The organism is Pseudomonas sp. UBA6323, assembly GCF_002439135.1.
Lineage (GTDB): Bacteria > Pseudomonadota > Gammaproteobacteria > Pseudomonadales > Pseudomonadaceae > Aquipseudomonas.
On record NZ_DJSX01000010.1, the window covers coordinates 1 to 57,671 of the forward strand.

Sequence of the window (57,671 nt, forward strand, 5' to 3'; positions counted from 1 at the left end):
ATAAATTCGCTCCTACAACGATTACAGCACCTCGTGAATCGCGCGGGTGACGCTGTCCAGGTTGCCGTGGTTCAGCGCGGCGACGCAGATGCGGCCGGTGCCGACGGCGTAGATGCCGAACTCTTCTTTCAGGCGCCCCACCTGCTCCACGGTGAGGCCGGAGTAGGAGAACATGCCGCGCTGCTCGGCAACGAAGGTGAAGTCACGCTTGGCGCCCAGTGCGACCAGTTGCTCGACCATGGCCAGGCGCATGCTGCGGATGCGGTCGCGCATCTCGCCCAGTTCGGCTTCCCACATGGCGCGCAGTTCAGGGCTGTTGAGCACGCTGGCGACCACGGTGGCGCCGTGGGTCGGTGGGTTGGAATAGTTGGTGCGGATTACGCGCTTGAGCTGCGACAGTACGCGAGTCGATTCTTCACGGCTGCTGGTGACCAGCGACAGGGCGCCGACGCGCTCGCCGTACAGCGAGAACGACTTGGAGAAGGAGCTGGAGACAAAGAACTCCAGGCCAGACTCGGCGAACAGGCGCACAGCTTCGGCGTCCTGCTCGATACCGTCACCGAAGCCCTGGTAGGCGATGTCGAGGAAGGGCACGTGCTCGCGCTCGCGCAGCACTTCCAGCACGGCTTTCCAGTCTTCCAGCTGCAGGTCGACGCCGGTCGGGTTGTGGCAGCAGGCGTGCAGCACGACGATGGAGCGTGCCGGCAGGTTGCGCAGGTCTTCGAGCATGCCGCCGCGGTTTACGCCGTTGCTGAACGGATCGTAGTAGCGGTAGTTGTGCACTGGGAAACCGGCGGACTCGAACAGCGCGCGGTGGTTTTCCCAGCTCGGGTCGCTGATGGCCACGGTGGCGTCCGGCAGCAGGCGCTTGAGGAAGTCGGCACCGATTTTCAGTGCGCCGGTGCCGCCCAGGGCCTGGGTGGTGATCACGCGGCCGCTTTCGATCAGGGCTGCGCCCTTGCCGAACAGCAGTTCCTGCACGGCCTTGTCGTAGGCAGCGATGCCTTCGATCGGCAGGTAGCCACGCGGTGCGTGGGCCTCGATACGCGCCTTTTCGGCTTCTGCGACGGCGCGCAGCAGCGGAATTCGCCCCTCCTCGTTGTAATAGACGCCCACGCCAAGGTTGACCTTGGTGCTGCGGGTGTCGGCGTTGAATGCTTCGTTGAGGCCCAGGATGGGATCGCGCGGAGCCATTTCGACGGCAGAGAAGAGACTCATGATGGGTGCGGCAACTCGAGTGAGGGGTGGGAGGCCAGGCGTCCCCGACAAAAGCGCTAGGGGGCGCGTAAACGGGGCGTTAGTATAACGACCCTGAATCCAGGGGGCGACAGCGCAAAGCCCTGAATTAAGGCCTTTTGCCAGGTAATTCGACTCTACTTGGACCTATCGCCGAATCGCCCCGCAATTCATGGCTTTTGACGCAGTCCGAATCAATGCGTCACAGCCATTTGTCGAGGTACTGCATGTCCGAGTTTCAGTTGGTGACCCGCTTCAAACCTGCCGGCGATCAGCCCGAGGCTATCCGGCAGATGGTCGAGGGCTTGGAGGCCGGGCTTTCGCACCAGACCCTGCTGGGTGTGACCGGCTCGGGCAAGACCTTCTCCGTCGCTAACGTGATTGCCAAGGTGCAGCGGCCCACGCTGGTGCTGGCGCCGAACAAGACCCTGGCGGCGCAGCTCTACGGCGAGTTCAAGGCGTTTTTTCCGAACAATGCGGTGGAATATTTCGTCTCCTACTACGACTACTACCAGCCGGAAGCCTACGTGCCGTCGTCGGACACCTTCATCGAGAAGGATGCCTCGATCAATGACCATATCGAGCAGATGCGCCTGTCGGCGACCAAGGCGCTGATCGAGCGCAAGGATGTGATCGTGGTCTGCACCGTGTCCTCGATCTACGGCCTGGGCAGCCCCGAGGAGTACCTGAAAATGGTGCTGCACCTCGACCGCGGCGACAAGATGGACCAGCGTGCGCTGCTACGCCGCCTGGCCGAGCTGCAATACACGCGCAACGACATGGATTTCGCCCGCGCCACCTTCCGCGTGCGTGGCGATGTGATCGATATCTTCCCGGCGGAATCGGATCTCGAAGCCATTCGCGTCGAGCTGTTCGATGACGAAGTGGAGAGCATCAGCGCCTTCGACCCGCTGACCGGTGAGGTGATCCAGAAGCTGCCGCGCTTCACCTTCTACCCCAAGAGCCACTACGTCACCCCGCGCGATACGCTGCTGGAGGCGGTGGAGCATATCAAGGTCGAGTTGCAGCAGCGCCTGGAATACCTGCGCGGGGCGAACAAGTTGGTCGAGGCGCAGCGCCTGGAGCAGCGCACGCGCTTCGACCTGGAGATGATCCTCGAGCTGGGCTATTGCAACGGCATCGAGAACTACTCGCGCTACCTGTCTGGCCGCCCGTCGGGGGCGCCGCCACCCACGCTGTACGATTACCTGCCGGCCGAAGCGCTGCTGGTGATCGACGAGTCCCACGTTTCGGTGCCCCAGGTCGGGGCCATGTACAAGGGCGACCGCTCGCGCAAGGAAACGCTGGTGGAATACGGCTTTCGCCTGCCGTCGGCGCTGGACAACCGGCCGATGCGCTTCGAGGAGTGGGAAGCGGCCAGCCCGCAGACCATCTTCGTCTCCGCCACGCCTGGCCCTTATGAGGCCGAGCATGCCGGGCGAGTGATCGAGCAAGTGGTGCGGCCTACCGGCCTGGTCGATCCGGAGGTGGAGGTGCGCCCGGCGCGTACTCAGGTCGATGACCTGCTCTCGGAAATTCGACTGCGCGTGGCGGCGGGCGAGCGCGTGCTGGTCACCACGCTGACCAAGCGCATGGCCGAGGATCTGACCGATTATCTCGGCGATCACGACGTCAAGGTGCGCTACCTGCACTCGGATATCGACACCGTGGAGCGGGTGGAGATCATCCGCGACCTGCGCCTCGGCGCCTTCGATGTGTTGGTGGGCATCAACCTGCTGCGCGAGGGTCTGGACATGCCCGAGGTCGCCCTGGTGGCGATTCTCGATGCGGACAAGGAAGGCTTCCTGCGCAGCGAGCGTTCGCTGATCCAGACCATCGGCCGCGCGGCGCGTAACCTCAACGGCCGGGCGATTCTCTACGCTGACAACATGACCGGCTCGATGCAGCGCGCCATTGGCGAGACCGAGCGTCGCCGCGAGAAACAGATTGCCTTCAACGAGGCCAACGGCATCGTGCCCAAGGGCGTACAGAAGGACATCAAGGACATCCTTGAAGGCGCCGTGGTGCCGGGCGCGCGCAGCAACAAGCGCAAGGGTATGGCCAAGGCAGCGGAGGAGAGCGCCCGTTACGAGAACGAACTGCGCTCGCCGAGCGAAATCACCAAGCGTATTCGCCAGCTGGAAGAGAAAATGTATGCCCTGGCGCGCGACTTGGAGTTCGAAGCTGCTGCGCAGATGCGTGACGAGATTCAGAAGCTGCGCGATCGGTTGTTGCAGGTCTGACGCCGCCATTCCCGGATTGCATCCGGGCTACGAGTGTAGGAGCGGACTTGTCCGCGAAGCGTTCCCGCACCCATTCGCGGACAAGTCCGCTCCCACAGAGGGCAGGCGCGGCCGCCGACGGGGGCGTTCGCTGTGCGGGGAGCCGGATTCGCGAGCATAGCCCGCTCCTGCGAATGGCGGCGGCGTTGTTGCTAATTTGTAGGAGCGGACTTGTCCGCGAAGCTTTCCCAGACCCATTCGCGGACAAGTCCGCTCCCACGGCAACAGGTGCCGCAGCCGACGAGTGCATTCGGGGTCGATTGATCTGGTGGCGCCTCAATGTGCCGCGCCGCCCCCCGCCATGTTCTGCGGCAGCTTTCGCGTCAAAAGAATCGCCAGCATGCTTACGCCCAGGGCGATGCCGATGAAATGGAACGCGTCGTTGTAGGCCATGATGATCGCTTGCTCGTGGACGATCTGGCTGAGCTTGGCCAGCGCCGCCTGCTCGCTGCCCAGGGTTTGCGTCAGCAGGTGCAGGCGCTCTGCCACCTGTGGATTGGTCGGCACGATGGATTCGCGCAGGTAGTCGAAGTAGACCTTGGCGCGGGCATCGAGCAGGGTGGCGAGCAGGGCGATGCCGATGGCGCCGCCGAGGTTGCGCAGGATGTTGAACAGACTGGACGCAGAGCCGGCATCCTGCGGCAGGATGTAGGCCGTGGCGATCAGCGAGATGGTGACCATCACCAGCGGTTGGCCAAGCGCGCGGATGATCTGGATGTGATGAAACTGCTCGCCGGCGAAGTCCGGATTGAGCACGCCGGAGTAGAAGCTCGCCGCACCGAACAGGGCAAAGCCCAGGGCGCACAGCCACTTCGGCGAGATGACCTTCATCAGCTTGGGCACTAGCGGGATCAGGAACAGCTGCGGCACGCCCATCCACATGATCACTTCGCCGATCTGCATGGCGTTGTAGCCCTGGATCTGCGCCAGGTACAGCGGCAGAACGTAGATCGAACCGTACAGCCCGACACCGAGCCCCAGACTGGAAATGCTGGCCAGGCCGAAATTGCGTTCGCGCAGCACGCTCAGGTTGATTAGCGGGTTGGGGCGGGATATCTGCAGGATGACAAACAGGATCAGGCTGACCAGTGCCACGCTGCCGAGGCCGACGATCAGCTGCGACTCCAGCCAATCCTTGCGGTGGCCTTCCTCGAGAAATACCTGCAGGCAGCCCAGGCCCATGCCCAGGGTGACGATGCCGGCGTAGTCGGTGGTCTTCAGCAGCTCCCAGTGTGGCGCCTTCTTCTCCAGGCCGTAGAGCAGGCCGGCGATCATGATCAGGCCCGGCGGCACATTGATGTAGAAGATGTACTCCCAGCCCCAGTTCTCGGTCAGCCAGCCGCCCAGCGTCGGGCCGATGGAGGGCGCGAAGGTGGCGGTGATGGCGAACAGGGCCATGCCCTTGGCGCGGTGATGCTCAGGCAGCTTGATCAGCGTCATGGTGAACGCCAGGGGGATCAGCGCGCCACCGGTGAAGCCCTGCAGCGCGCGGAACACGATCATGCTCTCCAGGCTCCAGGCCATCGAGCACAGCAGCGAGGCAATCAGAAAGCCTACCGAAACCCACACCGCCAGGCGTCGCGCCGAGAGCAACTGCACCAGCCAAGCGGTCAACGGGATCATGATGATCTCGGCCACCAGATAGGACGTGGAAATCCACGAACCTTCCTCCAGCGTGGCGGACAGTGCGCCCTGGATGTCCTTGAGCGAGGAGTTGGTGATCTGGATGTCCAGTACCGCCATGAAGGCGCCAAGCATGGTGCTCATCACCGCGATCCAGTCGCGACGACTGGGCTCCGCCGTCGCGCGGATCAGCGCATCACCCGCCATGGTGTTCTTCGCTGCGCAGATCCACGGTGACCTCCACCGACATGCCGGGGCGGATCAGTCCGCGCAGCGGGTTGTCGGCGGCGAAGGTCAGCTTGACCGGGATGCGCTGCACCACCTTGGTGAAGTTGCCGGTGGCGTTGTCCGGCGGCAGCAGGCTGAACTGAGCGCCGGAAGCGGCGAACAGGCTATCGATGCGGCCCTCGATGGGCGTGTCGGGATAGCTGTCGAACAGCAGCTCGGCTTTCTGCCCGGGGCGCATGCGGCCGATCTGGGTTTCCTTGAAGTTGGCCTGAATCCAGATGTCCTGATCCGGCACCAGCGACAGCAGGTAGGCGCCGCTCTGCACCACCTGGCCTTCACGCGCCGAGCGTTGCCCGACCATGCCGCTGATCGGTGCGTGGATCTGTGTGCGCGAGAGGTTGAGATCGGCCTGCTCCAGGTCGGCTTGGGCGGAGAGAATGAGCGCGTCCAGGCGTTTGAGCTCGGCTTCCAGGCTGGCGACCTGTTGACGCTGCGCCTGCAGGTCGGCCTGGGCCTTGGCCACTTGCGAGCGGGCCACGCGATTGTCGGCGGCCAGGGTGGTAACGCGTTCTTCGGAGACATAACCCGGCTTGCGCAGGGTCTGGGCACGGCCAAGATCGAGCTTGGAGCGATCGAGGGTCGCCTGGCTGGCGGCAACATCAGCCTGGCTGGCGGCAATCAGGCTGGCCTGCTGGTCGAGCTTGCTCTGCGCCTGGGCGCGCTCGGCCTCATGGGTTTCCAGAGCGGCGAGGGCGCGCTGGCGAGCCAGGCGGAAATCGGCGTCTTCCAGCACGGCCAGCACCTCACCGGCTTCCACGTGCTGGTTGTCGCGCACCAGCACCTTTTCGATGCGCGCATTCAACTGGCTGGAGACACGGGTTATCTCGCCCTGTACGTAGGCGTTGTCAGTGCTCTCGTGATAGCGGCCGACCAGCAGCCATTGAGCGAGCAGGGCACCGACGATAAGGGCGAGAAGGATTGCGAAGACGAGAAGGCGGCGTTGCAGTTTTGCGGGCATGCTTGAGGCTCGGGATGCGACAAAGAAATGTAAGTAAATTTAACAGTGTTCCCTTTGTGCTAGTAGACTCTAGGCTTGGCATGCTTTGTTGCGTACGAGGAACAATCATGGGGCTGGATGACGCACTGATCTTTACCCGAGTGGTGGAATGCCACAGCTTCACCCAGGCTGCGACCAGCCTGGGCATGCAGAAGTCGACGGTGAGTCGGCGCATCGCCTTGCTCGAGGAACGTCTCGGCGTGCGTCTGCTCAATCGCACCACGCGCAAGTTGCGTCTGACCGAGGTGGGGCAGGCCTATTACGAGCGTTGCCGGCAGATCATGCTCGACTTCGCCGAGGCAGAGCAGGCGGTGATGCAGCTGCAGCGCGAGCCCTCCGGGCTGTTGCGCATCACCTCACCCATCGAATTCGGCCAGCTTTTTCTCGGGCGAGTGCTGGGCGAGTTCATGCGTCAGTACCCGCAGATCGACGCCGAGGTGGAGCTGACCTCGCGCTCGGTGGATCCATTGGAGGAGGGCGTGGACATCGCCATCCAGGTCGGTCAGCCGCAGGATTCCACCCTCATCGCGCGCAAGCTGTTCGAAAGCGGCCGGCGCCTGTGCGCGAGCCCGGCCTATCTGGCCGCGCATGGCACGCCGCGTGGCGTCGCCGAGCTGGAAGGGCACCGGGCAATTCTGTTGCAGCACGATGCGCCACGCTATTGGCCGCTGCTGGGTGAAAACCTGCCCTGTCAGCGGGTGATGACCTGCAACAACATCACCTTCGCCCGTGAGGCGACCCTGGCGGGCGCCGGGATTTCCGGGCTGCCGGTGATGATCAGTGAGGACGCGGTGCGCAGCGGACGCCTGATCGAGCTGTTGCCCGAAGCGCGCTTGCCGGTGGGCGAGGTCTATGCCATCTATCCGTCGCGGCGTTTCCAGGCGATGAAGGTCAAGACCTTCCTCGACTTTCTAATCGCCAGCCTGCCGATCACCCGCGGCGGGCTGCTGGAGCCGGGGGCCGTCGGCCTGCTAACATCGCCCGCTTGATTCAAACCTCGTGTCTTCCTTCCGAGAACATTCATGACCACCGTTCGTACCCGTATCGCGCCATCGCCGACCGGCGACCCCCATGTCGGCACCGCCTACATTGCACTGTTCAACCTGTGCTTCGCTCGCCAGCACGGTGGCCAGTTCATCCTGCGCATCGAAGACACCGATCAGCTGCGTTCGACCCGCGAGTCCGAGCAGCAGATTTTCGATGCATTGCGCTGGCTGGGTATCGAATGGGACGAAGGCCCGGACGTCGGCGGCCCGCACGGCCCGTATCGGCAGAGCGAGCGTGGCGAAATCTACAAGAAGTATTCGGACGAGCTGGTCGCCAAAGGCCACGCCTTCCCGTGCTTCTGCTCCGCCGAGCGCCTCGATGAAGTGCGCGCGCAGCAGATGGCCAACAAGGAAACCCCGCGTTACGACGGCCATTGCATGCACCTCGATCCAGCCGAGGCGCAGCGCCGCATCGACGCGGGTGAGTCGCACGTGGTGCGCATGAAGGTGCCGAGCGAAGGCGTCTGCGTGGTGCCGGACATGCTCCGTGGCGACGTCGAGATCCCCTGGGATCGTATGGACATGCAGGTGCTGATGAAGGCCGATGGCCTGCCCACCTACTTCCTGGCCAACGTGGTCGACGACCACCTGATGGGCATCACCCATGTGCTGCGTGGCGAAGAGTGGCTGCCGTCGGCGCCCAAGCTGATCAAGCTCTACGAGTACTTCGGCTGGGAGCAGCCGGCGCTGTGCTACATGCCGCTGCTGCGCAATCCGGACAAGAGCAAGCTGTCCAAGCGCAAGAACCCCACCAGCATCACCTTCTACGAGCGCATGGGCTACCTGCCGCAGGCCATGCTCAACTACCTGGGGCGCATGGGTTGGTCGATGCCGGACGAGCGCGAGAAGTTCTCGCTGGCCGAGATGATCGAACACTTCGACATCAACCGCGTATCGCTGGGCGGGCCGATCTTCGACCTGGAAAAACTGTCCTGGCTGAACGGCCAGTGGCTGCGCGAGCTGCCGGTGGAGACCTTTGCCGCCGAAGTGCAGAAGTGGGCGCTCAACCCCGAGTACCTGATGAAAATCGCGCCGCACGTGCAGGGCAGGGTGGAGACCTTCAGCCAGATCGCACCGCTGGCCGGCTTTTTCTTCTCCGGCGCGCTGAACCTGGATGCCAAGCTGTTCGAGTACAAGAAACTCTCGGCGGATCAGGTGCGCCAGCTGATGCAACTGATCCTGTGGAAGCTCGAGTCGCTGCGTCAGTGGGAAAAAGAGCGCATCACCGGCTGCATCCAGGCCGTGGTCGAGCATCTGGAACTGAAGCTGCGTGACGCCATGCCGCTGATGTTCGCTGCCATCACCGGGCAGGCCAGCTCGGTTTCCGTGCTCGATGCCATGGAAATCCTTGGTCCGGACCTGACCCGCTTCCGTCTGCGTCAGGCGCTTGAACTGCTCGGCGGCACCTCGAAGAAGGAAGCCAAGGAGTGGGAGAAGCTGCTAGCGGCCATCGGCTAAGTTGAGGCGGGCAGTTTTGGGAGGGGCTTTAGCCGCAAGGATTTGATTTTGTCGCCGCTGTAGCGCCTCCCACGGTCGGAATTCTGTTCACTTTAGAACGGTCAAATACGATCAGTCCCCTCGCCCCTCTGGGGAGAGGGTTAGGGCGGGCCGCGTTCGGAGAGGGGAAAAACTAGCAGCTTGCTGTGTTTTCAGCCCTCTCCCCAGCCCCTCTCCCATAAATGGGAGAGGGGAGCCAAACGCATGCAGCCTTAAGTGAACGGCATTACTCCCACGGTCGGGGGCTTATGCTTTGCGAGGAGAGGCCTAAGTAATTGTTCTAGTGGCAAAAACTTTTGGCTAACAGGAAAAATGTTGTTGACAGCCAATCGGGGCGCTCTTAACATGCGCCCCGTCCTCGAGATGGGGCTATAGCTCAGCTGGGAGAGCGCTTGCATGGCATGCAAGAGGTCAACGGTTCGATCCCGTTTAGCTCCACCAATCTCGACTCCTTCGGGAGTGCCAGAATCGGTTTGACCGATTCGCGATCAGGGGTTTTGCGTCCCCTTCGTCTAGTGGCCTAGGACACCGCCCTTTCACGGCGGTAACAGGGGTTCGAGTCCCCTAGGGGACGCCACTTATTCCAGCCGCAGCGCTCAGGCGCTGCAGCCAGACCGAAAGGTTTCGGGGCTATAGCTCAGCTGGGAGAGCGCTTGCATGGCATGCAAGAGGTCAACGGTTCGATCCCGTTTAGCTCCACCAAACACTGACAAGGCCAGCTTAGCGCTGGCCTTGTTCTTCGAAGGTTTTGTCCCCTTCGTCTAGTGGCCTAGGACACCGCCCTTTCACGGCGGTAACAGGGGTTCGAGTCCCCTAGGGGACGCCATTTTCCAGTCGCAACGCGCAAGCGCTGCGAGCCGACCGCAAGGTTTCGGGGCTATAGCTCAGCTGGGAGAGCGCTTGCATGGCATGCAAGAGGTCAACGGTTCGATCCCGTTTAGCTCCACCAATCACACAAGGCCAGCCTAGCGCTGGCCTTGTCGTTCGAAGGTTTCGTCCCCTTCGTCTAGTGGCCTAGGACACCGCCCTTTCACGGCGGTAACAGGGGTTCGAGTCCCCTAGGGGACGCCATTTTTCTTGCCGCATTTGCGGGACCCAGGGGCTGCCTCTTCAGAGGTGGCCCCTTTTTGTTTTCGCTTGCCCTTGGAGCGCAGCGCCCGCTGCCGGAGCCCTGATGCTGCTTCTCAGGCGTCGTTGAGTGCCACGGCTTCGTAGCTGACCACGCGGTTGCGGCCGTCTGCCTTGGCGCGATACAGGGCGCGATCCGCCAGTTCCAGCCAGCGCTCGCCGCAGTTGGGATCGTTCGGTACCCCGGCGTGCAGGCCGATGCTCAGGCTCAGTGGTATCGATTGCTGCTGGTAGCTGCAGGGGGTTCGGGCGATGTCTTCGCGTAGCTGTTCGGCGAGGTCGAGAGCACCGGTAAGGTCGGTACCGTCGAGCAGGGCGACGAACTCCTCGCCGCCGAAGCGGGCCAGCAGGTCGCTGCTGCGCAGACGTTGCTGGATGCGTTGGGCTGCATGGCGCAGGCACGCATCGCCGGCCAGGTGACCATAGTGGTCATTGACGTGCTTGAAGTGATCCAGGTCCATCATCAGGATCGCCAGCGACTGCTGGCTGCGCTCGGCGCGGGCGCAAGCGCGCGCCAGTTCCTCGCTGAGCGTCTGACGATTGAACAGGCCGGTGAGGCCATCACGGCGATTCAGCTCCGCCAGGCGCAGGTTGGCGTTGGACAGCTGCTGCAGGGTGTCCTGCAGGGTCGCGGTGCGCTCCTGCACGCGTTGTTCCAGGCTCTCGCTGATCTGCCTCTGCAGTTCCAGGTGCTTGGCCTGCTCGTTGCGCAGATGGCGCTCCTGTTCGATCAGTCTGGCCTGTGCCAGGCGTTCGGCGTGTTGCACCTGGCGGATGCGTGCGGCAAGGGCGATGGAGAACACCGTCATCTCGATCAGGCCGCCCACCTGTTGCGCGTGAAGGGTTAGCAGCGAGTAGGGCAGCAGCCCGGTGCCGGTGAGGATGCTGGCCAGGCTGGCGGTGATCAGCACGAACCAGCCCAGGGCGAACAGGCGTGCCGCCACATAACCTTCACGCCAGCGCAGCAGAGTGATGATGAAGGCGGCCACGGCGCAGGCGACCACCAGTACGAAGCTGCCTATCAGTGCGGGTGCATAAGGTCCGAGGAGCGCCATGCCCAGTACCAGCCAGGCGCAGGCCTTGAGTGCGTTGGCGACCCAGCGGTAGGACTTCGCGGCCTTGTCCAGCTCCAGCACGCCGTAGGTGAACTGTATGCCGAACAAGGTCGCCAGGGCCGAACTGAGTGGAAAGCTGAGCTGGTGCCAGGCCAGGGCGTTGGGCCACAACCATTGCAGGGCGAAGCCAAGCTGGATGAACTGATAGAGACTGAAGCTGGCGACGAACAGGCTGTACCAGAGGTAATTGCGGTCACGCGTGATGCAGAAGATGCTCAGGTTGTAGATCAGCATCGCGATCAGGGCGCCGAAGAACAGGCCCTGTAACAACAGGCTGCGTTGCTCCTCGTGATCGAATGCCTCATGGGTCATCAGGCTGGCGCTGAGGTTGGCGGAACCGTCGGTCTGCATGCGCAGCCAGATGCGCCGTTGCTCGCCCGGCTCGACGTCCAGTGGGAGCGCCAGCTGGCGGTGCTCGACCCAGCGCCAGCCGAAGGGGCGCTGGTCACCCGCGCGGTAAACCCGTTCGTCGTCGAGGCCGTAAGCGTCCAGCTGATCGAGCAACGGATTGCCGATCAATAGTACCCAGCCAAGCGAGCGATTGTGCGGGTTGTGCACGTCCAGGCGCAGCCAGTAGGCGCTGCCGCCGTAGCCGAAGCTGGCATCGCGCCGGTCGACGGGCTGCCAGGCAGAGTCGGGCAGGGCCCGGACATTGGTGATGTCGGCCTGGCCGCTCGGGTCTTGCCAGAAATACATGTAGGGGCCGGGCAGCGTCTGCGTCTGGCCGCTCGGCAGCGGCAGGCTGTCTGCCCAGGTCAGCGCTGGCAGCAGCAGAAGCAGAAGCATCAATAGGCGCAGGATGGCAGTCAATTGCTCGTTCTCGGGCTCTCTGGCGACTGGCGCATTATGGCGTGCCGCAATGAGACGATGAAAGCTCGGCGCTGCATACGCTGGCAGTGCCGCGTATCATGCGGCACCTGATCGGTGGCCACCGAGTATAGCGGCGCCACCTCGTTGATTGGATCACTTGCCAGCCGCGACTTCGCGTGCCGGCTGCAAACCTGGAGGTACAGCCATGAACTGGGAGCTGCCCAGCCCCTTCGTCATCGATATCGAAGTGACAGCAGAAGATATCGACGGTCTCGGCCATGCCAACAACGCGGTGTATGTCAGCTGGCTGGAGCGCTGTGCCTGGCGTCATTCGCAGTTTCTGGGGCTGGATCTGGTCGAGTATCGCCGCCTGGATCGGGCCATGGCCGTGGTGCGTCACGAGATCGATTACCTGGCCAGCGCCTATGAAGGGCAGCAGCTGCAGATGGCGACCTGGATCGTCGAGTCCGACCAGCGCCTGAAGATGGATCGTCGTTTCCAGCTGGTGCGGCCCGAGGATGGTCTGACGCTGCTCAGGGCCAAGACCACCTTCGTCTGCATCGAGCTGTCCAGCGGGCGCCCCAAGCGCATGCCATCGGAGTTCATCGAGGGCTATGGCCAGGCCTTGATGGAGCCTTATCCGCTTGAACTATAAGCGCGCTCAGTCGATCAGCGGCGCGAGAAATACCTGGTGCGGTTCGACCATCACGGCGAACTGACGGGTTTCGCCGGGGCGCAGCAGTATCGACTGCGCGACGTCCGGCCCACGCCCGCCGCAATAGCCATCGGGTGACAGGGCCACGGCGACGCTTAATTCGCCGCTGGGCAGGTCCAGGCTGGTGCGTTCGCCTGGGCCAAGCTTCGCCACCGCCTGCTGGTTGACGTAGAGTTCCACGTCGCAGGCGTTCGGCGCGTTGCTGTCGCGGCTGAAGATCAAGCGCGCCGGCGCGTCGGCGACCGGGTCGGGCGGCATTTGTTCGATACCCCTGGGCAGCGCGCCGCTGGCCTGTGCGCCCAGATACCACATACCCAGAACGATCAACGCGAGATAACGCATGACGAGCTCCTGTTTAGCTGTTGTCAGTGTGGCCCATCTTGCGCGCGGCGCGCGACCCCTTAAACTGTGCGCCCCATTTTTTCGGACTATCTCATGCAAATCGCCCTGGCGCCCATGGAGGGGCTGGTCGACGAGATCCTGCGCGACGTACTGACCCGCATCGGTGGTATCGACTGGTGCGTGACCGAGTTCATTCGCGTGAGCGAGCGGCTGTTGCCGGCGGCTACCTACCACAAGCTCGCGCCCGAGCTGTTCAACGGTTCACGCACCCAGGCCGGCACGCCGATGCGGGTGCAGTTTCTCGGCTCCGACCCGCAGTGCCTGGCCGACAACGCCGCGTTCGCCTGTACGCTCGGCGCGCCTGTGATCGATCTCAACTTCGGTTGCCCGGCCAAGACGGTGAACAAGTCGCGTGGCGGTGCGGTGCTACTCAAGGAGCCCGAGTTGCTGCATGCGATTGTCCGTGAGGTGCGCCGCGCGGTGCCGGTCGAAATTCCAGTGACGGCAAAGATGCGCCTGGGCTTCGAGGGCAAGGAGGGCGCGCTTGACTGCGCGCGGGCGCTGACCGAAGGCGGGGCCAGCCAGATCGTCGTGCATGCGCGCACCAAGGTCGAGGGATACAAGCCGCCGGCGCATTGGGAATGGGTGGCGCGAGTGCAGGAGGCGGTCGGCGTGCCGGTATTCGCCAATGGCGAGGTGTGGACGCTGGACGACTGGCGCCGCTGCCGCGAGGTCAGTGGCGTGGATGACATCATGTTGGGCCGCGGCCTGGTATCGCGCCCCGGCCTGGCACGGCAGATCGCGGCGGTCAGGGCCGGAGAGGCGCCCGAGGAAATGAGCTGGGCCGAACTGCAGCCGTTGCTGCTCGACTTCTGGCAGCAGGCACGGCGCAAGCTGGCGCCGCGCTACGCGCCGGGGCGCCTGAAGCAGTGGTTGGCGATGCTCACTCGTACCTATCCGGAGGCCGTCGCCCTGTTCGCCGAGGTGCGCCGCGAGCAGGATTGCGAGCGTATCGACCGGCTGCTGATGATGCCCTCCCGCTAAAGCCCTGTGGCCTGGATGAAATCCAGGCAGCGGACACATTCTCCCCGGATGGCATCCGGGCTACGGCTGAAGCTTGGTGCGCACGGCACATGCTGCGGTAGGGGCAGGGCGTGGCTGGTGGGCACATGCTTCCATGCTGGCTGTAAACGAATTTTTTAGGCCCTTGAAAAATCTCCCGGCGACCCTAGATACGTGACTGCGGAATGCCGAAGTCGGGTTCCGCGATATGAACCTTGCTGAAATTTTCAGGAGATTACTCATGAGCAACGTACTGTCCCTGGCTCCTCTGTTCCGCCAGTCCGTCGGTTTCGACCGTTTCAACGATCTTTTCGAATCTGCCCTGCGCAGCAATGACGCCGGCAGTTCCTACCCACCTTATAACGTCGAGAAGCACGGCGAGGACCACTACCGCATCGTGGTCGCGGCTGCCGGCTTCGAGGAAGGCGATCTGGAGCTGCAGGTCGAGCGGGGCGTGCTGACCGTGGTCGGCAACAAGCGTGATCGCAGCGCCGAGAGCGTCAGCTACCTGCATCAGGGAATCGCCCAGCGTGCGTTCAAGCTGTCGTTCCGCCTGGCCGATCATATCGAGGTCAAGGGTGCCAACCTGGTCAACGGTCTGCTCCATGTCGAGCTGGAGCGCATCGTGCCGGAAGAGGCCAAGGCCAAGCGCATTCCCATCGGCAGTCAGCGTCCTGCGCTGGAAAGCTGAGTTGATAGACGTACGAAAAAGGCGCCCGCGGGCGCCTTTTTCGTTTGTCTAGGCCTCAGCCTTTCTGCTGGCCCAGCAGGTCGCGAAACACATCCTGCGGCAGCGGTCTGCTGAACAGGTAGCCCTGGTAGAGATGGCAACCTTGCGACTGCAGGAACTCCAGTTGGTCCTGCTGTTCGACACCCTCTGCGATCAACCCCAGGCCCAGGCTGCGGGCCATGGCGACGATGGCGCGAATGATCTCGGCGTCGTTGGGGTCGTTGGTGGCGTCGCGTACGAACGACTGGTCGATTTTCAGCATGTCCACCGGTAGGCGCTTGAGGTAGGTCAGCGAACTGTAGCCAGTGCCGAAATCGTCCATGGCGAAGCTGACGCCGTGCTTTTTCAGGCGCAGCATCTTGCCCACGGTATCGTCGATATTCTGGATGACGATGCCTTCGGTGATTTCCAGCTTGAGCATGGCATTGGGCAACTGGCTGGCCCGCAGGCAGTTACCCACCCGTTCGACGAAGTCGTGCTGGCGGAACTGGCGTGGGCTGATGTTCACGCACAGACTGAAGTGCTGGCCATCGACCAGGCCGCCAGCCAGTAGCTGGGAACAGAAATGACAGGCCTCGGCCAGCACCCAGCCACCGACCTCAACGATCAATCCGCTTTCTTCCAGCACCTGAATGAAGTGCGCCGGCGATTGTGGCCCCAGTTGCGGATGCTGCCAGCGCAGCAGGGCTTCGGCGCCGACCACCTTGCCGTCACGGGCGTCGACCTGGGGCTGGAAGTGCAGTTCGAATTCGCCACGAGCCAGAGCCAGGCGCAGATCATTCTCCAGGCGCAGGCGAGCGCTGGCAGCATCCTGCATGGTGCTGCGAAACAGCTGGATGGCATTGCGGCCAGAATCCTTGGCGCGGTACAGGGCAATATCGGCGCGTTTGAGCAAATCCGCCGGGGTGTTGCCATGGTCGGGAATCAACGCGACACCGATGCTCGGTGTAACCTGCAGGCGGTGTCCGTCCAGCAGCATCGGTTCGGCAAGCAGCTGACGCAGTTTTTCGGCGACCTGGCGGACGTGGCGGGTGACTTCCGAGCGTTTGCCCTCCAGGCCGGAGAGCAATACCACGAATTCGTCGCCGCCCAGGCGCGCCACGGTGTCCTCCAGACGTACGCTGGCCTCCAGGCGGGCGGTGACAAGGCGCAGCACTGAGTCGCCGACGGGGTGCCCGAGCGAGTCGTTGATGTGCTTGAAATGGTCGAGATCGAGAAACAGCAGGGCGCCGCGCAGGTTATGGCGTTTGAGCAGGGCGATCTGCTGAGTCAGACGATCCATCAGCAGGGCGCGATTGGGCAGATTGGTCAGCGCGTCGTGATAGGCCAGGTGCTGAACCTGCGCCTGGGCCTGCTTCAGCTCACTGATATCGCGCGCGGTGAGCAGCAGGCAGGGCACGCCATCGAGTTCGATGGGTTGCACGGAAACGTCGACCAGGCGCACGTCGCCGTCGCGGTGCCGGCCGTGCATTTCCATATGCAGTACCTTGGCGTTGCGCGACAGCTGCTCGAGCAACCGCTGGCGCTCCTCGGGATAGGCCCAGACGTCCATCTCGAAGGACGTGCGCCCGACCACTTCCTCCGGCAGGTAGCCGGTGATGCGGGTGAAGCCTTCGTTGACCTCGATGTAGCGGCCGCTTTCGCGCTCGGTGATGGTGATCGCGTCCGGGCTGGAGTGGAAGGCCTTGGCGAACTTCTCTTCCGAGGCTTGCAGGCGCTGTTCACGCAATACCCGTTCGCTGATGTCGACCAGGGTGCCGACCATTCGCAGCGGTTGCCCGTCGTCGTCGAGCTGCAGCTTGGCCGTGCTTTCGAGAAAGCGCAGGCCGCCATTCTCCCGCTGTACGCGATAGGTGACCTGATAATGGCTGCGGCACTCTTCGACCATCTGCTGAAAGTGCTGGCGCAGGCTGCGCCGGTCCTCCATTGGCACATGCCGGAAGAAATCGAGAAAGGCGCCTTCGAATGGTGCCGCGTCCAGCCCCTGCAGTTGCGCTGCGCGGGCGCTGGCGATCAGGCGGCTGCCGGGAATGTGCCAGTCCCAGGTGCCAAGGTCGGCCGATTCCAGCGCCAGGCGCAGGCGCTGTTTGCTTTCGTTGAGAGCCAGTTCCTGGGCGCGTTGTTCGGTGATGTTGCGCACGGTGAGCACCAGGCAATCGACGCCGTTCAATTCAATCTCGCCGCCGAACAGCAGGTTGCTGGTGACGCGGCCGTCGCGACTGAACAGGCGCACCTCGAGGTTGTCCAGGCGCCCGGTTTGCGCGGCTTCGAGCATGCGCTGACGGTCACCGGGGTCAGCCCAGATGCCCAGCTCCAGCGAGGTGCGGCCCACGGCTTCGGCGCAGCTCCAGCCAAACTGCTGCTCGAAGCTCGGGTTGACCTCGATGAAGCGACCTGTCGCCCGCTCGGAGATCGCCACCGCGTCCGGCGTATGCATGAATGCCTTGGCGAATTTTTCCTCGCTGGCGCGCAGTGCGTTCTCCGCTCGCTTGCGCTCACTGGTGTCGAGAAAGGTGCAGAGCACCAGGCGATCGCCCTGCAGTTCGATGTACTGGCTCGACAGCACACCGTCGAGAATGTCGCCGGCGCGGGTGCGCAGCTGCACTTCCTGAATCACTGGCTCGCGGCTCAGCGGTGCCTGCCGACGCAACTGGTCGCGCTGACTGGCGTGTACCCAGAGATTCAGCTCATGGGTGGAGCGGCCAAGAATTTCGCTGGGGTTCCAGCCAAAGGCGTGGGTGAAGTGCTGGTTGACCTCAATGATTTCGCTGTTGTCGTAGCGCACCAGCATCATGATGTCGGGGCTCAGGCGGAACAGGCTGGCGAAGCGTTCCTCTGAAGCGCGCAGGGCCTCGGCACGTTCCTGCTGGGCAGTGATGTCGCGGATCACGCCGAACATCCGTGGCCGACCGTCAGCCTCGCGTTGCAGGCTGCCGGTGATCTCCAGCCAGTGCAGGCTGCCGTCCGGCCAGCGGATACGATGGCGCAGGGCATTGGGGATCTGTTCGCCTTTGAGAATGGCCTCGAACGTCGCCAGGACTTCGGCGCGTTCCTCCTCGGGGATCAGCTCGATGTAATGCAGTTCCCGCGTTACCGGGCGATTGGGATCGAGGCCGAACAGTGCCTGGGCGCCGCGCGACCAGTTCACCTGGCCGCTGCGAATGTCCCAGTACCAGGTACCGAGATGCGCGCCATTCAGCGCGGCCAGCAAACGCGGTGCGTCTTGCCAGGTTTGCTCGAATTCGGCGGGATCCATCGCCGGGATATGTGGCAGGGGCGGGGTCTGGTCAGTCGATCTGGCCATGGCCGAACCGTTCTCCGGAGGGCGCGATGCGCGGGGCGGGCATTAATGGCATGTGGACACTTTTTTTATCGTTATGTCACCACGTTAGTCTGATGCCGGTGGCCTATGCAAGGTCGTCCCGCTGGCTGTCGAGCAGATCCATGAAAGCCCGCGCAGCATTGGACAGCGTACGCTCGGTATGCAGGATGTAGCCTAGCTGGCGAGTCAGCTGAATGCCCGGGATCGGCAGGCGCGCGACCTGCTCGTCGAGCATGGTGCGTGGCAGTACGCTCCAGGCCAGGCCGATGGACACCATCATCTTGATGGTTTCCAGGTAGTTGGTGCTCATGGCGATGTTCGGCGTCAGGCCCTGGGCCTCGAACAGGCGCTGCACGATGTGATGAGTGAAGGTGTTGCCGCCGGGAAATACCGCGGGGTGCTGCGCCACGTCGGCCAGACTGATCGCCTGGCTGCGTGCTAGCGGATGTTCCGGTGCGGCGACGAAGTCCAGCGGGTCGTCCCACACCGCCACGGCACGGATCGGTTCGCGGGTTTCCGGGGCGAGGGTGATCACCGCCAGCTCGGCGCGACCATGCAGAACCTCTTCGTAGGCCACCTCCGAATCGAGGAACTGGATGTCCAGTGCCACCTGCGGGTGGGCGCGGGTAAAGGCGCGCAGCAGGGCGGGTAGACGATGCAGGCCGATATGGTGGCTGGTGGCCAGGGTTAGGCGGCCGCTAACTTCGCCGGACAGGTTGGTCAGCGCGCGGCGTGTGTCGTCCAGCACATTGAGGATCTGATAGGCGCGCGGCAGCAGGGCGCGGCCCGCCTGGGTCAGGCCGATCTCGCGACCGAGGCGATCGAACAGGCGCACGCCCAGTTGCTGTTCCAGGCCGGCGATGCGTTTGCTCACCGCCGGCTGGGTTAGATGCAGGCGCTCGCCGGCTTCGGAAAAGCTGCCCGTCTCGGCGATGGCGATAAAGGCATTGAGGTTGGCCAAATCCATGGGGCGCTCCGCGAATAGAAGAATGCCTTGAGCATACATTCCAGCGCGGAATCCTTTGAATAAAAAATATGAATTTGAGTTATTTCGTGCCCGGCAATAGCATTCTCCCCATAAGCCAAAGGGCCTTTTCGCCTGAGGCATAGAAAGATGCACTTCTGACGCCGGGCGGTGATAAGGCTGGCAGTTTATGGATGTGCTCAAAAGGCGCTGATGAGGTAAGGCTGATGACTGGCAAGACGCTCTACGACAAGCTCTGGGAAATGCACGAAGTGAAACGTCGTGACGACGGTTCCTCGTTGATCTACATCGACCGTCACATCCTCCACGAAGTGACTTCGCCCCAGGCCTTCGAAGGCCTGCGCCTGGCCGGGCGCAAGCCGTGGCGCATCGATGCCAACATCGCCACGCCGGATCACAACGTGCCGACCACCAAGGCTGAGCGCCAGGGCGGCCTCGAGGCTATCGCCGATGAAGTCTCGCGCATCCAGGTACAGACCCTTGACGAGAACTGCGACGACTTCGGCATCCTCGAATTCAAGATGAACGACGTGCGCCAGGGCATCGTCCACGTGGTCGGTCCGGAGCAGGGCGCTACTCTGCCGGGCATGACCGTGGTCTGCGGCGACTCGCATACCTCCACCCATGGCGCCTTCGGTGCGCTGGCCCACGGTATCGGTACCTCGGAGGTCGAGCACGTGCTCGCTACCCAGTGCCTGGTCGCCAAGAAAATGAAGAACATGCAGGTGCGCGTCGAAGGCAAGCTGCCGTTCGGCGTGACCGCCAAGGACATAGTACTGGCCGTGATCGGCAAGATCGGCACTGCCGGTGGCAACGGCCATGCGCTGGAGTTCGCCGGTAGCGCGATCCGCGACCTGTCGCTGGAAGGGCGCATGACCATCTGCAACATGTCCATCGAGGCTGGTGCCCGCGTTGGCTTGGTGGCGGTGGACGAGAAGACCATCGCCTACGTCAAGGATCGCCCGTTCGCGCCCAAGGGCAGCGACTGGGACAAGGCCGTGGCGCAGTGGCAGAACCTGGTGTCTGACGCCGATGCGGTGTTCGATACCGTGGTCGAGCTGAAGGCCGAAGACATCAAGCCACAGGTCAGCTGGGGCACCTCGCCGGAAATGGTCCTGGCCGTCGACCAGAACGTGCCGGACCCGGCCGTCGAAGCCGACCCGGTGAAGAGGGATTCGATCACCCGCGCACTCAAGTACATGGGCCTGGCTGCCAACCAGCCGATCACCGATATCCAGCTCGATCGCGTGTTCATCGGTTCCTGCACCAACTCGCGTATCGAAGACCTGCGCGCTGCCGCAGAAGTGGCCAAGGGCCGCAAGGTCGCTACGACCGTCAAGCAGGCGCTGGTGGTGCCGGGTTCCGGCCTGGTCAAGGCGCAGGCCGAGGCGGAAGGACTGGACAAGATCTTCATCGAAGCTGGTTTCGAATGGCGTGAGCCGGGGTGCTCCATGTGCCTGGCGATGAACCCGGACAAACTGGGCAGCGGCGAGCATTGCGCCTCGACCTCCAACCGCAACTTCGAAGGCCGTCAGGGCGCCGGTGGCCGCACCCACCTGGTGAGCCCAGCCATGGCCGCCGCTGCGGCGGTGACCGGCCGCTTCATCGACGTTCGCGAATTGATCCAGGCCTGAGGAGACCGCACATGAAAGCCTTTACCCAACACACTGGCCTGGTCTGCCCGCTCGACCGTGCCAACGTCGACACCGACCAGATCATTCCCAAGCAGTTCTTGAAGTCGATCAAGCGCACCGGTTTCGGTCCGAATCTGTTCGACGAGTGGCGTTATCTGGATGTCGGCCAGCCGAACCAGGACAACTCCAAGCGTCCGATCAACAAGGATTTCGTGCTCAACTTCCCGCGTTATCAGGGCGCCAGTGTGCTGCTGGCCCGCGAGAACTTCGGCTGCGGTTCCTCGCGCGAACACGCGCCATGGGCGCTGGACGAGTACGGCTTCCGCACCGTCATCGCGCCGAGCTTCGCTGATATCTTCTTCAACAACAGCTTCAAGAACGGCCTGCTGCCGATCATCCTCAAGGACGAAGAGGTCGATGCGCTGTTCGAGCAGGCCGAGGCCACCGAAGGTTATCAGTTGACCGTTGACCTCGAAGCGCAGACCGTGACCCGTCCCGATGGCGTGCAGTACAGCTTCGAAGTCGATGCCTTCCGCAAGCACTGCCTGCTCAACGGCCTGGACGACATCGGCCTCACTCTGCAGGATCAGGAAGCGATCAAGGCCTTCGAAGCCAAGTACCAGCAGGGCAGCCCCTGGCTGTTCGGCGCGATCAAATAAACCCGGCTGCAAGCCGCAAGCTTCAAGCTGCAAGTAGAAGCAGCTTTGACTTGTGCCTTGCAGCTTGAAGCTATTTCCCAAGGAAAAAAGATGAGCAAACAGATTCTGGTTCTCCCTGGCGATGGCATTGGCCCGGAAATCATGGCCGAGGCGGTCAAGGTACTGAACCTGGCCAATGACAAGTACGCCCTGGGCTTCGAGTTGAGCTTCGATGATCTGGGTGGTGCGGCCATCGACCGTTATGGCGTGCCGCTGGCCGACGAGACCCTGGCGCGCGCCAAGGCTGCCGATGCCGTGCTGCTCGGCGCCGTTGGCGGGCCGAAGTGGGACACCATCGATCCGGCCATCCGTCCCGAGCGCGGTTTGCTGAAGATCCGTTCGCAACTGGGCCTGTTCGGCAACCTGCGTCCGGCCATCCTCTATCCGCAACTGGCCGAGGCCTCCAGCCTCAAGCCGGAAGTGGTCGCGGGCCTGGACATCCTCATCGTCCGGGAGCTGACTGGCGGCATCTATTTCGGTCAGCCGCGTGAGAGCAAGGTGCTGGAGAACGGCGAGCGCATGGCCTACGACACCCTGCCGTACAGCGAGAGCGAGATCCGTCGCATCGCCAAGGTCGGCTTCGACATGGCGCGCGTGCGCGGCAAGAAGCTGTGCTCGGTGGACAAGGCCAACGTCCTGGCGTCCAGCCAGCTGTGGCGCGCCGTGGTCGAGGAAGTGGCCAAGGACTATCCGGACGTCGAGCTGAGCCACATGTACGTCGACAACGCCGCCATGCAACTGGTGCGCGCGCCCAAGCAATTCGACGTGATGGTCACCGACAACATGTTTGGTGACATTTTGTCCGATGAAGCTTCGATGCTCACCGGTTCCATCGGCATGCTGCCATCGGCATCCTTGGACGCCAACAACAAGGGCATGTACGAGCCATGCCACGGCTCCGCGCCGGACATCGCCGGCAAGGGCATCGCCAACCCGCTGGCCACCATTCTCTCGGTATCCATGATGCTGCGTTACAGCTTCGGCCAGGTCGCCGCTGCCGATGCCATCGAGAAGGCTGTGAGTCTGGTGCTGGATCAGGGCCTGCGTACCGGTGACATCTGGTCCGAAGGCAAGACCAAGGTCGGTACCGCCGAGATGGGTGATGCAGTGGCCTCCGCGCTGCGTAGTCTGTAATCTTCCCAGCCCCGCCGGGGTGGTTCCGGCTGGCTGTTTATATAGGTGTAGTCGTTATGAAACGTGTAGGTCTGATCGGTTGGCGTGGCATGGTCGGTTCCGTGCTCATGCAGCGCATGCTGGAAGAGCGGGACTTCGACCTGATCGAGCCGGTGTTCTTCACCACCTCCAATGTCGGCGGCCAGGGCCCTGCCATTGGCAAGGACATTGCCCCGCTGAAGGACGCCTACAGCATCGACGACCTCAAGGGCCTGGACGTGATCCTGACCTGCCAGGGCGGCGACTACACCAATGAAGTCTTCCCCAAGCTGCGTGAAGCCGGCTGGCAGGGCTACTGGATCGACGCGGCTTCCAGCCTGCGTATGGATGACAGTGCGGTAATCGTGCTCGACCCGGTCAACCGCAAGGTGATCGACCAGGCGCTGGATGCCGGCAGCAAGAACTACATCGGCGGCAACTGCACCGTCAGCCTGATGCTGATGGCCTTGGGCGGCCTGTACGAAGCCGGTCTGGTCGAATGGATGAGCGCCATGACCTACCAGGCGGCCTCCGGTGCTGGCGCGCAGAACATGCGCGAGCTGATCAAGCAGATGGGCGCGATCAACGGCGCTGTCGCCGATGAACTGGCCGACCCGGCCAGCGCCATCCTCGACATCGACCGTAAGGTTGCTGAAGCCATGCGTGGCGAGGCCTTCCCGGTCGACAATTTCGGCGTGCCGCTGGCCGGCAGCCTGATCCCCTATATCGACAAGGAGCTGCCGAACGGGCAGAGCCGCGAAGAGTGGAAAGCCCAGGCCGAAACCAACAAGATCCTCGGCCGTTTCAAGAACCCCATCCCGGTCGACGGTATCTGCGTGCGCATCGGTGCCATGCGTTGCCATAGCCAGGCGCTGACCATCAAGCTCAACAAGGACGTGCCGATGGGCGACATCGAAGGCCTGATCAGCCAGCACAATCCCTGGGTCAAGCTGGTGCCGAACCATCGCGAAGACTCCATCCGCGACCTCGGGCCGACTGCCGTGACCGGCACCCTGAGCGTTCCGGTCGGTCGTCTGCGCAAGCTCAACATGGGCTCGCAGTATCTGGGTGCCTTCACCGTGGGTGACCAACTGCTGTGGGGCGCTGCCGAGCCGCTGCGCCGCATGCTGCGGATTCTGCTGGAGCGCTAAACGCCAGCCGGGTATCCGGATCAAACGAGGCCCTTCTGTTTTGGCAGAGGGGCTTTGTCTTTTATGGGGCACATCGTTGCCCGGATGTGGGCGTGCAGTTACAGTGCCGCTCCCTCTGCGTCGTAGGTCAGTCCATGAGTCAGCCCATCAATGTCGCCCTGATCGGTGCCACCGGTAATATCGGCGAAGCGCTGGTCGAGTTGCTCGAAGAGCGCGAGTTTCCACTCAAGGATCTGCACCTGCTGGCCAGTAGCGAGTCGGCAGGGCAGAGCCTGTCATTCCGTGGCCGCCAGGTCCGGGCCAGGTCGCTCGAGGCCTTCGACTTCTCGCAGGTGCAGTTGGCGTTCTTCGCCGCAGGCGCGGAAGTGACGCGCGATTGCCGCGAGCGAGTGCTGGCGGCCGGCTGCTCGCTCATCGATCTGAGCGCTGCGTTACCGCTGGAGCAGGCACCCTGTGTGTTGCCGGAGCTGGGCGTCGAGGCGCTGCCGGCGTTGAGCAAGCCGTGGTGCGTCAGTGCGCCAACCCCTTCGGCGGTCGCCTGCGCATTGGTGCTGGCTGCATTGAAACCGATACTGCAGCCGCAGCGGTTGCAGCTGACTGCCATGTTGGCGATCTCGACGCTGGGGCGCAGTGGCGTACAGGAGTTGGCGCGGCAGACCGCCGAGTTGCTCAACGCACGTCCGCTGGAGCCCAGGACGGTGGATCGGCAGATCGCCTTCAACCTGCTGGCGCAGGTCGGCGAAGTCGACGAGCAAGGGCACGCGCAGCTGGAGAAGCGTCTCGCCGCAGAGGTTCGGCAATTGCTCGACGTGCCCGAGCTTCCGGTGGCCGCGACGTGCGCCCTGGCCCCTGTATTTTTTGGCGATAGCCTGGTGCTTGGCGTGCAGGCGGATTCTGAGGTCGACGTCAGTGCCGTGCTGCAGTTGCTCGAGGCCGCTCAGGGGGTCGAACTGGTTGAGGCGGGCGACTACCCGACTGCTGTGGGCGATGCGGTGGGGCAGGATCAAGTCTATGTCGGGCGGGTTCGTCGTGGTGTCGGCGATCCAACGCAGCTCAATTTGTGGATTGCGTCTGATAATGTAAGAAAAGGCGCCGCCCTGAATGCAGTGCAGCTGGCCGAGTTATTGATAAAACACTATCTGTAAAAGATACTTACCTAGAAATTTGAAGAATCTTTCTAGCTTGGCAATACTGGCTGAGTTGATTGCTGAATGGGGAGCCGCTCCTAGAGCGGAGGCAGGCAGCAATTCTCAAGACCCTCTCGCATGCCGAGAAAAAAGCTAAAACAAGGGATAACGCTATGGTTCGGGTTCGCAAACTGGTGCTGGCAATCGCAGCCGCTTCCGCGCTGTCTTCCGGTATGGCGCATGCGCTGGGGTTGGGTGAAGTTACCCTGCAGTCCTCGCTGAATCAGCCGCTGGTAGCGGAAATCGAGTTGCTGGAGGTGCGCGACCTGGCCTCCAATGAGGTGATTCCCAACCTCGCGTCCCCTGAAGAGTTCATCAAGGCGGGCGTCGATCGTCAGTACTTCCTGACCGATCTCAAGTTCACTCCCGTATTGAAACCTAATGGCAAGAGTGTCATTCGCGTTACTTCAAGCAAGGCTGTGCGCGAACCCTACCTCAACTTCCTGGTGGAAGTGCTCTGGCCGAACGGTCGGTTGCTGCGTGAGTACACCCTGCTGCTCGATCCACCGCTTTACTCTCCGCAGACCACGGTAGCCGCTGCGCCGCAATTGCCGATTGCCGCTCCCGCGCCTGCATCGCGTGCGGCCGTTGCGCCTTCCGCGCCCGCTCCGAGCAGCGCCGCACCGGCTCCCGCGCCGCGTCCTGCCGCACCGGCCCCGGTTTCTCGCGCCATTGCCGGTAACGAATACAGAACCACTGCCAACGATACGCTCTGGGAAATCGCCCAGCGTGTTGGCGGTGGTTCTTCGGTCAACCAGACCATGCTGGCCATCCAGGATCTGAATCCTGATGCCTTCATTGGCGGCAACATCAACCGCATGAAGAGCGGCCAGGTGCTGCGCCTGCCGGACGAGCAGCAGATTCGCAGCCGCAGCAATGCCGAGGCGGTCGCTCAGGTGGCCGAGCAGAACGCCGCCTGGCGCGAAGGTCGCGCCGTCGCCTCGCGTCAGCTGGATGCCACACGCCGTACCACCGCAGGTTCCGCGCCGGCCACTGCCGAGTCGGCTGACAGCCTGAAGCTGGTCGCTGCTGAAGCCGGCCAGTCCACTCGCGGTAGCGATACCGGCTCGGCCAACAGCAAGGCGCTGACCGACAAGCTGGCCGTGACCCAGGAAAGCCTGGACTCGACCCGTCGCGAGAATGCCGAGCTGCAGAGCCGCGTCGGTGACCTGCAGAGTCAGCTGGACAAGCTGCAGCGTCTGGTCGAATTGAAAGACAGTCAGTTGGCCAAGTTGCAGGCCGATCTGTCGGCGGCTCCGGCTCCGGCTGCTGCGGACGAGCCGGTTGCACAAGCCCCTGCTACCGATGCGCCGGCTGCGCAAGCGCCAACTGCTGAGCCCGAGGTTGCGCCTCCCGTGTCGGAGGCAGCGACACCACCGGCTTCGCCGCCTGAAGAGGCGGCGCCTGACTACAACTATTCCGAGGAACCGGCTGCGCCTGTCGAAGACAGCGCCGCCACCACCGAACAGCCGGCCGAGGAGCCGGCTGCTGCCGTTGAGCCTGCCGCTCCGGCCAAACCGGTCGAAGAGGCCAAGCCGGCTGCGCCCGCTCCGGCACCAGCTCCGGCACCAGCTCCGGCTCCGCAGAGCTTTGTCGATGACCTGATGGCCAACCCGATGACGCTGGGCCTGGCGGGTGGTGGCGTGCTGCTGCTCCTGCTGGTCGCCCTCATGGCGCTGTCGCGCCGCAATGCCATGAAGGAAGCCGAGCAGCAAGACGAGCTGGCTGACGAGCTGTCCCAGGATCAGGCATTCGCATCCGATCTGGATATGCCGCAAGACAGCTTCGCCGGTCTCGACGACGAGCCTGTTCAGGCCGCTGGCGAGGAGCGCGTTACGGCACAGACCGGCGATGCCCTGGGCGAGGCGGATATCTACATCGCCTACGGCCGCTTCAATCAGGCGGCTGAGCTGCTGCAGAACGCGATCAACGACGAGCCGCATCGTACCGACCTGCGCCTGAAGTTGATGGAGGTCTATGCCGAGCTGGGTGATCGCGAAGGCTTTGCCCGTCAGGACAACGAGCTCCGCGAAATCGGCGGGGCGAATGCCGAGGCCGAACAACTGAAGTCCAAGTATCCGGCCATCGCTGCCTTTACCGGCGCCGGGGTAGTGGCTGCTGCAGCGTCCGCCGAGGACGACATGGGCGATTTCAACCTCGATGATCTCAGCCTGGACGAGCCGGCCGCCGAGACGCCTGCCGCCACGACTGGCGATCTGGACGATGCATTCGACCTGAGCCTCGATGATCTCGAGGCCGATCTGGAGAGCGATCTTCAGACCGCCAACGCCGATGAGGCGCCGCTGTCGCTGGATGACGACCTGGACTTCGGCCTGATCGACGAGCCTGCTGCTGCGACCTCTGCTGCGGCTGATGACGATCTGGACTTCGATCTGGCCCTGGGCGACGACAAGGTCGAACTGTCCCAGCCGGCCGACGATCTCTCTGCATTCAGCCTCGAGCTGGACGAGCCTGCTGCCGCCCCCAGCGACGAAGCCGATGATTTCCTGCTGAGCCTGGATGATGACGCGCCGCTGAATCAGCCTGCCGACGATCTGTCCGACTTCAGTCTCGATCTACCGGAAGAGACGCCGGCTGCCGACCTCGACCTGCCGGCCGACTTCGATCTGTCGCTCGAAGACGAAACCCCGGCTCAACCTGTTGTCGAGCCTGACAGCTTTGCAGCGCAGCTCGATGAAGTGACTGCCGAGCTGGATCAGTTGTCGAACGATTTCGAAGAGCCGCAAGCGGCTCCGTTGGCCCCGGTCGATGACCTGTCTGCTGGTCTGGATGGTGACGACGACTTCGATTTCCTCTCCGGCACCGATGAGACCGCGACCAAGCTCGACCTGGCGCGCGCCTACATCGACATGGGCGACACCGAAGGGGCGCGCGACATTCTCGATGAGGTGGTCGCCGAGGGTAACGACGCACAGCAGCAGGAAGCTCGCGAGATGATTTCCAAGTTGGTTTGATCTATTCCATGTCTGAAGCAGTACCTGTAGCGGCCGCCGAAATGGCGGCCGCTGGCTTTTCCAGAGTCGCCCTGGGCCTTGAATACAAGGGCGCACGTTATCGCGGTTTCCAACGTCAGAGCGGCAAGGTCGCTTCCATTCAGGGGTGCCTGGAGGATGCGCTGTCGAAAGTGGCAGGCGGTGCGCCCGTCACTATTCACTGCGCAGGGCGCACCGATGCTTCCGTGCATTCCAGCGGTCAGGTGGTGCATTTCGATACCACCGTCGAGCGCTCGCTGCATGCCTGGATCATGGGGGCCAACATGAACCTGCCCAGCGACATCAGCGTGACCTGGGCCAAGGTAATGCCGGCGCATTTTCATGCGCGCTTTTCGGCCATGGCGCGGCGCTATCGCTACGTCATCTACAACGATCCGATTCGTCCGGCGCACATGGCTGAAGAAGTTACCTGGAATCATCGGCCGCTTGATGTGGCGCGCATGCGTGAAGCCGCGCTGGCCCTGGTGGGCACGCATGATTTCAGTGCCTTCCGCGCGACGCGGTGCCAGGCCAAATCACCGGTCAAGACCGTTCACCATCTGCAGTTGATCGAACATGGCCGCTTTATCGTTCTGGATATCCGCGCCAATGCCTTTTTGCACCATATGGTGCGTAACATCGCCGGCGTGTTGATGACCATTGGCGCTGGTGAGCGGCCGCCCGAGTGGGCGCGCGAGGTGCTCGAGCGCGGGGATCGCCATAGCGGAGGTGTGACTGCGCATCCCTACGGCCTGTACCTGGTACAGGTGGATTACCCGGAAGAGTTCGAGTTGCCGTCGCGCTACCTGGGGCCGCATTTTCTTTCCGGTCTGGCAGATGTGCGGCAAGGCTGAGCCTTTGTTACCATCCGGCGTTCGACAGGCAGAAGGTGTGAAGCGAATGCGCGTGCGCAGCAAGATTTGCGGCATTACCCGAGTGGAAGATGCGCTGGCCGCAGTAGAGGCCGGGGCGGATGCCATTGGCCTGGTGTTCTACGCCAAGAGCCCGCGTGCCGTCAGTGTCGAGCAGGCTGCTACTATCGTGCAGGCTGTGCCGCCCTTCGTGACCTGTGTTGGCCTGTTCGTGAACATGCCGCGTGATCAGTTGCTGGCCGTGTTGCAGCAGGTGCCGCTGGACTTGCTGCAATTTCATGGCGACGAGTCGCCCGCTGATTGCGAGGGCTATGGCCGACCCTACATAAAGGCACTGCGTGTGCGTCCTGATGAGGATCTGGCTGCCACGATGGCGCCCTATGCCGGTGCGCGCGGCATTCTCCTCGACACCTTCGTTGAGGGTGTGCCCGGCGGAACCGGGGCGGCCTTCGACTGGTCACTCGTACCGCAGGACGCTGGCAAACCGATCATCCTTGCCGGCGGCCTGGAGGCGAGCAACGTCGCTGCCGCCATTCGCCAGGTCCGGCCCTATGCCGTCGATGTCAGTGGCGGGGTAGAGGTGAGTAAAGGCATAAAGGATGCAGAGAGGATTCGTGCATTCGTGCAGGCCGTGCATGACACGCAATGTGACGGCGATCGAGGCGGGGCCGTCAATTAGCCTGTCACGCCGCCGTGGCTCGTTTCGATGGGCGCGATGCGGCAGAAAAGAATTGCTGGATGGGCGCTCACGATGAAGCGTTCATCCGAACCAACGGTTATGGAGAAATGACAGCATGAGCAACTGGTTGGTAGACAAACTCATTCCCTCGATCATGCGTTCCGAGGTGAAGAAGAGCTCTGTGCCCGAGGGCCTGTGGCACAAATGTCCGTCCTGTGATGCCGTGCTTTATCGTCCCGAGCTGGAAAAGACCCTCGACGTCTGCCCCAAGTGCAACCATCACATGCGCATCGGCGCGCGCGCGCGTCTCGATATCTTCCTCGATGCCGACGGCCGCGAAGAGATCGGCGTTGACCTGGAGCCGGTGGACCGTCTGAAGTTCCGCGACAGCAAGAAGTACAAGGATCGCTTTACCGCTGCGCAGAAGCAGACCGGCGAGAAGGATGCGCTGATCTCCATGAGCGGCACCCTCGAAGGCATGCCGATCGCCGTTTGCGCGTTCGAGTTCTCCTTTATGGGCGGTTCCATGGGTGCCGTCGTCGGCGAGCGTTTCGTCCAGGCGGCCAACGTCGCGCTGGAAAAGCGCTGCCCGCTGGTGTGCTTCTCCGCCTCCGGCGGCGCGCGCATGCAGGAGGCGCTGATCTCGCTGATGCAGATGGCCAAGACCTCCGCTGCGCTGGCGCGTCTGCGTGAAGAGGGCTTGCCGTTCATCTCCGTATTGACTGACCCGGTCTACGGCGGTGTATCGGCCAGCCTGGCGATGCTCGGTGATGTGATCGTGGCCGAGCCCAAGGCGCTGATCGGCTTCGCCGGCCCGCGCGTAATCGAGCAGACCGTACGCGAAAAGCTGCCGGAAGGCTTCCAGCGCAGCGAGTTCCTGCTCGAACACGGTGCCATCGATATGATCATTCCGCGCGACGAGCTGCGTCCGCGTCTGGCGCGCCTGTTGGCGCAGATGATGAATCGTCCTTCCCCGGTTTCCCTGCCGGCCACTGCATGACCGAACGTAGCCTGGGCGAGTGGCTCGCCTACCTCGAGCAGTTGCATCCCTCGGCCATCGACATGGGTCTGGAGCGCTCGCGCGAGGTGGCGCGCCGGCTCGGCCTGGGCAAGCCGGCGCCATTGGTGGTTACCGTCACCGGTACCAATGGCAAGGGCTCTACCTGCGCCTTTCTCGCCAGCCTGATCAGTGCTCAGGGGCAGCGTGTCGGTGTCTACAGCTCGCCCCATTTGCTGCGTTACAACGAGCGTGTGCTCATCGATGGTCGTGAGGTAAGCGACGAGGCCTTATGCCAGGCCTTCGCGGCGGTCGAATCCGCGCGTGGCGAAATATCGCTGACCTACTTCGAGATGGGCACGCTGGCAGCCTTCTGGCTGTTCGAGCGGGCCGGGCTGGATGCCGTGGTGCTCGAAGTCGGCCTGGGCGGGCGTCTGGATGCGGTCAATCTGGTGGATGCCGATCTGGCCCTGATCACCAGCATTGGTCTGGATCACGCCGACTGGCTCGGTGATACCCGTGAGTCGGTGGCCTTCGAAAAAGCCGGCATCATGCGTGCCGGCAAGCCTGCCTTGTGCGGTGATCTGGATCCTCCGCTGCCTTTGCTGCAGCAAGTCGCGACCCTGGATGCGCCGCTGTTCCTGCGCGGCCGTGACTATGACCTGAGCGTCAAGGCGCAGGCTTGGTCCTGGTATGGCCTCGACGCGCAGGGCCAGGTGCTGCGCCTGGAGCAGTTGCCAGTTCTCGATTTGCCCATGGAAAACGCCGCGCTGGCGTTACAGGCCTGCGCGCTTCTGCCGCTGCCCTGGGATCAGCAGCAGATTGCTCAGGCGTTGCTGGCCACGCGAGTCACCGGGCGGCTGGATCGCCGCGCGCTGGACTGGCGAGGCAAGTCACTCACACTGTTGCTCGATGTTGGGCATAATCCCCATGCGGCCGATTATCTGGCGCAGCGCCTGGAAAGCCGCCCGCCGAACGGAAAGCGCCGGGCCGTGTTTGCCCTGTTGGCCGACAAGGATTTGCCGGGTGTGGTCGCGCCGCTCTTGAGCCTGGTTTCCACCTGGGCGGTGGCGCCGCTCGATACGCCGCGTTCGCGTTCAGCCGGTGAACTGGCCGGGCATCTGCAGGCACAGGGCGCGGCGGTGGGGCAATATCCGAATGTGCGTGCTGCGCTCGAGGCACAGTGCGAGCAGGCGGCAGATGGTGACGAGATACTGTTGTTCGGATCGTTTTTCTGCGTGGCCGAGGCCCTGGAATGGCTGGCCCGCCCGGCTTGATAAGGGGATTGGGGGATGGCAATGCTGGACAAGGGGCTCAAGCAGCGCATGGTCGGTGCGCTGGTGCTGGTGGCGCTGGCGGTGATCTTCCTGCCGATGCTGCTGTCGCGCGAAGACGAGATGCGTCGCGTGGTGGTAGAGGCTCCGGCGATGCCGCAGGCGCCGGAGGCTGCCGAGATCGTGGTCGAGCCTGCCGAGGTCGTCGAGCCCGAGCAGTTGCCGCAGGAACCTGTGCCGGTCGAGGAGGTTGAGCCGCAGATCGTCGAGGTGCCGGAGCAGCCCAAGCAGACCCCGCCTCCTGCTGCCGAGCCGAGTAAACCCGAGCCGGCCAGGACCGAGCCTGCCAAGACCGAGCAGGCCGTCACCACGGCTCCGGCCAAGCCTGAAGGGCGCCTGGACGCCAACAGTCTGCCGATCAGCTGGTCGGTGCAGCTGGCCAGTCTGTCCAGTCGCGGTGGGGCAGAGAACCTGCAGAAAACGCTGCGCAGCCAGGGCTACAACGCCTATATCCGCACCTTCGATGGCATGAATCGCGTGTTCGTCGGTCCGTTGATCGAGCGTGCCGAGGCCGAGCGCCTGCGCGACCAGCTCAATCGCCAGCACAAGCTCAGCGGTTTTGTCGTGCGTTTCCAGCCTGAGGCCGGTTGAGCCCATCGTTGATATGCAACGCCCGGTTACCCGATTCGCCGGGCTCTGCTAAAATGCTCCGCCTTTTCCGCTGGTAGGCCGCACCGTGGTATTCACCTGGGTCGATTGGGCGATCATCGCCGTCATCGCCATTTCTAGTCTGATCAGTCTCAAGCGCGGCTTCGTCAAGGAAGCCCTGTCGCTGCTGACCTGGATCATCGCAGGTGTGGTCGCCTGGATGTTCGGTGGCGCATTGGCCCAGCATCTCGTCGAATTCATCGAAACACCCTCGGCACGGGTGATCGCCGCCTGTGCCATTCTCTTCGTTGCCACCTTGCTGGTGGGCGCGCTGGTCAATTTCCTGATCGGTGAGCTGATCCGCGTGACAGGCCTGTCCGGTACCGACCGTTTTCTCGGCATGGTATTCGGCGCCGCGCGTGGAGGCTTGCTGGTCGTGCTGCTGGTCGGGCTGATCAGCCTGGCACCGGTGGAGCAGGATTCGTGGTGGCAGCAGTCGCAACTGGTGCCGCATTTTCTGATGGTTGCCGACTGGTCGAAGAACCTCATTCTGGGGTGGTCCGAGCAGTGGTTTACCGGTGGTTCGGCTAACCCAGTCGATCTGCTTTAAAAGAGTGGTCGGCGCGGACCAACCGCTGCGCCGGTCGCTGAACTAGCCTGAATTATTTAGCAGGGGTCGTGGCACATGTGTGGCATCGTCGGTATCGTCGGTAAATCGAACGTCAATCAGGCGCTGTATGACGGGCTGACCGTCCTCCAGCACCGCGGCCAGGATGCTGCCGGTATTGTCACCAGCCATGATGGCCGCCTGTTCCTGCGCAAGGACAACGGCCTGGTGCGCGATGTCTTCCAGCAGCGCCACATGCAGCGTCTGGTCGGCCATATGGGCATCGGTCACGTGCGCTACCCGACGGCTGGTAGTTCCAGTTCGGCCGAAGCGCAGCCGTTCTATGTCAACTCGCCGTATGGCATCACCCTGGCGCACAACGGCAACCTGACCAACGTCGAGCAGTTGGCCAAGGAAATCTACGAGTCCGACCTGCGCCACGTGAACACCAACTCCGACTCGGAAGTGCTGCTCAACGTATTCGCCCACGAGCTGGCCCAGCGGGGCAAGCTGCAGCCAACCGAGGAAGACGTGTTCGCCGCCGTCACCCACGTGCACGAGCGCTGCCTGGGCGGCTACGCCGTGGTGGCGATGATCACCGGCTACGGCATCGTCGGCTTCCGCGACCCCAATGGCATTCGCCCGATTGTCTTCGGCCAGCGCCACACCGACGAAGGCGTGGAGTACATGATCGCCTCGGAAAGCGTGTCGCTGGACGTGCTCGGCTTCACCCTGATCCGCGACCTGGCGCCGGGCGAAGCGGTGTACATCACCGAGGAAGGCCAGTTGTTCACCCGTCAGTGCGCGGCCAATCCGAAATACGCGCCGTGCATCTTCGAGCACGTCTATCTGGCGCGTCCGGACTCGATCATGGACGGCATCTCGGTATACAAGGCACGCCTGCGCATGGGCGAGAAGCTGGCCGACAAGATTCTCCGCGAGCGTCCGGAGCATGATATCGACGTGGTCATCCCGATCCCCGACACCAGTCGTACCGCTGCGCTGGAGCTGGCCAACCGCCTGGGCGTGAAATTCCGCGAAGGCTTCGTCAAGAACCGCTACATCGGTCGTACCTTCATCATGCCCGGCCAGGCAGCGCGCAAGAAATCCGTGCGGCAGAAGCTCAATGCCATCGAACTGGAGTTCCGCGGCAAGAACGTGATGCTGGTCGACGACTCCATCGTGCGTGGCACCACCTGCAAGCAGATCATCCAGATGGCCCGCGAGGCCGGGGCGAAGAACGTCTACTTCTGCTCGGCAGCACCGGCGGTGCGCTACCCGAACGTGTACGGTATCGACATGCCCAGCGCCCATGAGCTGATCGCCCATGGTCGCAGCACCGAGCAGGTGTGCGAGCTGATCGGCGCAGACTGGCTGATCTACCAGGATCTGCCGGACCTGATCGAAGCGGTCAGCGGCAGCAAGAAGATCAAGATCGACAACTTTGACTGTGCGGTTTTCGATGGCAAGTATGTGACCGGCGACGTCGATGAGGCCTACCTGGACCGCATCGAGCAGGCGCGCAACGACGCCAGCAAGGCCAAGTCGCAGGCGGTCAGCGCGATCATCGATCTGCACAACAATTGATGCGCGGAGCAGGGGAATCCTGCCCTTGGTTTGTAGCCCGGATGCAATCCGGGGGAATGTCGTATTGAAGTTCCCGGATTGCATCCGGGCTACTTATTCGTGAGGTAGAAAGATGACACTGGAATGGGAAGCGGGTCGGCTCGACAGCGATCTGGATGGTGTTGGCTTCGACACCCTGGCGGTGCGCGCCGGTCAGCGCCGTTCGCCGGAGGGTGAGCACGGCGAGGCCTTGTATCTGACCTCCAGCTACGTGTTCCGTACCGCCGCCGATGCGGCCGCGCGTTTTGCCGGTGAAGTGCCGGGTAACGTTTACTCGCGTTACACCAACCCTACCGTGCGCACTTTCGAGGAGCGCATCGCGGCGCTGGAAGGCGCCGAGCAGGCGGTGGCCACCGCGTCCGGCATGTCGGCCATCCTCGCCATCGTCATGAGCCTGTGCAGCGGCGGCGACCACGTGCTGGTGTCGCGCAGCGTGTTCGGTTCGACCATCAGTCTTTTCGAGAAGTACCTCAAGCGCTTCGGCATCGAGGTGGATTACGTGCCGCTGGCCGATCTGGATGCCTGGCAGGGTGCGTTCAAGCCCAACACCAAGCTGCTGTTCGTCGAGTCGCCGTCCAATCCGCTGGCCGAGCTGGTGGATATCGCCGCGCTGGCCGAGATCGCTCACTCACGGGGCGCGTTGCTGGCGGTGGACAACTGCTTCTGCACGCCGGCGCTGCAGCAACCGCTGAAACTCGGAGCCGATATCGTCATGCACTCGGCGACCAAGTACATCGACGGCCAGGGCCGTGGCCTGGGTGGCGTGGTCGCCGGCCGCAGCGAGCTTATGAAGGAAGTGGTGGGTTTCCTGCGTACCGCCGGGCCGACCCTCAGCCCGTTCAACGCCTGGATGTTCGTCAAGGGCCTGGAAACCCTGCGTATTCGTATGCGCGCGCAGAGCGAGAGTGCCCTGCAACTGGCGCTGTGGCTGGAGCAACAGCCGCAGGTCGAACGCGTGTACTACGCCGGTCTGCCGAGCCATCCGCAGCATGAGCTGGCGAAGAAGCAGCAGAGTGCCTTCGGTGCGGTGGTCAGCTTCGAGGCCAAGGGTGGTCGCGACGCGGCGTGGAAGGTCATCGATGCCACGCGCGTCATCTCCATCACCACCAACCTCGGCGACACCAAGACCACCATCGCCCACCCGGCCACTACTTCGCATGGTCGCCTGACGCCGCAGGAGCGTGCCAATGCCGGCATCAGCGACAGTCTGATCCGCGTTGCGGTGGGGCTGGAAGAGTTGGAAGACCTGAAGGCAGATCTGGCACGCGGCCTGGCCGCGCTCTGATGCTGGAGTGGGGGAGTGACGATGCGCCCAACAATGGGCGTGTCGCGCTGGTCACCGGCGCCGCGCGTGGTATCGGTCTGGGTATCAGTGCCTGGCTGATCACCGAGGGCTGGCAGGTGGTGTTGGCCGACGTCGATCGCGAGCGCGGCTCGAAGGTGGCACGTGTGCTGGGCGACAACGCCTGGTTCGTTGCCATGGACGTGGCCAAGGAGGATCAGGTCAGTGTCGGCGTTGCCGAGATTCTTGGCCAGTTCGGTCGTCTCGATGCGCTGGTGTGTAACGCGGCTATTGCCGACCCTCATACACCGCCGCTGGAGTCGCTCGATCTCAAGCGCTGGAATCGCATGCTGGCGGTCAACCTGACTGGCGCCATGCTGCTGGCCAAGCACTGTGCGCCGTATCTGCGCGGGCACCGTGGCGCCATCGTCAACATCGCCTCGACCCGCGCCAGCCAGTCCGAGGCCGATTGCGAGGCCTATGCCGCGAGCAAGGGTGGGCTGGTCGCACTGACCCATGCGTTATCCATCAGTCTCGGCCCCGAAGTTCGCGTCAATTGCGTCAGCCCGGGCTGGATCGATGCCCGTGACCCATCGCAGCAGCGGCTGGAGCCGCTATCGGTATTCGATCATGCGCAGCATCCGGTCGGCCGCGTTGGCACGGTGGAGGATGTGGCAGCTCAGGTCGCCTGGTTGCTGTCCGATGCGGCCGGCTTCGTCACTGGACAGGAGTTCGTCATCGACGGCGGCATGAGTCGCAAGATGATCTATCAGGACTGACAGCGTATAGAAGCGAGCTCTGTGGGAGCGGACTTGTCCGCGAGCTTTTACGCGCAGTTCGCGGACAAGTCCGCTCCCACGCAAGCAACTGCAGCTGGCGAACAAGGGCTCCGGTGGGAACTCTTCGTTGCGTCACATGTTGGGCTAATTGGCCTGCCACTGCCTTCCGGTACCACTCAGCCATCGGTGGTGCCATGAGCCGCAAGATCAGCTATCAGGACTGACAGCGCGCAGAAGCGAGCGCTGTGGGAGCGGACTTGTCCGCGAAGTTTTACGCGCAGGTTCGCGGACAAGCCCGTTCCCACCCAAGCACCTGCAGATAATAAAAAAGGCTCCCGAGGGAGCCTTTTTCACGCCGGACGCGAATTACATGTTGGGGTAATTCGGGCCGCCAGTGCCTTCCGGTGCAACCCAGGTGATGTTCTGGGCCGGGTCCTTGATGTCGCAGGTCTTGCAGTGCACGCAGTTCTGCGCGTTGATCTGGAACTTCTTCGCGCCGTCTTCCTGCGTTACCACTTCGTACACGCCGGCCGGGCAGTAGCGCTGCGCCGGTTCGTCGTACAGTGGCAGGTTCTTCTCGATCGGGATGCTCGGGTCGGCCAGCTTAAGGTGGCAGGGCTGTTCTTCTTCATGGTTGGTGTTGGAGAGGAACACTGAGGAGAGCTTGTCGAAGCTCAGTTTGCCGTCCGGTTTCGGGTAGGCGATCTTCGCGCACTCGGCTGCAGGCTTCAGGCAGGCGTAGTCCGGCTTGTTGTCGTGCAGGGTGAAGGGCGCCTTGCCGCCGAAGATGTTCTGGTCCAGCCAGTTGATGCCGCCGCCAACGATGGCGCCGTATTTGTGGATGGCCGCGCCGAAGTTGCGGCTGCGGAACAGTTCGTCGTACAGCCAGCTGGCCTTGAAGCCATCGACATAGTTGGTCAGCTCGTCGCCGCCGTCACGGCCTGCAGCCAGGGCTTCGGCGATGGCGTCGGCCGCCAGCATGCCGGATTTCATCGCGGTGTGGCTGCCCTTGATCTTGGCGAAGTTCAGGGTGCCGAGGTCGCAGCCGATCAGCGCGCCACCCGGGAAGACCATCTTCGGCAGCGAGTTGATGCCGCCCTTGCAGATGGCGCGGGCGCCATAGGAAACGCGCTTGCCGCCTTCCAGGTACTGCGCGACTACCGGGTGGTGCTTGTAGCGCTGGAACTCGTCGAACGGCGAGAGGTGCGGGTTGGCGTAGGACAGGTCGATGATCAGACCCACCACCACCTGGTTGTTTTCCAGGTGATAGAGGAAGGAGCCACCGGTGTTCTCGGTACCCATGATGTCCATCGGCCAACCGGCGGTGTGTACCACAAGGCCCTGCTCATGTTTGGACGGGTCGATGTCCCAGATTTCCTTGATGCCGATGCCGTAATGCTGGGCATCGGCTTCGCTGTCGAGGTTGTACTTCTTGATCAGCTGCTTGCCGATGTGGCCGCGGCAGCCTTCGGCGAACAGGGTGTACTTGGCGCGCAGTTCCATGCCGGGGGTGTAGTAGCCCTCCTTGGGATTGCCTTCGCGGTCGACGCCCAGGTCACCGGTGACGATGCCGCGCACCACGCCATTCTCGTCGATCAGCGCTTCCTGAGCAGCGAAGCCCGGGTAGATCTCCACGCCCAGGTTTTCGGCCTGCTGGGCCAGCCAGCGGCACAGGTTGCCCAGGGAAATGATGTAATTGCCTTCGTTGTGCATGGTTTTCGGCACAAAGAAGTCAGGAATTCGGGTAGCCTTGTCGGCGTCGCGCAGCAGATAGATGTCATCGCGCTTCACCGGGGTATTCAGCGGGGCGCCAAGTTCTTTCCAGTCGGGGAAGAGTTCGTTCAGGGCGCGCGGCTCGAATACCGCACCGGAGAGGATGTGAGCGCCAACTTCGGAGCCTTTTTCGACCACGCAGACGCTGATCTCCTGGCCCGCTTCAGCGGCTTTCTGCTTCAGTCGGCAGGCGGCGGACAGTCCGGATGGGCCGGCGCCGACGATGACGACGTCGAACTCCATAAATTCGCGTTCCACAGGCTATCTCCTACTCAAGGCTCTTCGATGTTTATAGGGGAGGGCGCGACTCGCTCCCTAGGCACGGCGTGGGCATTATATCTACACCCTCTCGACGGGCCAATACAAACGTTTGTTTGAATTTTCTGTAGGCCTGCTAGAATCGTACTACATCGCGGATGACCGGCCAGTTCGCTGTATTGACCAGGCCAGGCCGCGGGGTCAAGATACGGGCGGTTTTGCGCTCGCCGTCTGAGCTGAAAGGTTGGTTGCGGCCGATTTTGCATCACTGGCCAGGCTCGCCTGGGCGACATTCTTATTCACCGGAGAGTAACGAGGAATCCATGAAGGTTCTTGTAGCTGTCAAACGAGTGGTTGACTACAACGTCAAGGTTCGCGTCAAGGCGGACAACAGCGGCGTCGACCTCGCCAACGTCAAGATGTCCATGAACCCCTTCTGCGAAATCGCCGTGGAAGAAGCCGTACGCCTGAAGGAGAAGGGCGTGGCGAGCGAAATCGTCGTCGTCACCATCGGTCCGGCTACCGCTCAGGAGCAACTGCGCACCGCGCTGGCCCTCGGCGCCGACCGTGCCATCCTGGTCGAGTCCAATGACGAGCTGAACTCCCTGGCCGTGGCCAAGCTGCTCAAGGCTGTGGTCGACAAGGAGCAGCCGCAGCTGGTGATCATGGGCAAGCAGGCCATCGACAGCGACAACAACCAGACCGGCCAGATGCTGGGCGCGCTGACTGGCTTCGGCCAGGGCACCTTCGCCTCCAAGGTCGAAGTGGCTGGCGACAAGGTCAATGTCACCCGTGAGATCGATGGCGGTCTGCAGACCGTTGCGCTGAACCTGCCGGCGATCGTCACCACCGACCTGCGCCTGAACGAGCCGCGCTACGCGTCGCTGCCGAACATCATGAAGGCCAAGAAGAAGCCGCTGGAGACTCTGACTCCGGACGCACTGGGCGTTTCCACTGCCTCCACCGTCAAGACCCTGAAAGTCGAAGCACCGGCTGCCCGCAGTGCCGGCATCAAGGTCAAGTCCGTGGCTGAACTGGTCGAGAAACTGAAGAACGAGGCGAAGGTAATCTAAATGACTATCCTGGTTATCGCTGAACACACCAATGCCGCTCTGGCTGCCGCTACCCTGAACACCGTTGCTGCCGCGCAGAAGATTGGTGGCGACATTCACGTTCTGGTGGCCGGCGCCAACGCTGGCGCTGCTGCCGAAGCTGCCGCCAAGATCGCTGGCGTGGCCAAGGTCCTGGTTGCCGACAACGCCGCCTATGCCAACCAGTTGCCGGAGAACGTCGCGCCGCTGGTAGCCGAGCTGGGCAAGGGTTACAGCCACATCCTGGCTGCCGCCACCAGCAACGGCAAGAACATCCTGCCGCGCGTCGCCGCTGCCCTGGACGTCGACCAGATCTCCGAAATCATCGCCGTCGAGAGCGCCGACACCTTCAAGCGTCCGATCTACGCTGGTAACGCCATCGCTACCGTGCAGTCCTCGGCTGCCATCAAGGTGATCACCGTACGTAGCACCGGTTTCGATGCCGCTGCTGCCGAGGGTGGTTCCGCTACTGTTGAAGCCGTTTCCGGCCCGGCCGATGCCGGCAAGTCCGCCTTCGTCGGCGAAGAGCTGGCCAAGTCCGACCGTCCAGAACTGACCGCTGCCAAGATCGTTGTTTCCGGCGGCCGTGGCATGGGCAATGGCGACAACTTCAAGCACCTGTACTCCCTGGCCGACAAGCTCGGCGCTGCCGTCGGCGCTTCCCGCGCTGCGGTCGATGCCGGCTTCGTACCGAACGACATGCAGGTCGGCCAGACCGGCAAGATCGTCGCGCCGCAGCTGTACATCGCCGTTGGCATCTCCGGTGCGATCCAGCACCTGGCCGGTATGAAGGACTCCAAGGTGATCGTTGCGATCAACAAGGACGAAGAGGCGCCGATCTTCCAGGTTGCCGACTATGGTCTGGTTGCCGATCTGTTCGAAGCCGTACCGGAGTTGGAGAAGTCGGTCTAAGCCGCTTTTCCTGCTACGAAAAACCCGCTCTGGTGAGCGGGTTTTTTATTGCCAGCATATTGTCACTTCAGACTTTGTAGAAAACGCCGGTAGAGCAGGGCACTTTCTTCGGGGCGTTCAAGCATCGGTGCGTGACCGAGGTTATCCATGATCACCACGCTGGATTTGCGCAGCAGCGGCTGCATGACTTCGATGCTGGACACGTCCAGCACACGATCCTGCTTGCCCCAGAGCAGCAAGGTGGGCGCCTGGATTTTTTTCAGCTCAGGCTCCAGCGGGACATTGCGTTCGACGAGTTGCTTGAAGACCATCTCGTAGTGCGGGGCCTTGGCCATGGAACGCTCGCCCAGATAACGCTTGAGCGATTGCGGTAGATAGGGCGGCGCGACGAAAACGAACTGCAGCAATTTCTCGAAGTCCTGCGGCTGCGCGACCACCAGTGGGTTGGCTTCGCCATGTGTCAGCAGGCGATACAGCTCGCTCTTGTGCGGGCTGTCGATCCCGGCGTTGGCGAACAGCGCCAGCGAGCGCACGCGATCCGGGTAGCGCGCCGCGAAGAGTGCGGCGATATGTCCGCCCATCGAGTTGCCCAGCACGTGTGCCTGCTGGATGCCCATGGCATCGAGGATGTCCGCCAGACGTTCGGCCTGGGTGCCGACATCATAGCTGCCAGGTGGCAGGTCGCTGTCGCCGAAGCCGGGCAGGTCAAGGGCGATGACGCGATAGTCCTGGGTCAGGTGGCGGGAGAAACGCAGCCAGTTATCCTTGTCCGCGGCGAAGCCGTGGAGCAGCACCAGGGTTTCGCCGCTCGCCGGTCCTCCCTGGTAGTAATGGATGTTAAGATTGTGCACAGCTAGCTGCTCGTGACTGAGCCCGGCGCGGTACTGTTCGATCAGGCGCAGGCCGGCCAATTGGGTCGCTGGAAAGAAGTACAGCATGGCTGCGCTTCCCGACAGTAGAAGCAGCAGTGCGAGCAGCAGTTTTTTCATGGCGCGTCCTTATCGCGAATTATTATGGCGGCGCCACTAAGCTAGCATGAACGCAGAAGATTACGGGGCGGCTGAGACCCTCCTGCCGATCAACGCACAATCGAGAGTCGCCAATGCCTGAGCGTGGTCTGTTTAAGTCGCTGCTGCTGTGGTGCGCACTGGCCGTGATGCCCGGCGCCGCCCTGGCCGCAGGTAAATGCGAACGCCTGGTGGCGACCGGCAACCCCGAATACCCGCCTTATCTCTGGCGCGATCCGCAGAATCCGCAACAGTTGATCGGCGCCAATGCCGATATGCTCAAGCATCTGGGCAAAGAGCTGGGTGTGGTGATCGACGTGATCCATACCGGGCCCTGGTCGCGCGCGCAGGACGAAGTGCGTACCGGCCGTGTCGATCTGCTTGCGGGCGCGTTCCTGACGCTGCCGCGCCTCGAGCACATGGACTACGTACACCCTGCATTCTTCTTCACTCCGAGCGTGGTCTGGGTGCGCAAGGGCGAGGCCTTCCCCTATGGCAGCTGGATCGACCTGCAGGGGCACACTGGCGACACCCTGGTGGGCAATAGCTTCGGTCAGCAGTTCGATAACTTTGCCAAGCAGAACCTGACGCTCGAGGGCGTATCCAGTCTGACCCAGGCGTTCCAGAAGTTGCTGCTCGGCCGCACCGATTACGTGCTCTACGAGCGCTACCCTGGCTTGGCGCTCGCCGAGACGCTGGGCATGGAAGATGATCTCGAGGTGCTGGACCCGCCGATCTCCAGCGAGGGTCTTTACCTTACCCTTTCGCATAATTCGGCATGCAACGAGCCCTGGCTGCGTGGTCAGCTGGCGCGGAAGATGACAGAAATGGTCGCCGCCGGGCTGCCTGAGCAGTACCTGAAAAGCAATCTGGAACTGTGGAAGGCGCAGCAGATGCAGCCCGATCCGGTCGGCGACGTGACTCAGTAGGAAATTTTTTTAGTGATCAATCGAACTCTTCCCGTGCTGCTGGCGCTGGGCCTGGCGGCTTGCGCAAGCGATCCTGCGCCCACCGAGCAGTTGCGTCTGACCGAGCAGGCCCTGGCACAGACCAAATCCCTGGGCGTAGCCAGCGAGCAGTCCGCGTCCTTGCGCCAGGCCGAAGACAAGTTCGCCCAGGCCCAGGCAGCCATACAGGACGGTGAAAACAAGCAGGCACGCCAACTGGCCGAGCAGGCCGAGCTCGATGCGCGCCTGGCCGAGGCCGAGCATCTCAACGGCAAGGGCCGCGAGCAGCTGACCGAGCTCAACCAGCGTATCGGCCGTTTGCGCCAGCAACTGGGAGCCATGTGATGAAGGCTTTCGGTTATCTCGGCGGTCTGTTGTTGGCCGGTGCCTTGCTAAATGGTTGTGCAGCCCACCAGCCGGCAAGCGAGCAAGCGCTGGAAGAGGCGCGCCTGAGCTTCCAGTCGGTCAAGGAAGATCCCAATGTCCTGCGCGCCGCGCCCAAGGACGTGATCCGCGCAGGTGAGTCACTGGCGCGCGCCGAGCGGCTGTCCAGCTACTGGGGCAGTGGCGATGATGTACGTCATTACGCCTATCTCAGCCAGCGCTATGCCGATATCGCCAGGCAACACAGCGAAATCAGCCTCAATCATGAGCGCGCTGCCAAGCTCGAGCTGGAGCGTCAGCGCCTGCAGCTGACGTTGCGCGAAGCCAAGCTGCTCAGCGTGCAACAGCACAACGGCTGGCTGGAAGAGCAGATGGTCAGCCTCGCCACCAGCGAGACCGAGCGCGGCCTGGTGATGACCCTGGGCGACATGCTGTTCGATGCCGGCCGTGCCGACCTGCAGCCGGCAGCCAACCGCACGGTGCTCAAGCTCGTGCAGTTCCTGCAGCTCAACCCGCAGCGGCGTGTGCGTATCGAGGGCTATACCGACAATACCGGTGACGCCGCAGAGAACCTCGAGCTTTCACGAGCGCGAGCGCAGGCTGTGGCCGATCTGCTGGTCGATCTGGGCGTGGATGCCAAGCGTATTCAGGTGGTCGGTTACGGCGTGGACTTTCCCGTCGCAGAAAACGCCTCGGCACGCGGCCGGGCGCAGAATCGGCGGGTGGAGATCGTCTTCTCCGACGAGCGAGGTCAGCTTGGCGCAGAGCGTTGAGTCGCTGACATAGAGCCTGAGAACCCCGGCGCGTCCGGGGTTTTTTATGCATAGGAGATAGCGGCGACGCGGCGCGTTTCCCGCAGACTTGGCCGTATCAGAAAAACAGATTGCATCTGTGCCGGTACAATTGTGTAGCAATAGGTTACTGTTATGCTCCATTGACCCGGAGAATCTCGCCATGACCAATCTGCTGCTCTATCAACGCATCGCCCAGCAGTTGGCCGAGGATATTCGCCGTGGCGTCTACCAGCCGGGCGAGCGTGTGCCCTCGGTGCGCAAGATGAGCGCGCAGCTCAATGTCAGCCACGCCACGGTTTTGCAGGCGTACGCCAATCTTGAGGACCAGGGGCTGATCCGGGCGCGGCCGCAGTCGGGCTTCTATGTGCACCAGACGCCAGCGCTGACCGCGCCGACGCCCGATATCGCCAAGGTCGAGCGGCCGGGCCTAGTCACCCGCGCCAGCATCATCAACCAGGTGCTCACCGAGTCGCGTCGCGAGGGCGTGTTCCCTTTGGGTGCAGCTGTGCCGCATGTCGATTACCTGCCGGTGCGCGCGCTGCACCAGCAACTGGCCAAGGTCACTCGTTTTCACAGCCCGCGTGCCTTCAGCTACATGTTCAGCCCCGGCTTCGAGCCGTTGCGCCGCCAGGTGGCAATCCGCATGCGCGATGCCGGCGTGGTAGTCGATCCCTCGGAAGTGGTGATCACCCATGGCTGCGTCGATGCGTTGCAGATGAGCCTGCGCGTGCTGACCAAGCCGGGCGACCTGATCGCAGTGGAGTCGCCGACCTATTACGGTCTGCTGCAACTGGCCGACTTGCTGGGGCTCAAGGTCATCGAGATCCCGTGTGACCCCACCACCGGCATCAGCCTGGAAGCGCTGCAACTGGCGGCCAACCAGTGGCCGATCAAGGCGCTGGTGCTGACTGCACGGCTGTCCAATCCACTGGGCGGTACGATTCCCGAGGAGCGTCAGCGTCAGTTGCTGCGCCTGGCCGGCGATTATGATTTCCAGATCGTCGAAGACGATATCTACGGCGAGCTGATGTTCGAACAGGGGCCGACCAAGGCGCTTAAATCGCATGACCGTGACAGCCGGGTGATCTATTGCTCAAGCTTCTCCAAGACGCTTTCGCCGGGCGTGCGCATCGGCTGGATCGTGGCCGGCAAGTACCAGGACGAGATTCAGCGCCTGCAGACCTTCTCCACCCATTCGGCGTGCAGCGTCACCCAGATGGCGGTGGCGGCCTATCTGGAGAATGGCGGGTACGACCGCCATCTGCGGCATATCCGCCAGGAGTACCGCAAGAACCTCAGCGCTTTCCAGCTGGCGGTGCAGCAGTACTTCCCGGCCGGCACGCAGATGACCCGCCCCAAGGGCGGCTTCATCCTCTGGGTCAGCCTGCCGGCACGGGTCAACACCAAGGACCTGCACGTGCGTGCGTTGCAGCAGGGCATTTCAATCGCACCGGGGCTGATCTTCAGCAACACCGAGCAGTTCAACCACTGCGTACGCCTTAACTGCGGCATCCCGTGGAATCGCGAGGCGGAAAGGGCGCTGATGACGCTGGGCATGCTGGCCACACAGCTGTGCCAGGAGGCAGGTGGCTCCTGGGAGGATTGAAATAATCCTTCTAGCTTAACCCGATTCGTCGCAGTGCTGCGTCTACCTGAGCGAAGGTCTCGTGCCATTGCTCAGGAGATGCACCATGTCCGCTTATTGCGCGTTGCTCGTTCGTCCGTTCGCCGTCGGTTTCTCGGCTGGAACCTTGTTGCTGCTCGCCGCTTGCAGCGCTTCTGGCCCGGAGCCGGAAGCCCAGGCCAGTTCGCAGCCGGCGCCGACGCTCGTACGTGAGCGACTGCCTGCACCTGCAGCGGCCGCGATGCCTGCCGAAGCCAGCCACAAGCGCATGGCGACCCTGGCCTATACGCCGGCCCCCATCGCCGATGGCCTGCCGCCAGGCTACCGTGACGAGTCGCGCGAGCAGTATCAGGCCTATGCCGACAACCCGGTGTTCGCTGTCGCTGAAACGCCGGTATCCACCTTCAGCATCGACGTCGATACCGGCAGCTACGCCAACGTGCGGCGCTTTCTCAATGGCGGGCAACTGCCGCCAAAGGACGCCGTGCGCCTGGAAGAGCTGGTCAACTACTTCCCCTATGCCTATCCGCTGCCGCAGGGCGACGTACCGTTCGGCGTCAGCACCGAGCTGGCGGTGACGCCGTGGAACCCGCAGACGCGCCTGCTGCGCATCGCCATCAAGGCCTCGGATCGCAGCGTGGACGAGCTGCCACCGGCCAACCTGGTGTTCCTGGTCGACGTATCCGGCTCGATGCATCGCCGCGAAGGCCTGCCGATGGTACAGGGCACGCTGAAGTTGCTGGTCGATCAGTTGCGCCCGCAGGATCGTGTCTCGCTGGTCACCTATGCCGGTGACAGCCAGGTGGTGCTGGACTCCACGCCCGGCAGCGACAAGGCGAAGATCCGTGCGGCCATCGATCAACTCAGCGCGGGTGGTTCGACGGCGGGCGAGTCGGGCATCCAGCTGGCCTATCAGCAGGCCGGCAAGCACCTGATCGACGGCGGCATCAACCGCATCCTGCTGGCCACCGACGGCGACTTCAACGTCGGCATCAGTGACTTCGACAGCCTCAAGCAACTGGCCGCCGACAAGCGCAAGAGCGGCGTCTCGCTGACCACCCTGGGTTTCGGCGTGGACAACTACAACGAGCGCCTGATGGAGCAGTTGGCCGATGCCGGCAATGGCAACTACGCCTATATCGACAACCTGCGCGAGGCGCGCAAGGTACTGGTCGATCAGCTTGGCTCGACCCTGGCCACGGTGGCCAGCGACGTGAAGTTGCAGCTGGAATTCAACCCGAGCGAAGTCAGCGAGTACCGCTTGCTGGGTTACGAGAACCGCGGGCTCAAGCGCGAGGATTTCAGCAACGACAAGGTCGATGCCGGTGATATCGGTGCCGGGCACACCGTCACTGCGCTGTACGAGATCGTCCCGGCTGGTGGCAAGGGCTGGCTCGAGCCGCTGCGCTATCAGGTCATCGCTCAGCCTGCGCTTGAGACACGCGAGCTGGCCTGGCTGCGGATTCGCTACAAGACGCCGGGGGAGGTGAGCAGTCGACTGCTGGAACGCCCCATCGCGCGTGCCGAGGCCAAGTCGATGAACGCCGCCAGCGAGGACCTGCGTTTCGCCGCTGCGGTCGCGGCCTTCGCCCAGCAACTCAAGGACGGTCGCTATATGGGCGAATTCGACCTGGCGCAGAGCATCGAACTGGCGCGCTCGGCCAAGGGTGAGGATCGCTTCGGCCTGCGCGGCGAATTCATCCAGCTGGCCGAAATTGCCCAGAGCCTGCAAACTTCCGGCTCCACACCAGTAAGAGTTCAGCAGTGAACGCACCTCTCACGGATGACGACGCCGCTCTGTTGCGGCGTTACCGCCGCGGCGATGCCACGGCCTTCAACGCGCTTTACCAGCGCCATCGGCTGGGCCTGTTTCGCTTTCTGCTCGGCCTGTGTGGCGATCATGCCCTGGCCGAGGAAGTGTTCCAGGAAACCTGGATGAGCCTGATCCGCAGCCAGAGCGAGCAACGCGAGACGGTGCTGTTCAAGACCTGGCTGTACCAGATCGCCCGCAACCGCCTGATCGACCACTGGCGCAAGACGGGCCGTCATCAGGCTGGGCATGACGAATACGATGAAGGCCAGCACGCCCAGGCCGACCCGCAACCGGGCCCGGAGCAGTTGTGGGGCCTTAGTCGCGACAGCGAGCGGCTGCAGGCGGCGCTCGCTGACCTGCCGGAAGATCAGCGCGAGGTGTTCCTGCTGCGCGCCCATGGCGATCTGGAATTGAACGAGATCGCCGAGTTGACCCGCACGCCGGCCGAGACGGTCAAGAGCCGTCTGCGCTATGCCCTGCAGAAACTGCGCCGGCTGCTGGCCACCGAGGAGTTGTCCGCATGACCCATGAACGAGAACCGCTGGATCACGAACAGGCGCTGTTGGCGCATTTCCGTGCCCATGGCAGCGGCGAACCCTCGGCCGAGCTGGACGCGCGTATCCTGGCGGCGGCCAGTGCGACTGCCCGTGAAACGCAGCAGGCCCAGATCGACAGCGGCAACGCGGGATGGATGCAGCGCCTGCACCAATGGCTGTTCGGCAGTGGCCGCCAGCGCTGGTCGGTGGCCGTGGCCGGGTTGGCTTGCGTGGGGATCGGCGTCAGCCTGACCTGGCGCACGCTGGAGCGGGCGCCGGATACCTTCGATGCAGTCCCGCCCAGCGTGCTGATGAGCCCGGCTGCACCTGCTCCGATGGCGGCCAAACGTGCGGCAGAGCAGGAGGCGGCTGCTCCCATGGCGGCGCAGCAGGAGCGTATGCGTAGCCAGGCCATGGCACGACAGATGCCGTCTGCCGATATGGCCGAGGCACCGGTGGCCAGCGCCGCTGCAATCGCTCCGATGGCTGAGCTGGTGATTCAGAGCGAACCGCGCGAGGCGTTGCTGAGTTTGCTGGAGTTGCGCAGGGCTGGGGAGCAGGAGCAAGCGCAGCGGCTGCTGGAGCAACTGCAGGCCGACTACCCGCTACTGGATATCGAAGCCGAGCTCGATCATCTGGCTAACGAGCCGTTAGCTGAATGAACTGCCGGGTAAGTCGTGTAAGTCGACTTGTCAGGCGCGCCCAGGCGGAGGAGCATGGGCGCGTTATTGATCGAGTTACCCTAGTCCCATGATGCGTAAGTTCCTGCTGTTACTACTGTGCCTGGGTTGGCTGAGCGCCTGCGAGCGCGAGCCGGAGCCTGTCGCGCAGCAATCCGAGCCTGAACCGGCAGCGGTGGCAACGCCTGAGCCCGTTGCCGAGGTCGTCAAGCCCAAGCCTGTCGAACCGGCGCCGCCTGCCAAGGCAGTCGAAAGCAAGCCCGCGGCGCCCGCCAAAGCACCCGTCGCCGCCAAACCCGAGCCTGGCGTGGCAGCAAAAGCCAAGCCGGCCGAGCCTGAACCGAAGCTGGCGCTGGATCTCAGCGTGCCGCAGGAGCTGTTCGAGCAGGTGCTGGAAAGTGAAACCCGCGAGGAACTCTCGCCGGTGCTGCCACCGTTATTTGGCGAGAAACCCGAAGCTCAGAGCCCGTTCCAGATCAGCGGTCGGCTGATTAGCAACGAGCGGGTGGACGACTACTGGGATTCCATCGAGGGCGCCGAGGTGCAGTTCGAGTTCAAGCAGTAGCCGTCTGGAGGGCAGGGATCGCCCGGATAGTCCAGCGCGGTAGCAACCCGTCATCGGTGAACTGGCGGGTTGTACCCGCCCTACGGCAGAGTCCTGACTCTAGTCAGCCCGGTCCGAGCACGGATTTACCCGGATTGCATCCGGGCTACGGTGCCAACGCCGAGGTTTCAATCGACGAACAGGTCGGGCACCAGGCTGCCGCCAGCGGGATCGAAACGGTACTGCTCGAAGTCGCTGACGCCCCGTTCGCGCAGGATGTCTTCGTCGATCAGCAGGCGCCCGGTGAGGCTGCGGCCCTGGCTGGTCAGAATCGCATGGGCCGCGTCGGCCATGATCGCTGGCGTGCGTGCGCGTTTGAAGGCGTCGCGGCTGCCCAGCTCGAACTCGATGGCGGCAGTGGCGATCATGGTCTTCGGCCACAGCGAATTGACGCTGATGCCGTACTTCTTGAACTCCTCGCTCATGCCCAGGGTGAGCATGCTCATGCCGTACTTGGTGACGGTGTAGGGGCCGTGCTGGGCGAACCACTTGGCGTCAAGGTTGAGCGGCGGGGAGAGGTTGAGGACGTGGCCGCTGGCGCTCTGTTTCAGATAAGGCAGGGCTGCCTGGCTGCAAACCATCACCGCGCGGGTGTTGATCTGGTACATCAGATCGAAGCGCTTGGGTTCGAGTTTCTCCACGCCCACCAGCTTGATCGCCCCGGCGTTGTTGACCAGGGCGTCGATACCGCCGAAGTGCTCGGCGGCCTGGGCCATGGCGGCCGCCACGGCCTGTTCGTCACGAACGTCCAGCTGCAGGGCCAGGGCCTTGCCGCCAGCGGCTTCGACCTCGGCGGCGACGCTGAAGATGGTGCCTTCCAGTTTCGGGTGTAGCTCGGCGCTCTTGGCCGCGATGACGATGTTGGCGCCATCCGCGGCGGCCTTGAGGGCGATCTCACGGCCGATGCCACGGCTGGCGCCGGTGATGAACAGGGTCTTGCCGGAAAGTGACATGGGCGTGCTCCTTCTTGTTGTTATGGGGCCGTGGGAGGGGCTTTAGCCGCGATGAACAACGCTCGCGGCTAAAGCCCCTCCCACAGCGATATATCAGGCCTCTACAGCTTCGATTTCCACCAGCAACTGGCGATTCTTCACCTGGTCGCCCTGACTCACGCCAACGCGGCGGACGATACCGTCTACGCCAGCCTTGAGCGGGTGCTCCATCTTCATCGCTTCCAGGACCACCAGCAGTTGCCCCTTGCTCACGCTGGCGCCTTCGGCGACCAGCACGTCGACGATGGCGCCATCCATCGGTGCCTTCACCGCGCCGCTGCTGGCGGCGTTCTGGCCGCCGGCCGGCTCGTGGGTGACATCAACCAGTTCCAGGTTGCCGTGCTCACCATACAGCCACAGATGCTCACCTTCGATGTGGTAGGCCTGGCGGCGGCGTACGCCGTCCAGTTCCAGGGTCAGCCAGCGGCCGTCGCTGGCCAGCAGGCGCACAGGCAGTTGTTCCTCGCCCCGACGCACACGCAGTTGCGCCTGTTGGCCGCTGGCGAGTACGTCCAGCTCCACGGCGTGCTTGTGTTCGCCCTGCTTGAGGACGAAACGCCAGGGCGCACTGCCGGCGCTGCGCCAGCCGGACAGGCCGGGCTGATGCGCACGGGCGTCGGCCGAGACCTGGTAGAGCAGGGCGGCGGCCATGGCCAACTCGGCCAGGCTGGCCGGGTGCGGGTGCAGGCTGGGGTCATCAGCGAAGTGTTCGGCGATAAACGCAGTGGTGGCGTTGCCGGCGGCGAACTCGGGATGCTTGAGCAGGTTGGCGAGAAAGCGCTGATTGCCGTTTACGCCCAGCAGCACGCACTGCTCGACGGCGCGCACCAGCTTGCGCCGGGCTTCGTCACGGGTTGCGCCGTAAGCGATGACCTTGGCCAGCATCGGGTCGTAGAAGGGGGTGACGGCCTGGCCTTCGACCAGGCCGTGGTCGATGCGTACGCCGGCCAGCAGTTCGGGCTCCCAGCGCAGCACCTGGCCGGTTTGCGGCAGGAAGCCGGCGGCCGAGTCCTCGGCGTACAGGCGCACTTCCATGGCGTGACCGGTGAGGCGAATGTCCTCCTGCTGCAGCGGTAGAGACTGGCCTTCGGCTACGCGAATCTGCCAGGCCACCAGATCCTGTCCGGTGATCAGCTCGGTGACCGGGTGCTCCACCTGCAGGCGGGTGTTCATTTCCAGGAAGAAGAACTCGCCGGAGGTATCGAGGAGAAATTCCACGGTGCCGGCGCCGACGTAGTTCACCGAGGCTGCAGCCTTGACCGCAGCTTCACCCATGGCCTTGCGCAGCTCCGGCGTCATGACCGGGCAGGGCGCCTCCTCGACTACCTTCTGGTGGCGGCGCTGCACCGAGCAGTCGCGCTCGCCAAGGTAGACGATATTGCCGTGCTGGTCGCCGAAGACCTGAATCTCCACATGGCGTGGGCGGATCACCGCGCGTTCTAGGATCAGTTCGCCGGAACCGAAGGCGTTCTGCGCCTCCGAGCGGGCGGTACGGATCTGTCCCAGCAGTTCGGCGGATTCCTGTACCAGGCGCATGCCGCGGCCGCCGCCACCGGCGCTGGCCTTGATCATCAGCGGGTAGCCGATGCGTTCGGCTTCGCTGGCCAGGGTCTCGTCATCCTGGGCGGCGCCCTCAAAGCCGGGGATGCAGGGCACACCGGCTTCGAGCATTGCGATCTTGGACAGGCGCTTGCTGCCCATCAGGTGGATGGCTTCCACGGTCGGGCCAATAAAGACGATGCCGGCTGCTTCACAGGCGCGGGCGAAATCGGCGTTCTCGGAGAGGAAACCATAGCCGGGGTGGATGGCGTCGGCGCCGGTCTTGCGCGCCGTCTCGATGATAGCGTCGATGCGCAGGTAGGACTGGTTGACCTGGGCCGGGCCGATGCAAACGGCTTCGTCGGCGATCTGCACGTGGCGGGCGTCGGCATCGGCCTCGGAGTACACCGCCACGGTGCGGTAGCCGAGTTCGATGGCGGTGCGCATCACCCGGCAGGCGATCTCGCCGCGGTTGGCGATCAGGATCTTGTTGAATGCGGGCATCTTTGTGCTCCTGTGGGACGCTCCCCGGATTGCATCCGGGCTACGGTGTTCTGGCGTAGGGTGGATCGCGCTTTATCGATCCACCGTTTGGCTCGTCTGGATCGGTGGATGTGAAAAGCGACATCCACCCTACGGTCTTTGTCGGTAGTGCCCGTCCGTCCAATCCATCATTGGGCCCACTTCGGCTTGCGCTTCTGCACGAAGGCCATGGTGCCTTCGACGCCCTCGGCGCCAGTCACGGCGGCGGCGAACTGTTCGGCGGCGCGGTCGAGCAGCGGGCCGAGGGCTTCGCGTTCGCTGGCCAACAGCAGGGCCTTGGTTTGGGCGTTGGCCTGCGGCGCGCACTGGCGAATCTGCTCCAGGGTCTCGTCCAGGCGCTGCTGCAGAGCAGCATCATCGTTCTCGCAGTAGTGCACCAGGCCCAGGCGCAGGGCCTCGGCACCGTCGAAGCGGGCGGCGGTCAGGGCCAGGCGGCGGGCCTGGGTCAGGCCGATGCGGTGCACGACGAAGGGGGCAATCTGCGCCGGCAGAATGCCCAGCGTGGTTTCCGGCAGGCCAAACTTGGCGCCGCTGGCGGCGATGGCCACGTCGGACACGCAGGCTAGGCCGAAGCCGCCACCGAGCACGGCGCCTTCCAGCACAGCGACCAGTACCTGCGGCGCGACCTGGGCCTCTTCCAGCAGTGCACCGAAGGCGCGGTTCAGCTCGCGGTAGGCGTCACCGCCGCGGGCTCTGGCGCCGGCCATATCTTTGATATCGCCACCGGCGCAGAAATGCCCGCCGGCGCCGCGCAGGACCACGGCGCGCACGTTCTGATCATGCCGCACGGCCTCCAGGGTGGCGCGCAGTTCGCTGACCATGGCCAGGCTCATGGCGTTGCGGCTGTCCGGGCGGTTGAGGGTGACGTTCAGCACGCCACCGTCGAGGTTCAGCAGCAGGGTTTCGCAGTGGGGCAGGTCGTTCATCGCATAGCCTCGGTGTAGGGCGGGTGAAACCCGCCGCAACGGTCTGGGTGGTACGGGTCAGCCCTTCTTTTTCCCCGGCAGGATGCCCATCAGCTTGCAGATGATGCCGAGCATGATTTCGTCGGCGCCGCCGCCGATGCTTACCAGGCGCACGTCGCGGTAAGCGCGCGACACCGGGTTGTCCCACATGAAGCCCATGCCGCCCCAGTACTGCAGGCAGGCGTCGGACACCTCGCGGCCCAGGCGGCCGGCCTTGAGCTTGGCCATCGACGCCAGCTTGGTCACGTCACGGCCCTTCACGTATTGCTCGGTGGCCTGGTACACCAGCGCGCGCAGGGCTTCGATCTCGGTCTGCAGTTCGGCCATGCGGAAGTGGATGACCTGGTTGTCGATCAGCGGTTGGCCGAAGGTGTGGCGCTGCTTGCAGTAGTCGATGGTGGTGTCGACGCAGTGCTCCAGGCCCTTGATCATGTTGGCCGCGCCAAACAGGCGCTCTTCCTGGAACTGCAGCATCTGCATCATGAAGCCGGCGCCTTCGTGGCCGATGCGATAGCGCTGCGGCACGCGCACGTTGTCGAAGAACACCTGGGCGGTCTCGGAGCTGCGCATGCCGAGTTTGTCCAGGTGCGGGCTGACGGTGATGCCGGGCGTCTTCATTGGCACCACGATCAGCGATTTGTTGACGTGCGGCTTGTCGTCACTGGTGTTAGCCAGCAGGCAGATGAAGTCGGCCGACGGCGAGTTGGTGATCCACATCTTGCTGCCATTGATTACGTAGTCGTCGCCGTCCTTGCGTGCGGTGGTCTTCAGACCGGCCACGTCGGAGCCTGCACCGACCTCGGAAACGCCGATGCAGCCGACCATCTCGCCGCTGATGGCCGGGCGCAGGAACTCGTCACGCAGTTCGTCGGAGCCGAAGCGCGCCAGGGCCGGGGTGCACATATCGGTCTGCACGCCGATGGACATGGGGATGCCGCCGCAATGGATGGTGCCGAACTCTTCGGCGGCGACGATGGAGTAGCTGTAGTCCAGGCCCATGCCGCCGAATTTCTCCGGCTTGGAGATGCCCAGCAGGCCCAGTTCGCCGGCCTTGCGGAAAATGTCATGGATGGGGAAGCGGCCTTCCTTTTCCCACTCGTCGACGTGCGGATTGATTTCCTTGTCGACGAAGTTGCGCACGGTGCGGCGGAGTTCTTCGTGTTCCTGGGTGAAGATCATTGTTGTTGTGCTCCGATGATAAGGGTCAGAAACGGGCGACGCCGAAACGGTTGGATTTCAGAGGCCGCAGGTTGGCTTCGGCGCAGATGTCCAGCAAAAAGCCCAGCAGTTTGCGGGTATCGCGTGGGTCGATCAGACCGTCGTCCCACAGGCTGGCGGTGCCGTACAGCGCCGTGGACTGGCTGTCGAGCTTTTGCGCGGTCACCGTTTCCAGCATGTCGAGCATCTTCGGATCGGCTTCCTTGCCTTCCTTGGCGTGCTTTTCCTCGGTGACGATGCGCAGCACCTTGCCGGCCTGGGCGCCGCCCATCACGGCGGTCTTGCTGTTGGGCCAGGCGAAGATGAAGCGTGGATCGAGGCCGCGGCCGCACATGGCGTAGTTGCCAGCGCCGTAGGAGCCGCCGACGACGATGGTGAGCTTGGGCACAGTGGCGTTGGCCACGGCCTGGATCATCTTCGAGCCGTGCTTGATCACGCCGTTCTGCTCGGACTCGGTGCCGACCATAAAGCCGGTGGTGTTGTGAAAGAACAGGATCGGCGTGTTGCTCTGCTCACACAGCTGGATGAACTGCGCCGCCTTGGCCGCGCCCTGCGGGGTGATCGGGCCGTTGTTGCCGATGAAACCGCAGGCCTGGCCTTCGATCTGCAGGTGGCCGCAGACGGTCTGGCTGTCGAACTCGTTCTTGAAGTCGAGGAACTCCGAGCCATCGGCGATGCGCGCGATGATCTCGCGTACGTCGTAGGGTTTCTTGGCATCGGCCGGCACCAGGCCGAGCAGATCCTCGGCCGGGTACAGTGGCTCGCGCCAGCTTTTTGCCGGACGCGCCGGCAACTGCTGGTTCCACGGCAGCATGCCAAGGATCTCGCGCGCCAGGCGTACGCCGTCGGCGTCATTCTCCGCCAGGTACTCGGCGGTGCCGGCGACCTGGGCGTGCATCTCGGCGCCGCCGAGTTGCTCGTCGGTGGCGATCTCGCCGGTGGCGGCCTTGAGCAGGGGCGGGCCGGCAAGGAACATCTTGGCCTTGCCGCGCACCACTACCACGTAATCCGATAGGCCCGGCTGGTAGGCCCCACCAGCGGTGCTGGAGCCGTGCACCACAGTGATCTGCGGCAGGCCCATGGCGGACATGCGCGCCTGGTTGGCGAAGCCGCGGGCGCCCTCGACGAAGATGTCGGCAGCGTAGTTGAGGTTGGCGCCGCCGCTTTCGGCAAGGGTCACCACCGGCAGCTTGTTCTCGAAGGCGATCTGCTGCAGGCGCAGCGATTTCTTCAGGCCCGTGGGGGAGATGGTGCCGCCCTTGATCGCGCTGTTGTTGGCGATCACCAGGCAGCGCACGCCGGCGATGTAGCCGATGCCGGCGATGATGCCGCCGCCGGCCTGGCTGCCGTCCTTGTCGTCGTGCAGCTTGTAGCCGGCCAGCGAGGCCAGTTCGAGGAAGGGAGCGCCGGCATCGAGCAGCAGGTTGATGCGTTCACGCGGCAGCAACTGGCCGCGCTTGTCGAACTTGGCCTTGGCTTCCTGCGCCTTGTCGAGCACCTTCTGCTCCACGTCGCGGAAGGTCGCGATGGCCGCCAGCATGGCTTCGCGGTTCTGCGCGAAGGCTTCGCCATGCACGTCGATTTCCGATTGGATCACGGGCATCGCCTTACTCCTGATCTTTCAGTACGTCGGGCAGGTAGGCCCGGTGGAAACCGTTATAGGGCTCGCTGTTTTTCGCCTTGCCCAGTGTCCAGGCGCGGGTGCCCTGGCTGGCGGCACCATCGATGCGGATGGTATTGCCACTGATGAAGTTGGCGCCTGGGCTGAGCAAAAAGACGATGGCGGCGGCCACTTCGGACTCGGTGCCGATACGCTGCAACGGCACGTGATCCTTGAGGTTGCGGATCATGTTCTTCATCGACTCGGGGTAGGTGTCCATGCCGCTGGAGGCGATCCAGCCCGGCGCCACGGCGTTGACCCGCACGCCGGCGTGGCCCCACTCGTAGGCGGCGGTCTTGGTGAAGTTCTCCATACCGGCCCGCGCCGCGCCCGAATGGCCCATGCCGGGCATGCCGCCCCACATGTCGGCGAGCATGTTGACGATGCTGCCGCCGTGCTTGCTCATGCTCTGCATGAAGACTTCCTTGGCTACCAGAAAGCCGCCCACCAGATTGGTGCGCACCACGGTCTCGAAGCCTTTCTGGTTGATGCCGATCAGCGGCGCGGGGAACTGGCCGCCGGCGTTGTTCACCAGCTGGTGGATGCGCCCGTGCTCCCTGATCACTGCGCCGACCATGGCCTTCACGGCTTCTTCGTCACGGATGTCGCAGACCTGGAAGCTGGCGCTGCCGCCATCCTCGATTATCTCCGCGCAGGTTTTCTCCAGCTTTTCCTGCTTGCGCCCGACCAGCACCACATGGGCGCCCAGGTGGGCCAGTTCGTGGGCCACGCAGCGACCGATGCCGCTGCCGCCGCCGGTGACCAGGATGGTCTGGTCATCGAACAGACCAGGTTTGAATACGGAGTCGTAGCTCATTGTTGTTGTCCTTCGACCTTACCGTGGGCACCGCTATGTCAAGGTGGTGCGCTATTGATCTGGTTGTAAGTGGAAATCGCAAAGCGTTTTCCGCAATAAGCCGGTAGATGGAAAAAGCGTCATCCACCTACGACTTATTGTTCTTGCGATCTTCGGTGGGAGCGGACTCGTCCGCGAGGCTTCTAACCATTCGCGGACAAGTCCGCTCCCACAGTTCGCGAGCAGAGCTCGCTCCTACAGGCTTTCGGCTAGCGCCTTGGGTACCGGCACCGGGAATTCCAGCAACTGTTGGGCGAACGCCTTGCCCTGCGGGTCGATGCGCAGGCTGGCGACGCCACCACCGCCCAAAGCGTTTTCCAGTAGGAAGTTGAGGCTGTGGCTGCCCGGCAGATACCAGCGGCTGACGCGGCTCTGTTCGGCGTCCAGGGTATGCGCCATCCAATTGGCCACGGCTTCGGGCGTCAGCGCAGCGGCTATCCACGCCAGGTACTCGGGCTTTCTCGCCATCACGCCGATGTTGCTGTGATTACCCTTGTCGCCGGAGCGGGCCACGGCCAGGCGGAGCAGCGGTACGGCAGCGTCGGCTTCACCCATTGCTACGGGCAGAGCGGCTGGTGCACGAAGCTGGGCTGGGTCGAAGGTATCGATCTGGGGCAGGGCGACCGGCTGGCGTTCACCATCGATCTCGACGCTCAAGGCGCAGGCACTCTTGTCCACCAGGAAGCTGAACAGGCGGATCACCGGGTAGACGGTGGGG

General features: G+C 63.4%; 47 protein-coding genes and 6 tRNA genes (1 of these 53 running past the window's edge). 37 read left to right on the forward strand and 16 right to left on the reverse strand.

Annotated elements, in window-relative coordinates; translation table 11 throughout:
* Positions 1-21: 21 nt before the first annotated feature.
* The gene (locus tag B3P22_RS02785; protein WP_296269762.1) at positions 22-1,218 is read right to left on the reverse strand and encodes an amino acid aminotransferase; all 1,197 of its coding nucleotides are present in this window, start codon (positions 1,216-1,218) and stop codon (positions 22-24) included.
* A gap of 245 nt (positions 1,219-1,463) precedes the next feature.
* Between B3P22_RS02785 and uvrB the strand changes: the two genes are divergently transcribed.
* Positions 1,464-3,479, forward strand: coding sequence for an excinuclease ABC subunit UvrB (gene uvrB / locus B3P22_RS02790; protein WP_296269763.1), 2,016 nt, complete (start codon positions 1,464-1,466; stop codon positions 3,477-3,479).
* Between the two features lie 315 nt (positions 3,480-3,794).
* Here the strand turns inward: uvrB and B3P22_RS02795 are convergent, their stop codons facing one another.
* Positions 3,795-5,288, reverse strand: a complete 1,494-nt coding sequence (locus tag B3P22_RS02795; RefSeq protein ID WP_296269829.1) for a DHA2 family efflux MFS transporter permease subunit — start codon at positions 5,286-5,288, stop codon at positions 3,795-3,797.
* Between the two features lie 49 nt (positions 5,289-5,337).
* The gene (locus B3P22_RS02800; RefSeq protein WP_275544775.1) at positions 5,338-6,387 is read right to left on the reverse strand and encodes an HlyD family secretion protein; all 1,050 of its coding nucleotides are present in this window, start codon (positions 6,385-6,387) and stop codon (positions 5,338-5,340) included.
* 107 nt (positions 6,388-6,494) lie between these two features.
* On the opposite strand from B3P22_RS02800, the gene B3P22_RS02805 reads away from it, so the two are divergent.
* From B3P22_RS02805 to B3P22_RS02840, 8 genes are all read left to right on the forward strand, one after another.
* On the forward strand, positions 6,495-7,415 hold the full coding sequence (locus B3P22_RS02805) for a LysR family transcriptional regulator (protein ID WP_275544776.1): 921 nt from the start codon (positions 6,495-6,497) through the stop codon (positions 7,413-7,415).
* A gap of 33 nt (positions 7,416-7,448) precedes the next feature.
* Complete coding sequence (gltX, locus tag B3P22_RS02810; RefSeq protein ID WP_296269764.1) at positions 7,449-8,930, forward strand: glutamate--tRNA ligase; 1,482 nt, start codon at positions 7,449-7,451, stop codon at positions 8,928-8,930.
* Positions 8,931-9,334: 404 nt separating this feature from the next.
* Positions 9,335-9,410 (forward strand) — tRNA-Ala (locus B3P22_RS02815).
* A gap of 60 nt (positions 9,411-9,470) precedes the next feature.
* A tRNA-Glu gene (locus tag B3P22_RS02820) sits at positions 9,471-9,546 on the forward strand.
* Positions 9,547-9,595: 49 nt separating this feature from the next.
* Positions 9,596-9,671, forward strand: a tRNA-Ala gene (locus B3P22_RS02825).
* Positions 9,672-9,719: 48 nt separating this feature from the next.
* Positions 9,720-9,795 (forward strand) — tRNA-Glu (locus B3P22_RS02830).
* A 47-nt stretch (positions 9,796-9,842) separates the two neighbouring features.
* A tRNA-Ala gene (locus B3P22_RS02835) sits at positions 9,843-9,918 on the forward strand.
* Positions 9,919-9,964: 46 nt separating this feature from the next.
* Positions 9,965-10,040, forward strand: a tRNA-Glu gene (locus tag B3P22_RS02840).
* Between the two features lie 113 nt (positions 10,041-10,153).
* On the opposite strand, the gene B3P22_RS02845 is transcribed toward B3P22_RS02840, so the two are convergent.
* Positions 10,154-11,998, reverse strand: coding sequence for a sensor domain-containing diguanylate cyclase (locus tag B3P22_RS02845; RefSeq protein ID WP_296269765.1), 1,845 nt, complete (start codon positions 11,996-11,998; stop codon positions 10,154-10,156).
* A gap of 229 nt (positions 11,999-12,227) precedes the next feature.
* Here B3P22_RS02845 and B3P22_RS02850 point away from each other — a divergent pair, with 229 nt between their 5' ends.
* A complete protein-coding gene (locus tag B3P22_RS02850) occupies positions 12,228-12,677 on the forward strand; it encodes an acyl-CoA thioesterase (protein WP_197857323.1) in 450 nt (149 codons plus the stop codon).
* 6 nt (positions 12,678-12,683) lie between these two features.
* Here the strand turns inward: B3P22_RS02850 and B3P22_RS02855 are convergent, their stop codons facing one another.
* Complete coding sequence (locus tag B3P22_RS02855) at positions 12,684-13,079, reverse strand: hypothetical protein (protein WP_296269771.1); 396 nt, start codon at positions 13,077-13,079, stop codon at positions 12,684-12,686.
* 93 nt (positions 13,080-13,172) lie between these two features.
* On the opposite strand from B3P22_RS02855, the gene B3P22_RS02860 reads away from it, so the two are divergent.
* Positions 13,173-14,123 carry a tRNA dihydrouridine synthase gene (locus tag B3P22_RS02860; protein ID WP_296269773.1) on the forward strand — a complete coding sequence of 317 codons (951 nt, stop codon included), beginning with the start codon at positions 13,173-13,175 and terminating at the stop codon, positions 14,121-14,123.
* Positions 14,124-14,382: 259 nt separating this feature from the next.
* Positions 14,383-14,832: an Hsp20 family protein gene (locus B3P22_RS02865; RefSeq protein ID WP_197857317.1), complete on the forward strand. Its 450-nt coding sequence runs from the start codon at positions 14,383-14,385 to the stop codon at positions 14,830-14,832.
* 55 nt (positions 14,833-14,887) lie between these two features.
* Here B3P22_RS02865 and B3P22_RS02870 read toward each other — a convergent pair whose 3' ends face one another.
* Positions 14,888-18,175 carry a bifunctional diguanylate cyclase/phosphodiesterase gene (locus B3P22_RS02870; RefSeq protein WP_296269775.1) on the reverse strand — a complete coding sequence of 1,096 codons (3,288 nt, stop codon included), beginning with the start codon at positions 18,173-18,175 and terminating at the stop codon, positions 14,888-14,890.
* A 103-nt stretch (positions 18,176-18,278) separates the two neighbouring features.
* The gene (locus B3P22_RS02875; RefSeq protein ID WP_197857314.1) at positions 18,279-19,160 is read right to left on the reverse strand and encodes a LysR family transcriptional regulator; all 882 of its coding nucleotides are present in this window, start codon (positions 19,158-19,160) and stop codon (positions 18,279-18,281) included.
* A 224-nt stretch (positions 19,161-19,384) separates the two neighbouring features.
* On the opposite strand from B3P22_RS02875, the gene leuC reads away from it, so the two are divergent.
* From leuC to B3P22_RS02950, 15 genes are all read left to right on the forward strand, one after another.
* The gene (leuC, locus tag B3P22_RS02880; protein ID WP_296269780.1) at positions 19,385-20,812 is read left to right on the forward strand and encodes a 3-isopropylmalate dehydratase large subunit; all 1,428 of its coding nucleotides are present in this window, start codon (positions 19,385-19,387) and stop codon (positions 20,810-20,812) included.
* 11 nt (positions 20,813-20,823) lie between these two features.
* Positions 20,824-21,471, forward strand: coding sequence for a 3-isopropylmalate dehydratase small subunit (leuD, locus tag B3P22_RS02885; protein WP_296269782.1), 648 nt, complete (start codon positions 20,824-20,826; stop codon positions 21,469-21,471).
* 90 nt (positions 21,472-21,561) lie between these two features.
* Positions 21,562-22,644 carry a 3-isopropylmalate dehydrogenase gene (leuB, locus tag B3P22_RS02890; RefSeq protein ID WP_296269783.1) on the forward strand — a complete coding sequence of 361 codons (1,083 nt, stop codon included), beginning with the start codon at positions 21,562-21,564 and terminating at the stop codon, positions 22,642-22,644.
* Between the two features lie 56 nt (positions 22,645-22,700).
* A complete protein-coding gene (gene asd, locus B3P22_RS02895) occupies positions 22,701-23,813 on the forward strand; it encodes an aspartate-semialdehyde dehydrogenase (RefSeq protein WP_296269785.1) in 1,113 nt (370 codons plus the stop codon).
* Positions 23,814-23,947: 134 nt separating this feature from the next.
* Complete coding sequence (locus B3P22_RS02900; RefSeq protein WP_296269787.1) at positions 23,948-24,958, forward strand: aspartate-semialdehyde dehydrogenase; 1,011 nt, start codon at positions 23,948-23,950, stop codon at positions 24,956-24,958.
* Between the two features lie 155 nt (positions 24,959-25,113).
* The gene (locus B3P22_RS02905; RefSeq protein ID WP_296269788.1) at positions 25,114-27,975 is read left to right on the forward strand and encodes a FimV/HubP family polar landmark protein; all 2,862 of its coding nucleotides are present in this window, start codon (positions 25,114-25,116) and stop codon (positions 27,973-27,975) included.
* Positions 27,976-27,983: 8 nt separating this feature from the next.
* On the forward strand, positions 27,984-28,847 hold the full coding sequence (gene truA / locus B3P22_RS02910) for a tRNA pseudouridine(38-40) synthase TruA (protein ID WP_296269789.1): 864 nt from the start codon (positions 27,984-27,986) through the stop codon (positions 28,845-28,847).
* Between the two features lie 46 nt (positions 28,848-28,893).
* On the forward strand, positions 28,894-29,544 hold the full coding sequence (locus B3P22_RS02915) for a phosphoribosylanthranilate isomerase (protein WP_296269790.1): 651 nt from the start codon (positions 28,894-28,896) through the stop codon (positions 29,542-29,544).
* Positions 29,545-29,659: 115 nt separating this feature from the next.
* Complete coding sequence (accD, locus tag B3P22_RS02920) at positions 29,660-30,544, forward strand: acetyl-CoA carboxylase, carboxyltransferase subunit beta (RefSeq protein ID WP_296269791.1); 885 nt, start codon at positions 29,660-29,662, stop codon at positions 30,542-30,544.
* Complete coding sequence (folC, locus tag B3P22_RS02925; protein ID WP_296269792.1) at positions 30,541-31,818, forward strand: bifunctional tetrahydrofolate synthase/dihydrofolate synthase; 1,278 nt, start codon at positions 30,541-30,543, stop codon at positions 31,816-31,818. Before accD ends, folC begins: the two co-directional genes overlap by 4 nt.
* 15 nt (positions 31,819-31,833) lie before the next feature.
* Complete coding sequence (locus B3P22_RS02930; protein WP_296269793.1) at positions 31,834-32,466, forward strand: SPOR domain-containing protein; 633 nt, start codon at positions 31,834-31,836, stop codon at positions 32,464-32,466.
* Positions 32,467-32,551: 85 nt separating this feature from the next.
* Positions 32,552-33,073, forward strand: a complete 522-nt coding sequence (locus tag B3P22_RS02935; protein ID WP_197857293.1) for a CvpA family protein — start codon at positions 32,552-32,554, stop codon at positions 33,071-33,073.
* Between the two features lie 75 nt (positions 33,074-33,148).
* The gene (gene purF, locus B3P22_RS02940) at positions 33,149-34,657 is read left to right on the forward strand and encodes an amidophosphoribosyltransferase (RefSeq protein ID WP_197857292.1); all 1,509 of its coding nucleotides are present in this window, start codon (positions 33,149-33,151) and stop codon (positions 34,655-34,657) included.
* Positions 34,658-34,769: 112 nt separating this feature from the next.
* Positions 34,770-35,981: an O-succinylhomoserine sulfhydrylase gene (locus B3P22_RS02945; RefSeq protein ID WP_296269794.1), complete on the forward strand. Its 1,212-nt coding sequence runs from the start codon at positions 34,770-34,772 to the stop codon at positions 35,979-35,981.
* Positions 35,981-36,757: an SDR family oxidoreductase gene (locus B3P22_RS02950; RefSeq protein WP_296269795.1), complete on the forward strand. Its 777-nt coding sequence runs from the start codon at positions 35,981-35,983 to the stop codon at positions 36,755-36,757. Before B3P22_RS02945 ends, B3P22_RS02950 begins: the two co-directional genes overlap by 1 nt.
* A gap of 366 nt (positions 36,758-37,123) precedes the next feature.
* Here the strand turns inward: B3P22_RS02950 and B3P22_RS02955 are convergent, their stop codons facing one another.
* Positions 37,124-38,788, reverse strand: a complete 1,665-nt coding sequence (locus B3P22_RS02955) for an electron transfer flavoprotein-ubiquinone oxidoreductase (protein WP_296269796.1) — start codon at positions 38,786-38,788, stop codon at positions 37,124-37,126.
* Positions 38,789-39,111: 323 nt separating this feature from the next.
* Between B3P22_RS02955 and B3P22_RS02960 the strand changes: the two genes are divergently transcribed.
* Both B3P22_RS02960 and B3P22_RS02965 read left to right on the forward strand, forming a co-directional pair.
* Positions 39,112-39,861 (forward strand): electron transfer flavoprotein subunit beta/FixA family protein, encoded by a 750-nt coding sequence (locus tag B3P22_RS02960; RefSeq protein ID WP_197857284.1) that lies wholly within the window; start codon positions 39,112-39,114, stop codon positions 39,859-39,861.
* Positions 39,862-40,791, forward strand: a complete 930-nt coding sequence (locus B3P22_RS02965; RefSeq protein WP_296269797.1) for an electron transfer flavoprotein subunit alpha/FixB family protein — start codon at positions 39,862-39,864, stop codon at positions 40,789-40,791.
* A 62-nt stretch (positions 40,792-40,853) separates the two neighbouring features.
* On the opposite strand, the gene B3P22_RS02970 is transcribed toward B3P22_RS02965, so the two are convergent.
* Entirely contained in the window at positions 40,854-41,780 is a 927-nt protein-coding gene (locus tag B3P22_RS02970) for an alpha/beta fold hydrolase (RefSeq protein ID WP_296269798.1), read from the reverse strand.
* Positions 41,781-41,893: 113 nt separating this feature from the next.
* Between B3P22_RS02970 and B3P22_RS02975 the strand changes: the two genes are divergently transcribed.
* The 8 genes from B3P22_RS02975 (at position 41,894) to B3P22_RS03010 (ending at position 49,141) form a co-directional block, all read left to right on the forward strand.
* Positions 41,894-42,727 carry a substrate-binding periplasmic protein gene (locus B3P22_RS02975; protein ID WP_296269799.1) on the forward strand — a complete coding sequence of 278 codons (834 nt, stop codon included), beginning with the start codon at positions 41,894-41,896 and terminating at the stop codon, positions 42,725-42,727.
* A 12-nt stretch (positions 42,728-42,739) separates the two neighbouring features.
* Positions 42,740-43,090 (forward strand): DUF4398 domain-containing protein, encoded by a 351-nt coding sequence (locus B3P22_RS02980; RefSeq protein ID WP_296269800.1) that lies wholly within the window; start codon positions 42,740-42,742, stop codon positions 43,088-43,090.
* Positions 43,090-43,902 carry an OmpA family protein gene (locus B3P22_RS02985; RefSeq protein ID WP_296269801.1) on the forward strand — a complete coding sequence of 271 codons (813 nt, stop codon included), beginning with the start codon at positions 43,090-43,092 and terminating at the stop codon, positions 43,900-43,902. The genes B3P22_RS02980 and B3P22_RS02985 overlap by 1 nt, the downstream gene beginning before the upstream one ends.
* 181 nt (positions 43,903-44,083) lie before the next feature.
* Positions 44,084-45,529: a PLP-dependent aminotransferase family protein gene (locus B3P22_RS02990; RefSeq protein ID WP_197857278.1), complete on the forward strand. Its 1,446-nt coding sequence runs from the start codon at positions 44,084-44,086 to the stop codon at positions 45,527-45,529.
* An 85-nt stretch (positions 45,530-45,614) separates the two neighbouring features.
* The gene (locus B3P22_RS02995; protein WP_296269802.1) at positions 45,615-47,315 is read left to right on the forward strand and encodes a VWA domain-containing protein; all 1,701 of its coding nucleotides are present in this window, start codon (positions 45,615-45,617) and stop codon (positions 47,313-47,315) included.
* The gene (locus B3P22_RS03000) at positions 47,312-47,884 is read left to right on the forward strand and encodes an RNA polymerase sigma factor (RefSeq protein ID WP_197857274.1); all 573 of its coding nucleotides are present in this window, start codon (positions 47,312-47,314) and stop codon (positions 47,882-47,884) included. The genes B3P22_RS02995 and B3P22_RS03000 overlap by 4 nt, the downstream gene beginning before the upstream one ends.
* The gene (locus B3P22_RS03005) at positions 47,881-48,558 is read left to right on the forward strand and encodes a hypothetical protein (RefSeq protein WP_296269803.1); all 678 of its coding nucleotides are present in this window, start codon (positions 47,881-47,883) and stop codon (positions 48,556-48,558) included. The genes B3P22_RS03000 and B3P22_RS03005 overlap by 4 nt, the downstream gene beginning before the upstream one ends.
* A gap of 88 nt (positions 48,559-48,646) precedes the next feature.
* On the forward strand, positions 48,647-49,141 hold the full coding sequence (locus B3P22_RS03010) for a hypothetical protein (protein ID WP_296269804.1): 495 nt from the start codon (positions 48,647-48,649) through the stop codon (positions 49,139-49,141).
* 167 nt (positions 49,142-49,308) lie between these two features.
* Here B3P22_RS03010 and B3P22_RS03015 read toward each other — a convergent pair whose 3' ends face one another.
* The 7 genes from B3P22_RS03015 to B3P22_RS03045 form a co-directional block, all read right to left on the reverse strand.
* Positions 49,309-50,133, reverse strand: coding sequence for an SDR family oxidoreductase (locus B3P22_RS03015; protein WP_296269805.1), 825 nt, complete (start codon positions 50,131-50,133; stop codon positions 49,309-49,311).
* Between the two features lie 93 nt (positions 50,134-50,226).
* Positions 50,227-52,215, reverse strand: coding sequence for an acetyl-CoA carboxylase biotin carboxylase subunit (locus B3P22_RS03020; RefSeq protein WP_296269806.1), 1,989 nt, complete (start codon positions 52,213-52,215; stop codon positions 50,227-50,229).
* 167 nt (positions 52,216-52,382) lie between these two features.
* Entirely contained in the window at positions 52,383-53,180 is a 798-nt protein-coding gene (gene atuE, locus B3P22_RS03025) for an isohexenylglutaconyl-CoA hydratase (protein ID WP_296269807.1), read from the reverse strand.
* A gap of 57 nt (positions 53,181-53,237) precedes the next feature.
* Entirely contained in the window at positions 53,238-54,398 is a 1,161-nt protein-coding gene (gene atuD / locus B3P22_RS03030) for a citronellyl-CoA dehydrogenase (protein ID WP_296269808.1), read from the reverse strand.
* A 25-nt stretch (positions 54,399-54,423) separates the two neighbouring features.
* The gene (gene atuC, locus B3P22_RS03035) at positions 54,424-56,040 is read right to left on the reverse strand and encodes a geranyl-CoA carboxylase subunit beta (RefSeq protein ID WP_296269809.1); all 1,617 of its coding nucleotides are present in this window, start codon (positions 56,038-56,040) and stop codon (positions 54,424-54,426) included.
* 4 nt (positions 56,041-56,044) lie between these two features.
* On the reverse strand, positions 56,045-56,914 hold the full coding sequence (locus B3P22_RS03040) for an SDR family oxidoreductase (protein ID WP_296269810.1): 870 nt from the start codon (positions 56,912-56,914) through the stop codon (positions 56,045-56,047).
* A 234-nt stretch (positions 56,915-57,148) separates the two neighbouring features.
* Positions 57,149-57,671, reverse strand: partial view of an acyclic terpene utilization AtuA family protein gene (locus tag B3P22_RS03045; protein ID WP_296269811.1) — the final stretch only. The gene runs 1,265 nt beyond the window's last position; the window shows 523 of its 1,788 coding nt (coding positions 1,266-1,788); its start codon lies beyond the right edge, outside the window; the stop codon is at positions 57,149-57,151.

Coding starts and splice junctions, on each gene's coding strand:
- B3P22_RS02785 (WP_296269762.1), bottom strand. CDS start 1,218: ATGAGTCTCTTCTCTGCCGTCGAAATGGCTCCGCGCGATCCCATCCTG.
- uvrB (WP_296269763.1), top strand. CDS start 1,464: ATGTCCGAGTTTCAGTTGGTGACCCGCTTCAAACCTGCCGGCGATCAG.
- B3P22_RS02800 (WP_275544775.1), bottom strand. CDS start 6,387: ATGCCCGCAAAACTGCAACGCCGCCTTCTCGTCTTCGCAATCCTTCTC.
- B3P22_RS02805 (WP_275544776.1), top strand. CDS start 6,495: ATGGGGCTGGATGACGCACTGATCTTTACCCGAGTGGTGGAATGCCAC.
- gltX (WP_296269764.1), top strand. CDS start 7,449: ATGACCACCGTTCGTACCCGTATCGCGCCATCGCCGACCGGCGACCCC.
- B3P22_RS02845 (WP_296269765.1), bottom strand. CDS start 11,998: ATGCTTCTGCTTCTGCTGCTGCCAGCGCTGACCTGGGCAGACAGCCTG.
- B3P22_RS02850 (WP_197857323.1), top strand. CDS start 12,228: ATGAACTGGGAGCTGCCCAGCCCCTTCGTCATCGATATCGAAGTGACA.
- B3P22_RS02855 (WP_296269771.1), bottom strand. CDS start 13,079: ATGCGTTATCTCGCGTTGATCGTTCTGGGTATGTGGTATCTGGGCGCA.
- B3P22_RS02860 (WP_296269773.1), top strand. CDS start 13,173: ATGCAAATCGCCCTGGCGCCCATGGAGGGGCTGGTCGACGAGATCCTG.
- B3P22_RS02865 (WP_197857317.1), top strand. CDS start 14,383: ATGAGCAACGTACTGTCCCTGGCTCCTCTGTTCCGCCAGTCCGTCGGT.
- B3P22_RS02870 (WP_296269775.1), bottom strand. CDS start 18,175: ATGGCCAGATCGACTGACCAGACCCCGCCCCTGCCACATATCCCGGCG.
- B3P22_RS02875 (WP_197857314.1), bottom strand. CDS start 19,160: ATGGATTTGGCCAACCTCAATGCCTTTATCGCCATCGCCGAGACGGGC.
- leuC (WP_296269780.1), top strand. CDS start 19,385: ATGACTGGCAAGACGCTCTACGACAAGCTCTGGGAAATGCACGAAGTG.
- leuD (WP_296269782.1), top strand. CDS start 20,824: ATGAAAGCCTTTACCCAACACACTGGCCTGGTCTGCCCGCTCGACCGT.
- leuB (WP_296269783.1), top strand. CDS start 21,562: ATGAGCAAACAGATTCTGGTTCTCCCTGGCGATGGCATTGGCCCGGAA.
- asd (WP_296269785.1), top strand. CDS start 22,701: ATGAAACGTGTAGGTCTGATCGGTTGGCGTGGCATGGTCGGTTCCGTG.
- B3P22_RS02900 (WP_296269787.1), top strand. CDS start 23,948: ATGAGTCAGCCCATCAATGTCGCCCTGATCGGTGCCACCGGTAATATC.
- B3P22_RS02905 (WP_296269788.1), top strand. CDS start 25,114: ATGGTTCGGGTTCGCAAACTGGTGCTGGCAATCGCAGCCGCTTCCGCG.
- truA (WP_296269789.1), top strand. CDS start 27,984: ATGTCTGAAGCAGTACCTGTAGCGGCCGCCGAAATGGCGGCCGCTGGC.
- B3P22_RS02915 (WP_296269790.1), top strand. CDS start 28,894: ATGCGCGTGCGCAGCAAGATTTGCGGCATTACCCGAGTGGAAGATGCG.
- accD (WP_296269791.1), top strand. CDS start 29,660: ATGAGCAACTGGTTGGTAGACAAACTCATTCCCTCGATCATGCGTTCC.
- folC (WP_296269792.1), top strand. CDS start 30,541: ATGACCGAACGTAGCCTGGGCGAGTGGCTCGCCTACCTCGAGCAGTTG.
- B3P22_RS02930 (WP_296269793.1), top strand. CDS start 31,834: ATGGCAATGCTGGACAAGGGGCTCAAGCAGCGCATGGTCGGTGCGCTG.
- purF (WP_197857292.1), top strand. CDS start 33,149: ATGTGTGGCATCGTCGGTATCGTCGGTAAATCGAACGTCAATCAGGCG.
- B3P22_RS02945 (WP_296269794.1), top strand. CDS start 34,770: ATGACACTGGAATGGGAAGCGGGTCGGCTCGACAGCGATCTGGATGGT.
- B3P22_RS02950 (WP_296269795.1), top strand. CDS start 35,981: ATGCTGGAGTGGGGGAGTGACGATGCGCCCAACAATGGGCGTGTCGCG.
- B3P22_RS02960 (WP_197857284.1), top strand. CDS start 39,112: ATGAAGGTTCTTGTAGCTGTCAAACGAGTGGTTGACTACAACGTCAAG.
- B3P22_RS02965 (WP_296269797.1), top strand. CDS start 39,862: ATGACTATCCTGGTTATCGCTGAACACACCAATGCCGCTCTGGCTGCC.
- B3P22_RS02970 (WP_296269798.1), bottom strand. CDS start 41,780: ATGAAAAAACTGCTGCTCGCACTGCTGCTTCTACTGTCGGGAAGCGCA.
- B3P22_RS02975 (WP_296269799.1), top strand. CDS start 41,894: ATGCCTGAGCGTGGTCTGTTTAAGTCGCTGCTGCTGTGGTGCGCACTG.
- B3P22_RS02985 (WP_296269801.1), top strand. CDS start 43,090: ATGAAGGCTTTCGGTTATCTCGGCGGTCTGTTGTTGGCCGGTGCCTTG.
- B3P22_RS02990 (WP_197857278.1), top strand. CDS start 44,084: ATGACCAATCTGCTGCTCTATCAACGCATCGCCCAGCAGTTGGCCGAG.
- B3P22_RS02995 (WP_296269802.1), top strand. CDS start 45,615: ATGTCCGCTTATTGCGCGTTGCTCGTTCGTCCGTTCGCCGTCGGTTTC.
- B3P22_RS03005 (WP_296269803.1), top strand. CDS start 47,881: ATGACCCATGAACGAGAACCGCTGGATCACGAACAGGCGCTGTTGGCG.
- B3P22_RS03010 (WP_296269804.1), top strand. CDS start 48,647: ATGATGCGTAAGTTCCTGCTGTTACTACTGTGCCTGGGTTGGCTGAGC.
- B3P22_RS03015 (WP_296269805.1), bottom strand. CDS start 50,133: ATGTCACTTTCCGGCAAGACCCTGTTCATCACCGGCGCCAGCCGTGGC.
- B3P22_RS03020 (WP_296269806.1), bottom strand. CDS start 52,215: ATGCCCGCATTCAACAAGATCCTGATCGCCAACCGCGGCGAGATCGCC.
- atuE (WP_296269807.1), bottom strand. CDS start 53,180: ATGAACGACCTGCCCCACTGCGAAACCCTGCTGCTGAACCTCGACGGT.
- atuD (WP_296269808.1), bottom strand. CDS start 54,398: ATGATCTTCACCCAGGAACACGAAGAACTCCGCCGCACCGTGCGCAAC.
- atuC (WP_296269809.1), bottom strand. CDS start 56,040: ATGCCCGTGATCCAATCGGAAATCGACGTGCATGGCGAAGCCTTCGCG.
- B3P22_RS03040 (WP_296269810.1), bottom strand. CDS start 56,914: ATGAGCTACGACTCCGTATTCAAACCTGGTCTGTTCGATGACCAGACC.